Origin of the sequence: Comamonas sp. 23, from assembly GCF_049601575.1 — a bacterium.
Lineage (GTDB): Bacteria > Pseudomonadota > Gammaproteobacteria > Burkholderiales > Burkholderiaceae_C > Comamonas > Comamonas squillarum.
Genome location: NZ_CP187127.1, coordinates 821,179 through 876,048 on the forward strand (window position 1 = coordinate 821,179; position 54,870 = coordinate 876,048).

Below are 54,870 nucleotides of genomic sequence, written 5' to 3' on the forward strand. Positions count from 1 at the left end.
GCACGCTGGTGGCCCAGGGCGCGCTGCGCTGGATTGCCGACGAGGCCCAGCGCATCGAGCTCGAACGCGTGCTGCACTACAGCCAGATCGCTCCGCGCGTGAGCTACTACGGCAAGACGCCCGAGGGCGTAATGGCCGCCTTTGATGCCGCAGTGCAGTATGTCGATGCCGCGCCCAAGATTCGCTTTAGCTGCACCGATCCGGACGACCAGCATTTTCTGGACCTGGCCAGCCAGCACCAGGCCTTGCTGGTGAGCAAGGACAAGGCGGTGCTCAAGCAGCGCAAACGAGTGGCCACCTACTACGGCGCCACCGTGGGCAACCTGCTGCAGATGGAGCCTGCCGAGGCCCAAGCGCTGGCCTGAGCGCCCGCGCCAGCACAGGGCGGGCGCGGCTTCAACTGTTGCGCCCCAACCACCCATGGCCTGGCGGGCGATGCGCGGCCTGTGCGGCCGGTCTGGGCGCGCGCCGCTATCATGGGACCCATTGCGCAGGGACGGCCCTGCATGGCGCTGCAGCAGCGGCGCGCACCACCGCCAGGACGGCCTGGCCATTCCAAATTTCCCTTTGTTCAAGGAGTTCGATATGGCCTGGGTGTATTTGCTGGTTGCCGGTGTGCTGGAAGTGGTGTGGGCGTTCACGATGAAGCAGTCCCATGGTTTCACCAATATCAAATACAGCGCGATCACGCTGGTAGCAATGATTGCCAGCTTTGGTCTGCTGTCGGTCGCGATGCGCAGCCTGCCGCTGGGCACGGCCTATACGATCTGGACGGGCATTGGTGCCGTAGGTGCCTTTATCGTGGGCATCACCGTGCTGGGCGAGGCGCTGACACCGATGCGCGTCGTGGCGGCCTTGCTGATTGTCAGCGGTTTGGTACTGATGAAGCTGTCCTCTTCCTAATGGCCTGCGGGTGGCTGCAGCGGGGATGCCTTAGGCCCGTGAACGTGTTTGCAGGCCCTGCGACAATAGCGGGATGACCGATTCCTCTACCGCTGCAGGCACCGTGCCTCGCAAGTCCCCGTCCCGGCTTTCCACGGTTGACAAGACCCGCATCGATGACACCCGCATCAAGGTGGTGCGGCCGCTGATCACGCCCGCCTTGCTCGAGGAGTGGCTGCCGATCACCGACGAGGCCTACCAGCTGGTGGAATCGAGCCGCGCGGCCATCTCCAAGATCCTGCACGGGCAGGACGACCGCCTGGTCGTCGTGGTGGGCCCTTGCTCCATCCACGACCATGACCTGGCAATGGACTATGCCCGCCAGCTCAAGGTGCAGGCCGAGGCTTTGAAGGATGACCTGCTGGTGGTGATGCGCGTGTACTTCGAGAAGCCGCGCACGACGGTGGGCTGGAAGGGCTATATCAACGACCCGCACCTCGATGGCAGCTTTGCCGTCAACGAGGGGCTGGAGCTGGCGCGCCGCCTGCTGCTCGATATTCTGGCGCTGGGCCTGCCAGCCGGCACCGAGTTTTTGGACCTGCTCTCGCCGCAGTTCATCAGCGACCTGGTCAGCTGGGGCGCCATTGGCGCGCGCACCACCGAAAGCCAGAGCCACCGCCAGCTGGCCAGCGGCCTGTCCTGCCCGGTGGGCTTCAAGAACGGCACCGATGGCGGCGTCAAGGTGGCGAGCGACGCGATTTTGGCGGCGCAGTCCGAGCATGCCTTCATGGGCATGACCAAGATGGGTCAGAGCGCCATCTTCGAGACCCGGGGCAACCAGGACTGCCACATCATCCTGCGCGGCGGCAAGCAGCCCAACTACAGCGCGGCCGATGTGCAGGCCGCCTGCGAGGTGCTGGCCAAGGGTGGCCTGCGCGAGCAGGTGATGATCGACCTGTCGCATGCCAACAGCAGCAAGCAGCACCGCCGCCAGATCGAGGTGGCCGCCGATGTGGCCCAGCAGGTGGCAGGGGGCGACCGCCGCATCACCGGCGTGATGATCGAGAGCCATATCCACGAAGGCCGGCAGGACATCGTAGAAGGCCAGCCGCTCGCCTATGGTGTCTCGCTCACCGATGCCTGCATCAGCATGGAGCAGACCGTGCCGGTGCTGGCCCAGCTGGCGCAAGCGGTGCAGGCGCGCCGCGCTGCCAACCAAGGCTAAAACCAGGCAGGCGCAGGTTTAACGCTGCGCCGCGCCCAGCATGATCACACCCATGCCGGCCAGGCACAGCAGCACGCCGGCGATATCCCAGCTGCTGGGGCGGATGCCATCGACCAGCCACAGCCAGGCAATTGCCGTCGTCACATAGACCCCGCCATACGCGGCATAGACCCGGCCCGATGCGGTCGGGTGCAGGCTCAGCAGCCAGACAAAGGCCAGCAGCGCCAGCGCCGCGGGCAGCAGCACCCAGACCGGCGCCTTGTCCTTGAGCCAGAGATAGGGCAGGTAGCAGCCCACGATCTCGGCAATTGCCGTCAGCACAAACAAGGCGGTGGTGGTCAGCAGGGACATCAAGGGGCTTTCTCAAACAGAGGCAGGCGGGCGGCCAGTTCAGGGTCGTGCTGCGCCAGTTGCTGCAGCTGGGCAAAGGCCGGCGCTGCAGCGGGCACGATGGTGTTGCCGCAGACCTGGGTATAGCCATCCAAAAACGAGGCGGCCAGCTCGGCGCTGTGCAGCCAGATGTCGGCGCAGGCCAGAAGCGCTGCGCATGCAGCCTCGCTGCGCCCCAGCTGGGCGATGGCCCAGAGCGCGGCCTGGCTTTCGACCTCGTCCAGATCGGCATGGTCTTGCACCAGCAGGTCCAGCGCCCGCTGCTGCTCTGCGGCAGACAGCTGCTGCCCGGCCAGCAGGCGGCCAATTTCGGCAATGGCGGGCACGCGTGAGGGCATGCCGTATTGGTTCAGGCTCATCGGTGGGAGTGTTGCAGATAACCGCCACGTAGGCGGCTGGGGGCAGCAAGCGAGCATGCAAGCTGCCCATAGCCGATCATTCCCGATTAGAATTTCATAAATTGAGACATTAGTCTCGTAATAAGTAACTTATATACTGAAATATGAATTCTGAAGCGGATGGAAAACTGGTCAGCGCCTTGGTGCGCGGCGTCAGTATTTTGCAGTGCTTTAACAACAAGCAGCAAGAACTCAGTGGCAAAGAGCTGATGGACCTGACGGGTTTGCCCAAACCGACCTTGTTCCGCCTGACCGAGACCCTGTGCGAGCTGGGCCTGCTGCGCTATTCGGAGCGCCTGTCCAAATACGTGCTGGGCATAGGAGTGCTGAACCTGGCCTCGCCGCTGCTATCGCGCATGACGGTACGCCAGTTTGCCCGCCCGCAGATGCAGGAGCTGGCCAACTACATGGGCGGCCAGATCCAGCTGGCCGTCGGTGAGGGCCGGCGCCTGGTGCTGGCCGAGCTGGCCAATGGCATGGACAACAAGGTCTTCACGCCCGAGATCGGCGTGGCCGTCTCCTTGGTGCGCACAGCGACGGGCCGCGCCTACCTGCTGGGCCAGAGCGAAGCCGAGCGCCAGGCCTATCTGGACGAATTGGATGGCCGCGCGCCCGAGCGTGCTGCGCTGCTGCGCGAGCGCCTGGACGATGCGCGCCAGGACCTGGCCCTTCACGGCTTTTGCCGCAGCCATGGCGATCTGCACCGCGAGATTCTGTCGATCGCCGTGCCGCTGTCGCAGCCCATCGATGGCGAGCGCTGGGTGTTTGGCGCCTCGGTCCCCACCTACAACCCCAAGAGCCGCGAGCTGGAGACCGACATCGGCCCGCGCCTGGTGACCCTGGTGCGCTCGCTCGAAGGGCTGATTGGTACTTCCAGCCTATCCTGACCTAACCCGGCGGGGCCTGCCCGGCCAGATCTACCTGGCCGGACCTGAAGGCGCAACGCAAACAACAACCACAGGAGACAAGCATGAAAGTATTGGACGGCATCAAGGTGCTGGAGATTGGTGGCCTGGGACCGGGCCCGTTTTGCGCGATGCACCTGGCCGACCTGGGCGCCGATGTGATCTCCATCGTGCGCGAGGAAAAGGGCGCAGCGCCGACGGGCAACCTGCTCAACCGGGGCAAGCGCTCGGTGTTTGCCGACCTGAAAAGCCCCGAGGGCAAGGCCCTGGTGCTGGCCCTGGTGCAAGGGGCCGATGTGCTGATCGAAGGCATGCGCCCCGGCGTGATGGAGCGCCTGGGCCTGGGCCCGGCCGAGTGCCATGCCATCAATCCGGCCCTCGTCTATGGCCGCATGACCGGCTGGGGCCAGAGCGGCCCGCTGGCCCCGCGCGCCGGCCATGACAACAATTACGCAGCGGTCTCAGGTGCGCTCTGGGGCTGCAGCCCGGCCGATGCGCGGCCCGTGTCGTCGTTTGCGATGGTGGGCGATATCGGCGGCGGCGCGCTCTACCTGATGACCGGCCTGCTCGCCGGTGTGATCCAGGCGCGCAGCAGCGGCAAGGGCTGCGTGGTGGATGCTGCCATTGTCGATGGCGCCGCCCATATGCTGAACCTGGCGCTCAGCGCCCGCCAGCGCGGCATCGTGGCTGATGTGCGCGGCCAGAGCATCCATGACAGCGCGCCGTTCTACGAGACCTATGTCTGCGCCGATGGCCAGCACATCACCATTGGCAGCATCGAGCCGCAGTTCTATGCGCTGCTGCTGCAGACCTTGGGCCTGGCCGATGACCCAGACTTTGCCGCGCCCCAGTCGCAATGGGACAAGGCGCTGTGGCCGCGCCGCCGTGCGCGCCTGCAGGCGCTGTTCATCACCGAGCCGCGCGCGCACTGGCAGCAGGTGTTCGAGGGCAGCGATGTCTGCTTTGGCGCTGTATTGAGCCCCTTGGAGGCCGCTGGCCACCCGCATATGCAGGCGCGTGGTGTGTACCACGAGCAAGGTGGTGTTTTGCAGGCAGCGCCCGCACCGCGCTTTGACGGCCAGGCCTATGACACCCCCGAGATGTGTGCCGCTGGCGCGCATACCGAGGCCGTGCTGGCGTTGGTGGCTGCAGGCGATGCCAGCGCCGCCTGGCGCCGCTAAGCTTCCCAGGTGCGACAATGCGCTGCCCAGACAAGGTCTGGCTGGGCACCGATGAAGGGACCTGCCGATGGGCATCGTGGTTTTTTACCTGCGCAACAAGGCCGAGGATGCCGAGGGCGTGCCGCCCGACTGGCAGCCGCAGTGCCTGGCCTATAGCGACAAGCAGATGAGCGAGGCGCTGGCGCAATGCCAGCGCCTGCGTGCCGACCCGCGCCATGCGCATGTGGTGATGTCGTCCGAGCTGCGCGACATGGTCGGGCAAATAGGGGTGGCCGCCGTTGAAGACGGCCGCACGCCCGATGGCGAGCACTATGACTGGAGCAAGGCCGGGCGGGCAGGGATGAGCCGCCGCAATGCGATGGAGCCGCCCAAAACGCGCGGCAGCGCCAGCAACGAATAAGCGGGCTTTTTCAGCTTCGCGCAGGCCACTGGAAGGGCGCAGGCTGCTTGTTCAAAAAGGCCTGCACGGCCTCGCGGTGCTGGGCCGTACCCATGGCCAGCGCTTGGGCGTTCGCCTCTTGCTCCAGCAGCGCGGGCAAGTCGTTCGCCGCCATCGCGAGCGAGCGTTTGATCAAGCTCAGCGCCACCGGCGATGCGTCCACAAAGCAGTGCGCAATCGCCTGGGCCCGTGCCTGCAGCTGCCCGGGGGCGACCAGCTCGCTGGCAATGCCCAGCTGCAAGGCCTCTTGCGCCGAGACCTCGCGGCCCGAGAGCATCAGCTCCCGCGCGCGCTGCACGCCCACGACGCGCGGCAAGGTGTAGAAGGCCGCGCAATCGGGCACCACGCCGACGCGGATAAACGACATCGCAAAGCGCGCCCGGTCGGACGCAATGATGAAGTCCGCCGCCAAGGCCAGGCTAAAGCCCGCACCATAGGCGGCGCCGTCCACCGCGGCAATCACCGGTTTGTCCAGCAGCATCAGGTCCTTGAGCCAGTGGTGCAGGCTGGACAGCCGCGCGCGCCAGCCGGCATTGTCCAGGCCAGATGCTGCAATATTGCCCAGGTCACCGCCCGAGCAAAAGTGCTCGCCCACGCCGGTCAGCACCAGCGCGCGCAGGCTGGCATCGGTCTGCACCAGGCGCACCACCTCGGCCATCTCCTCGCGCATCTGCGGGTCAAAGGCGTTGCGCTTGGCCGGGTAGTTGAAGCGCAAGGTGGCCACGCCGTCCTGGCGCTCAAAAATGATGCGTTCGTAGTGGCGGCTCATGCGGCGCTCCGGGGCACGTACGAGGCGCGCATGTCACGCCCGCCACGCAGCGCGGCGCCGCCATCGACCGGGATGATGGCGCCGGTCACATAGCTGGCCAGCGCGGACGACAGGAACAGCGCCATGTGGGCGACGTCATCGGTGCTGCCCATGCGCAGCAGCGGCACCGTGGAGACGGCGCGCTCGAGCGCATCGGCGGTGGGCGCCAGGCGCCGCATGCCCTCGGTATCACCGATGGGGCCGGGCGAGATGCTGTTGACGCGGATGCCGTCCTCGCCCCATTCCAGTGCCAGCACCTTGGTCATCATGTCGATGCCGGCCTTGGCCGCGCAGGCATGCACCTGGTACATCGTCGGGTTCACGCCTTGCGGCGCCGAGATGTTGATGACGCTGGCGCCGGGCTTGCGCAGCATCAGGTAGGCCAGGCGCAGCACATGGAAGCTGCCATTGAGGTCGATGTCGACAACGGTCTTGAAGCCGTTGGGCGACAGGTCCTTGGCCGGCGCAATGAAGTTGCCCGCCGCGCCCGAGACCAGCACATCGATGGGGCCAAAGCGGGCATGGGCCTGTTCCAGCGCGGCCTGCACGGCGGCTGGGTCGCGCACATCGGCGCTCAGGCCCAGGGCCTGGGCGCCCAGCGCCTCCAGCTCGGCGGCGGCCTGGGCCACCTTGTCGGCCGAGCGGCTCATGACCACGACATGCGCGCCCGCGCGGGCGAAGGCCTTGGCAATGCCGAGGTTGATGCCACTGCTGCCGCCTGAGACAAACACATGCTGGTGGCGAAAGGAGAAAGAGCTCATGGGTGTTCCGTATGCAAAGAATGGGAGGGGGCGGCGGCTTGCTGCGCCGCCTCCTGCAGTGCGCGCCACTGGATCTTGCCGGTGGCGGATTTGGGCAGCGCGGCGAGAAAGTCCACCGCGCGCGGCACCTTGTAGGCGGCCATCTGTGCGCGGCTCCAGCCGATGATCTCGTCCGCCGAGGCCTGCGCGCCGGGGCGTAGCACCACCAGGGCCTTGACCGATTCGCCGCGTTTGGCATCGGGCACGGCGATCACGCAGGCTTCGAGCACGGCCGGGTGGCTGTAGAGCATGTTCTCGACCTCGGCGGGCCAGACCTTGTAGCCATTGGCATTGATCATGCGTTTCAAGCGGTCGCGCATGAAGTAATAACCGTCCGCGTCCACCGAGGCCAGGTCGCCAGTGCGAAAGTAGCGCCGGCCATGGCGCTCGAAAAAGGCCTCGCGGTTGGCCTCGTCATTGCGCCAGTAGCCCTGCATCACCTGCGCGCCGCTAGAGACCAGCTCGCCCACTTCGCCAGCGGGCAGCTCTTGCAGGGTCTCGGGGTCAACGACCATCGAATGCACACCCTGGGTGGGCACGCCCAGGCACTGGCGCTTGGTGTGGCCCGGCGGGTTGGCATGCAAGAAAGCGGCGGTCTCGGTCAGGCCATAGCCCTCGCTGTAGTGCAGGCCATAGCGCTCGGCCAGCATCTGCGAGACGGCCTCGGGCATGGCCGCGCCGCCGCCGGCCAGCATGGCCAGGCTCGACAGGTCCAGCCCATGGGCAGCGGCTTGGCTGAACAGGTCGATCACCATGCTGGGCGGCGCGGTCCAGGCGGTGACCTGGTGGCGCTCGATCAACCGGGCAGCCAGCAGCGCATCCCAGCGCGGCATCATCACCACGGTGCCACCCACGGCAATGGGCATGTTCATGCCGTACTGCGTGCCCAGCATGTGGAACATCGGCGCGACCGACAGAAACACCAGGTCGTCATTGAAGCCGCGCCACAGGCGCGAGCCGGTCAGCGACGCCAGCACCGAATGGTGGCTGTGCATGCAGCCCTTGGGGTGGCCGGTGGTGCCCGAGGTATAGGGGATGGTGGCGAGCATGTCCGCCTGCGCCACACGCGGGCCGGGCGCCAGCTGCAGCGCCAGCGCTGCGGCAAAGCCATGGTAGGGGCCGGCAGGCAGCGGCTGGCGCGGCGCTGTCACCACGTCGGGCAGGGCATCAGGTGGCGGCGTGGTGGGCAGCGCGTCGCTGTAAGCGTGGACGATCACCGCATCGAGCAGGCCCTCGTCCACACAGGGCTGGGCGCTGGCCAACAGCTCCTGGGCGACGATGGCCAGGCGCGCGCCGCTGTTGTCGGCGTAGTAGCGCAGCTCGGTGGCGGTGGTCATCGCGCTCACCGGCACCACCACGCCGCCGGCGCGGAAGATGGCATAGCAGGCAACGACGAACTGCGGGCAGTTCTGGCTTTGCAGCAGCACGCGCTGGCCCGGTGCCAGTTGCAGGCGTTGCTGCAAGAACCCGGCCAGCGCCTCCACCTGGCCCAGCAGCTGGGCATAGCTGGTGCTGGCGCCCGCGTAGATGATGGCGGCCTTGTCGGGGTAGCGCTGGGCCGAAGCCGTCAGGTTGTCGTCCAGCGTGATGCGGGGCACGCGCAGATCGCGCGAGACGCCTTTGGGCCAGTAGAACGGCAGCGCAGGGCGTGGGGAAGCGGTGGAGGTGGAGGTGGAGGTGTCAGGCATCTGCCGCTCGCCTCAATCCAGCTGCAGCTGCTGGCTTTGGATCAGCGCGCCCCAGGTCTGCTGGTCATCGGCCACCAGCTTGGCAAAACCGGCTTGCGGCATGCCGCCCGGGCGCCCGCCCAGCTCGCGGTAGCGGCGCATGATGTCGGGGTCATGCAGCACGGCCTGCAGGTTCTCTGCCAGCTTTTTCTGCACCTCGGGCGGGGTCTTGGCGGGCACGAAGAAGCCCATCCAACCGACCTGGTTGAAGTTGCGCATGCCCAGCTCGGTCATCGTCGGCACCTCGGGCAGATCGGGCTCGCGCTGGTCGCCGGTCACAGCCAAGGGGCGCAGCTTGCCGTCCTTGATATGGACCAGGGAGGCGGTCATGTTGTCGAACATGAACTGGGTCTCGCCGGTCACGATCGCCATGGTGCCGGGGGCCGATCCCTTGTAGGGGATATGGACCACATCGGTGCCGGTGCGCTCCTTAAAGAGCTCGCCCATCAGGTGCGTGGTCTGGCCCACACCGGCGGACGAGAACGACAGCTTGCCCGGCTGCGCCTTGGCCGCCGCCACCAGCGCATCCAGGCTCTGGATCGGCGACTTGGCGGGCACGACCAGCACGTTGGCAAACGAGATCATGTCGGTCAGCGGGGCAAAGTCGCCGGGCTTGTAGCTGAGCTTTTTATAGGCCGTGTAGTTGATGGCATTGGAGCCGCTGTTGCCCACCAGCACGGTGTAGCCATCGGGCTGGGCGCGCGCGACCAGGCTGGCGCCCAGGCTGCCCCCGGCGCCCGGCTTGTTGTCGACGATCACCGACTGGCCCAGGCGCTGGCCCAGCTTTTGCGCCAGCAGGCGCGCCGGGATATCGGTCGAGCCGCCTGCGGCGCCGGGCACGATCAAGGTGATGGTGCGTGTGGGCCAGTTGGCCTCGGCATGGGCGCTGAGCGCGCTGGCGAGCAGCGCCAGGGCCGCCAAGGCCCGCAGGGGCTGGCGTGGATGGCTGGTACGTGGCATGGTTTTGTCTCCTGCTGCGCGCTTCTGTGGCGCGTCTAGGGCTGTGCAACTACGAGTTCCGGGCTGGATGGGGTTCAGGCACCTTTCCAGACCGGTGGGCGTTTTTCCGCAAAGGCGGCTGCGCCTTCGCGCGCGTCCTGCGAGCTGAAGACTGGCGCGGTGATGACGGCCTGGCGGTCGAACATCTCCGCCAGCGGCCATTCGCCCGACTGGCTGGCTACCTGCTTGCTCGCGGCGACGGCCAGCGGGCCGTTGGCGGCAATGGTCTGGGCCAGTGCCAGCGCGGCATCGAGTGCGCCGCCGGGCTCGGTCAAACGGTTGACCAGGCCCAGCTGGGCAAAGCGCTCGGCGCCGAACATGTCGCCCGTCAGAATGCACTCCATCGCCACGTGGTAGGGCAGGCGTTTGGGCAGGCGCAGCAGGCCACCGGCCGATGCGGCCAGGCCCCGCTTGACTTCGGGCAGGCCAAATTGGGCGTCGCGCGCGGCAACGATCAGGTCGCAGGCGAGCGCCAGCTCAAAGCCGCCGGCCAGCGCATAGCCTTCCACCGCCGCGATCAGCGGCTTGGCCGGCGGCCGCATCGTCAGCCCGCAAAAGCCGCGCCCCGGCAGGCTGGGGCGCTTGCCCTGCAAAAAGCCCTTGAGGTCCATGCCTGCGCAAAAGCTGCCGCCCGCGCCGGTGATGATGCCGACCCTGAGGTCCGGCTGGCTGTCCAGCGCATCGAGCGCGCTGGCCATCGCCTCGGCCATCTCCAGGGTGGCGGCATTGCGCGCCTGGGGGCGGTTGAGCTGCATGATGAGCACCGGGCCACGGGTTTCGACCAGGAGTTCTGCGGTTTCAGAGCCAGACATGGGGACCTTTCAACAGACTGTTGGGTGCAGGGCAGTGCGCCTCAACGCGGTTGCATGCGGATGGCGCCATCCAGGCGGATGGTTTCGCCGTTCAGCATCGGGTTCTCCAGAATGTGCAGCGCCGTCATCGCGTACTCGGACGGGCGGCCCAGGCGGGCCGGGTTGGGGACCGAGGCGGCCAGCGACTGGCGCACATTCTCGGGCAGCTTGGCGAGGATGGGGGTGTCGAACAGGCCAGGGGCAATGGTGCAGACGCGGATCATCTTGGAGGCCAGGTCGCGGGCGGCAACGATGGTCATGCCGATGACGGCGGCCTTGGACGAGGCATAGGGAATCTGGCCGATCTGGCCTTCGTAGCCCGCAACCGACGCGGTCAGCACGCAGGCGCCGCACTCGCCTTCGACCGGCTCGTTCTGGGCCATCGCCACGGCCGAGAGGCGCAAGGTGTTGAAGGTGCCGATCTGGTTGATGCGGATGATGTTGGTGTACTTTTCCAGCGAGCCGGGGCTGCCGTCTTTTTCAATCAGGCGCACCGGGCCGCCGATGCCGGCGCAATGCACCAGCGCACGGAACTGGCCCCAGGCCTGGGCGGCCGACACCGCCTTTTGCATCTGCTCGGCATCGGCCACATCGGCCTTGATGAATTGGAGCTGGCCGCCGTACTGCTTTTCCATGGCCGCGCCGCGCTCTTCGTTCAGGTCCACCGCCACCACGTTCAGGCCGCGCTCCAAGAGGGCTACGGCACTGGCTTCGCCCAGCCCCGATACGCCGCCGGTCACGAGGGCGGTCATTCCTTTAGTCAATTGCATCTCAACAATCCTTGTCAGTTCAAACGTTCAATCCGATGGAGCCCGGAGGGCTGTGAGGCTTTTAGCGCAGCACCTCAATAATCGTGGCGTTGGCCATGCCTCCGGCCTCGCACATCGACTGCAGGCCATAGCGCTGGCCGCTGTCTTCGAGCGCATGCAGCATCGTGGTCATCAGCCGGATGCCCGATGCGCCCAGCGGGTGGCCCAGCGCAATGGCGCCGCCGCGCGGGTTCAGGCGTTCGCCGTCGGCACCCAGCTCCTTTTGCCAGGCCAGCGGCACCGAGGCAAAGGCTTCGTTGATCTCGTAGTGCGCAATGTCGGCCAGCTGCATGCGCGCCTTGGCCAGCACGCGCTGGGTGGCCGGGATGGGGGCGGTCAGCATGTAGAGCGGGTCGTCGCCCACAACATCAAAGGCCACAAAGCGGGCGCGCGGGCGCAGGCCCAGCTGCAGCGCGCGCTCCTCGCTCATGATCAGCATGGCGCTGGCGCCATCGGTCATCTGCGAGGCATTGCCGGCGGTGGTGCTCCACTGGATCTGCGGGAAACGGGCCGAGAGCTCTTCGTTCTCGAACACGGCCTTGAGGCCGGCGAGCTTCTCGTGCGTGGTGCTGGCGCGGATGGTCTCGTCGGCGCTGACGAGGCCCAGAGGGCTGCGGATGGGCACGATCTCGCGTGCAAACGCGCCGCTGCTTTGGGCGGCATGGGCGCGCTGGTGCGAGCGGGCGGCATAGGCATCCAGGTCGCTGCGCGACAGGCCCCATTTGGCGGCCACCAGATCGGCCGACACGCCCTGGCCCACGAGGCCCGGTGCATAGCGCTCGTCAAAACGCGCGCCGGTGGTGTTCTTGCCCATGCGCGAGCTGCCCATCGGCACCCGGCTCATCGATTCAACACCGCAGGCGATAACAATGTCCTGCGTGCCGGACATGATGGCCTGGGCGGCAAAGTGCACCGCCTGCTGGCTGGAGCCGCACTTGCGGTCGATGGTGGTCGAGGGCACATGGGCGGGCAGGCCGGCTGCCAGCCAGGCCAGGCGCCCGGGCGTGCCGGCCTGCTCGCCGGCCTGGCTGACGCAGCCGCAGATCACGTCATCGACGGTCGCGGGGTCCAACTGGTTGCGCGCCACCAGTTGCTCCAGCACCTGGGAGAGCAGATCAACCGGGTGGAGTTCGGCCAGGGCGCCATCGGGCTTGGCCCGGGCCATGGGGCTGCGGATGGCATCGACTATGACGGGTGTTTTCATCACTTAATGAGACTTGTGGATCATTAAATTAATAATAGGTTTCAAAAAACCGAATACCTACTGGTATTTACCCGCAGTAAATTTCCGAATAAACGCCAGATACTGTCCGTGAAATCTCGAAATTCGAGACGACTGATTCAAAATTAGAGTAAAGATGTAACACAGGTGATTGCGTGCAGCGCTCTCCTGTGCACCACGGAGACCGAGGAGATGCACAACTTCTTCAGCTGGGCCCAGGCCCACCCCGAGCGGGTGGTTTTGACGCAGGCCGACAGCGGCAGGCGCTACACCGCAGGCGAGATAGCGCAGGGGGCCCAGCAGATGGCGCAGTGGCTGGCGCAGCAGGGGCTGCAGGCCGAAGAGACCATCGCGGTGCTGCTGGAGAACCGCTATGAGATCGTGCAGCTGGTGCTGGCCGCGCGGCTGGCCGGCCTGTATGCGGCCGTCATCAGCACGCACTTGACGGCCGCCGAGGTGGCCTATATCGCCCAGGACAGCGGCGCCCGGATGCTGCTGGTCTCCAGCAAGACCTGGCCGACCGCGCAAGAGGCCGTGCAGGGCCTGGCGCTGGCCTGCTATTCGGTCGATGGCGATACGCCCGGCGTGGCGCCCCTGGCCGATGCGCTGGCCGCCGTGCCCCAGGGCGCGCAGATCGACCTGGCCACGCGCCCGCTGGGCCGCGATCTGCTCTATTCCAGCGGCACCACCGGCCAGCCCAAGGGCATCAAAAAGCCGCTGCTGGCAGCGGCCTATCGGCAGCAGCGCGATCCCGAGGTCGCCGCCTGGATGCGCAGCATGCGGTTTGATGAGGACACCGTCTACCTCTCGCCCGCGCCGCTCTACCATGCAGCGCCCTTGCGCTACAGCCTGCGCACCCTGGATGTCGGCGGCTCGGCCATCATCATGAGCCGCTTCGACCCCGAGCAGGCGCTGGCGCTGATCGAGCGCTACCAGGTCACGCACAGCCAGTGGGTGCCGACGATGCTGGGGCGCCTGCTCAAGCTCCCTGATGAGGTCAAGCGCCGCTACCGGCTGGACAGCCACCGCGTGGCGATCCATGCGGCAGCGCCCTGCCCGGTGGCCGTCAAGCAAGGCATGCTGGACTGGTGGGGCGACATCTTGCTGGAGTACTACGCCGGCTCCGAAGGCTGCGGCACCACCTTGATCGACTCGGCCCAATGGCGTGCACGGCCGGGCTCGGTGGGCCGGGCCATCAGCGGCCAGCTGCATATCGTTGGCGACGACGGCCAGGAGCTGGGGGTCGGCGAAGTGGGCCGCGTGTATTTCTCGGGCGGCGGCGCTTTCCAGTACCTCAATGACGAGCGCAAGACGCGCGAGGCCATCGACGCGCGCGGCTGGGCCACCTATGGCGACATCGGCCATGTCGATGCCGAAGGCTTTCTGTTCCTGAGCGACCGGCGCGCTGACCTGATTTTGTCGGGCGGGGTCAACCTCTATCCGCAAGAGATTGAGAACGCGCTGGCCCAGCATGCCGCCGTGGAAGAGGTGGCCGTGGTTGGCGTGCCCGATGAGGACTTTGGCGAGCAGACCCTGGCCGTCGTGGTACTCAAGCCCGGCTTTTCGCCCGATGAGGCCATGGCCCGCGCGATCGTCGACCAGGCCGCTGGCAGCCTGTCCAAGGTCAAGCGGCCCCAGCGCCTGGTGTTTGAGGCCAGCCTGCCCCGGCTGGAGACCGGCAAGCTGCTGCGCCGCGTGCTCAAGGACCGTTTCAAGGAGGCGCCGCAGGCGGGTTTTGGCCTGCGCAGTAGCAGCGGCCCCCAGGGCTGATGCCCCTCATTCATTTCTCTTCCTTTCACCCTTTGACCACCATGCAAGACCTGACCCAACGCAGCGTGTTCCGCGAAGACCATGTGCAATTTCGTGATGCCGTCCGCCATTTCTTTGACAAGGAGATCGTGCCCTTCCATGCGCAGTGGGAGCGCGATGGCATTGTGCCCAAGGAGGTCTGGCGCAAGGCAGGCCGCGAGGGCTTGCTCAACACCATGCTGCCCGAACCCTATGGCAGCGGGGGCGATTTTGGCCATGCGGCGGTGCTGATCGAAGAGATTGCCCGCACGGGTGCCAGCGGCCTGGGCTTTCCGCTGCACTCGGACATCGTGGCGCCCTATATCCATGCCTATGGCAACAGCGCGCAGAAGGACCGCTGGCTGCCCAAGATGGCAGCGGGCGAGATGATCGGCGCGATTGCGATGACCGAGCCCGGCGCGGGCAGCGACCTCAAATCGGTGCGCACCACGGCCAAGCGTGACGGCGATCACTATGTGATCAATGGCGCCAAGACCTTTATCACCAACGGCATCAATGCCGAGATCGTCGTCGTGGTCTGCAAGACGGCGCCCGATCTGGGGGCCAAGGGCGTATCGCTGATCGTGGTGGAAGACGGCACGCCCGGTTTTGCCAAGGGCCGCAAGCTCGAGAAGATCGGTCTCATGGCGCAGGACACCTCGGAGCTGTTCTTTGACAACGTGCGCGTGCCGGTGGACAACCTGCTGGGCGAAGAGAACATGGGCTTCAAGTACCTGATGCACGAGCTCGCGCAGGAGCGCCTGGTGGTGGCGGTGCGCGCTGCGATGTCGATCGAGGCCTTCTTGCAAAAGACCGTGGACTACACCCGCGAGCGCAAGGCCTTTGGCCAGACGGTGTTTGAGTTCCAGAACACCCGCTTCAAGCTGGCCGAGGCCAAGGCCCAGGCGACGATGTTGCGCGTGTTTGTCGATGACTGCATGCGCCTGCACCTGACGCGCGAGCTGACACCGGACCGCGCAGCGATGGTCAAGCTCAATGCGACGGCGCTGCAGAACAAGCTGCTTGACGAATTTTTGCAGCTGCACGGCGGCTACGGCTATATGACCGAGTACCAGGTCGGCCGGGCCTGGACCGATGCCCGCATTGGCCGCATCTACGGCGGCAGCGACGAGATCATGAAGGAAATCATTGCCAGAACGCTTTGACCATGACCAGCGCCCCGAGCACGCCACAGAGCGCGCCAGCGGCATAACCAGCAACAAGGAGACAAACCATGCAAAACCGCCGCTCGGCCCTGGGCCGTGTGCTCACCACTGCCGCCTGCGCTGCCCTGATGCTCGCCACGGGCAGCGCCCTGGCCGCTGACAACTACCCCAGCAAGCCCATCCGCCTGGTGGTGCCCTACCCCGCAGGAGGGGGCACCGACATCATTGCCCGCCTGATGGGCACCCAGCTGTCGCAGCGCTGGGGCCAGCCGGTGATTGTGGACAACAAGCCCGGAGCCAGCGGCATGATGGGCAACGACCTGGTGGCCAAGGCGCCGGGCGATGGCTACACGGTGCTGCTGGGCATCACCGCGCTGGTGCAGATCCCGGCGCTTTACAAGAAGGTGCCCTACCAGTTGAGCGATCTGGCGCCCGTGTCGCAGGCGGTCAAGTCGGCCGACCTGGTGTTTGTACCGCGCAGCTCGGGCATCACCAGCCTGCAGCAGTTTGTCGCCAAGGCCAAGGCCCAGCCGGGCAAGCTCAACTATGGCTCCTACGGCAATGCCACCTCGTCACACCTGCATGGCGAGCAGCTCAAGCTCAAAGCCGGCATCGACATGGTGCACGTGCCTTACCAGGGCTCGGGCCCGGAGATGGCGGCGATGCTCGGCGGCCAGCTCGAATCGGCTTTTATCGATGCGGCCGCTGCCTACCCGCATATCAAATCGGACAAGGTCAGCATCCTGGCGGTCACGGGCGCGCAGCGCCACCCGGCGTTGCCCGATGTGCCAACGATGGCCGAGGCCGGCTACAGCGGCTTTGAGGCCAATGGCTGGTTTGGCTACTTTGTGCCGGCCAGCACCCCGCAACCGATTGTGGACAAGCTGGGCAACGAGCTGGCTGCCATCGTCAAGATGCCCGAGATCAGCAAGCGCCTGCTGGACATGGGCCTGATCCCTGTGGGCTCGACGCCGGCCGAGTTCAAGCCGCTGCTCGCGCGCGATGCGGCGCACTGGAAATCGATTGTGGATGCGGCCAAGATCTCGATGGATTGAGGTCTAAACACCACCGCACTGCCGGGCTTTGGGAGGGGGCGCGGCGCACAGTTGGAGCCAAGCCATGGCAGACTATCGCCTATGTCCCCTCCCGCCTTGCTTGTTGCCGATGACCACCCCCTGTTTCGCGCTGCCGTGGTGCAGGTGATCCGGGGGCGTTTTGGCGCCTTCGAGGTGCTCGAAGCCTCCAGTGCCAGCTCGCTCAGCGCGGCGTTGGCGGCGCACCCGGGCATCGAGCTGGTGCTGCTCGATCTGACGATGCCGGGCACGCATGGCTTTTCGGCGCTGCTGCATGTGCGCGGCGCCTACCCACAGTTGCCGGTGGTGGTTATCTCCTCCAACGACCACCCGCGCATTATCCGCCGCGCCCAGCAGTTTGGCGCCTCGGGCTTTATCTCCAAGGCCGCCGCCGCCGACGCGATCACCGCAGCGATCGAGGCGGTGCTGGAAGGTGACACCGTCTTTCCCTCGATGGCCGCCGAGCTGTCGCAGGAGGATGCCGAGCTGGCCGCCCGCATGGCGCAGCTGACACCGCACCAGTTCAAGACCCTGCTGTACCTCGCCGATGGCCTGCTCAACAAGCAGATTGCGCAGGAGATGGGCGTGACCGAGCACACGGTGAAGGTGCATGTGACTGCGATCCTGAAAAAGCTCGGCTGCCACAGCCGCACCCAGGTCGCCGTGCTGGTGCGCAACCTGGAGGCCGATGGCGGCTTGCCCACCGACGACTCAGCGCTGCCTTAGCAGCAGCTGGCCGACCAGCGCACGCAGCGCCGCCGGCCGCGCGGGCTGCGTCAGCACCCCCCAACCCAGCACACTGGCCTGCTGGCTGGCGGCATCCTGCTGGCCCGCATCGGTGCTGAGCCAGACAACGCCCGGCGCCTTGTGCCCGCAGGCCTGCAAGGCACGGACTGCTGCTGGCGTGGCATGCGCCGCATCCACCACCAGCAAAGCCGGCCATGCGTTTTGGCTGCGTTGGGCCTGTGCCAAGGCCGCCTCGGCATCGGCCTGCGGTACCACCTGGCAGCCCCAGCGCTGCAGCAGCGGGGCGGCGCCGGCGATGGCGGCCGGGCCAATGCACCAGGCGCTGGCGCCTTGCAGCGGTGCGGCGTTGGCGACCGCAGGTGCTGCCTCCATGGGCTCGCGCGCGGGCTCCGGGGCCAAGGCGGTTTGGCTCAATGGCACCTCGACCCAGAAGACCGAACCCCGGCCCAGCGCCGAGCGCAGGCCAATCGGGTGCTGCAACAGGCGCCCCAGGCGCTCGACAATGGCCAGGCCCAGGCCGGCGCCGCGCTCATGCTGGCGGCCAGTCTCCAGCCGGCGGAATTCTTCAAAAATCTCGCGGTGCAGGCTCTCGGGGATGCCCGGGCCCTGGTCATGCACCTCGATGCGCAGATGCTGGCCGACGCGGCGGCAGCCCAGCACAATGCGGCCCTGGCGCGTGTAGCGGATGGCGTTGGAGAGAAAGTTCTGCACGATGCGGCGCAGCAGCGCCTCGTCGCTGTGCACCACCGCGCGGCAGGCCATGACCTGCAGCTGCAGGCCATGGCCCTGGGCCAGCACGCCCAGGCTGCTGCCCAGCTGGGCCAGCATGGGCTGCAGCGCAAAGTCGCGGCGGTTCACCTCGAGCTGGCCCGATTCCATGCGTGCAATATCGAGCAGGCTGTTCAGGATGTCGTCCTGCGAGGCCAGCGCACCTTCGACATCGCTGGCCAGCTGCAAGGCCTTGTCGCCCTGCACATGCTGGCGCAGCAGCGAGGCAAACACGCGCGCAGCGTTCAGCGGCTGCAGCAGGTCATGCACGGCGGCGGCGACAAACTTGGATTTGTAGCGGTTGGCCTGCTCGGCCTCGCGCTTGGCCTGGGCCAGGTCTTCGGTGCGGTCGGCAATGCGCTTTTCCAGCGCATCGGCCAGGGAGCGCAGCTCGCGCGCGGCGTTCTTGTAGCTGGTGATGTCGGCATAGCTGGTCACAAAACCGCCATCGGGCAGGGGGTTGCCGCGGATCTCCAGTACCGTGCCGTCGGCCTTTTCGCTCTCGCGCGCATGGGGCTTGCCGCTGCGCAAAAACTGCATGCGCCGCTCGATGGCCTCGTCGATGTCGCCCGAGCCCAGCAGGCCCCGGCGCGCGTTGTAGCGGTACAGCTCCTCGACCGGCATACCCACTTTCAACAAGCCCGCCGGCAGCCGGAACAGCTCCATGTAGCGCGAGTTCCAGGCGACCAGGTTCAGCGCGGCATCGATCACCACCACGCCCTGGGGCAGGTGTTCCAGGCTCTGGCTGTGGCCGGCATCGGCCTGGTGGGCGGCGGCCACGATGCCATCTTGCGCAGTGCGCAGCTCCTGCGCGTGTTGCTTCAAGAGGGCCTCGAGCTCTTCGCGGCTGCGCTGGCGCAAGGCCGACAGGCGCTGGCGCTGGCGCGCATAGAGCAGCAGCAGCGACAGCGCCAGCCAGCTGCCGCCCGCCGCGCCAGCGGCCCACCAGGCCGACGCCACGCTGTTGTCCACATCATGCAGGATATGCAGCTGCCAGCCGGTTTCGGGCAAGGTCACGGTTTGCCAGAGCTTGCGGCCCACGCCCGGGTCCTGCCACTGCACCAGCGCGCCGCCTTCGTCCAGCGGCTGCTCCTGCGCATAGCGCATGGGCTTGAGCGGCTGGCTGCGGTACTGCTGGGTGCGGTCCATCTCCTGCTGCGCACGGGCATCGATGGGCTTGAGCTTGCGGTAGCGCCAGTCCTCGTTGCTGGCCAGAAACACGACGCCATTGGCATCGCTGGCCAGCACGATGTCGGGGTTCTGGATCCATTCGCGCTCGAGCTCCAGCAGCACGATCTTGATCGCGATCAGGCCCAGCACCCGGTGCTGGCCACCGGCATCGCTGCTGATGGCGCGCGAGAGGAAATAACCGGCCTCGCCGGTGGTCATGCCAATGCCGTAGAAGCTGCCCTTGTCCTGGGCCAGCGCCAGTTGCACATAGGGGCGAAAGCTGTAGTCCTCGCCCACATTGCTCGAAGGGCTGCGCCAGTTGCTGGCGGCCAGCGCCACGCCCTGGGCATCGATCAAGGTGAGGGTGGAGGCCAGGCTCGCGCCGTTGGCCTGCTCCAGCTTGCGGTTGAGGCGCAGCACCTGCTCGGGGCTTTGCGGGTGGGTCAGCGCCTCGCGCAGCTCGGCGTCGAGCGCCAGCACATCGGGCAGCACCCGGTAGCGGTCCAGGCGCTGGCTGAGCGCCTGCGCATACAGGACGAGCTGGCGGTGGGCCTGCAGGTTTTCCTCGGCCAGGCTGTGCTGCAGCATCCAGTGCCAGGCGCCTGCAGCGGCAGCCACCGTGCTCAGCAGCACGGCGCAGAAGGTCCACAGGGATCGCAGGGAGCGGCGGGGAATGATCGGAAACATGTAACGGAGGCCTAGGTATTTTCCCGAAGTATGGGTTTTCCGTAGCTCTGGGAAGGCGGCGCCTAATACTAATGTCTAATGGGCAATCTGTAAGGGCTGGGATACAAACGCGCCTCAGCGCACCGAGTTGGTGCCGAGCATCTTTGGAGCCCCACCATGCAGATTGATACCACCGCCAGCCAGGCGCCCGTCCAGGCGCCGCCTTTTTACCGGACTTTGTACTTCCAGGTGATTATCGGTATCACCATCGGTGTCTTGTTGGGGCATTTCGAGCCCCAATATGGTGCGGCGATGAAGCCCTTTGGTGATGCGTTCATCAAGCTGATCAAGATGATCATCGCGCCGGTGATCTTTCTGACCATCGTGACCGGCATTGCGAACATGACGCACCTGAGTACCGTGGGCCGCGTGTTTGGCAAGGCCATGGTGTACTTCCTGACCTTCTCGACCCTGGCGCTGATCGTGGGCCTGATCGTGGCCAATGTGATGCAGCCGGGCGCCGGCATGCACATCAATGTGGCCGATCTGGACCAGAAGGAAGTGAGCTCCTATGTGGCCAAGTCGCATGACATGACCCTGACCGGTTTTGTCATGGACATCATCCCCAAGACGCTGATCAGCCCCTTTGTCGGCGACAACATTTTGCAAGTGCTGCTGGTGGCAGTGCTGTTTGGCGTGTCGCTGGCCATGGTCGGTGACAGCGGCAAGCCCGTGCTCAACCTGCTCGAATCGCTGACCAAGCCCGTCTTCAAGTTGGTCAACATCGTGATGAAGCTCGCGCCCATCGGTGCCTTTGGCGCGATGGCTTTCACGATCGGCAAGTTCGGTCTGGGCTCGCTCTTGAACCTGGCCGAGCTGGTCGCGACCTTCTACATCACCTCGCTGCTCTTTGTGCTGGTGATTCTGGGTGCCGTGGCCCGTGCCTGCGGTTTCTCGGTGCTCAAGCTGATCCGCTACCTCAAGGATGAGCTGCTGCTGGTGCTGGGTACCTCGTCGTCCGAATCGGCGCTGCCATCGCTGATGCACAAGATGGAAAAGGCTGGCTGCAGCAAGTCCGTGGTGGGCCTGGTGGTTCCAACTGGCTACTCCTTCAACCTCGACGGCACCAATATCTACATGACCTTGGCGGCGCTGTTCATCGCCCAGGCGACCGACACCCACCTGACCCTGGGACACCAGATTGCGCTGCTGCTGGTGGCGATGCTGAGCTCCAAGGGCGCTGCGGGCGTGACCGGCGCGGGCTTTATCACGCTGGCTGCCACCCTGGCCGTGGTGCCGGAAGTGCCAGTGGCCGGCATGGCGCTGATTCTGGGCGTGGACCGTTTCATGTCCGAGTGCCGTTCGCTGACCAACTTCATCGGCAATGCCGTGGCTACCGTGGTGGTCTCGCGCTGGGAAAACGCGCTGGACTATACCAAGCTCAACGCGGTGCTGAACAACGAAACCGTGCTGGAGAGCGCGCCCGTGCAGGTGCCGGTGGTGGATACCGCCAAGGGCTGATAGCGCCTCGCTCCAAAAGGAATGGCCTGCAGATGCAGGCCATTTTTTTGTCTGAGAAATGCCGCGAACCGGTGGTCAGGGCAGTGGGCGCAGCAGCCCGTACATCGCCCGCAGGCGCAAGGTATCGCGCCCCAGCTTGCGCTGGTTGGGCAGCTTGCCGACCCAGCGCATCTGCTGCACGGTGCGCTCCAGCGCGGCGCGCACCGCAGGATCGGTCTGCGCCAGCCAGCCATGCCAATCGGCACGTGCGGCCTCCAGGGTGCCGGCATTGTCCAGGAACAGCGCGGTGGAATGCGCATAGCACAGCGCATCCTTGACGATGCACAGCGCAGGCGGCAAGGTCGCCAGCGGGTCGTCTTCAAAGTCGATATAGCCAATGACGCCATCGGGGCAGCGCACCATGTTGCGGGCAAAGGCCTGGCTCAGGCAGGTGCCGCTGGCATGCACGCGCTGCAGCGCGGCAAAGCCCTGCTGCCACAGCGCCAGGGTGCTGGCGGGGGCTTGGCGGGCTGCCGCCTCGATTTCGTCGCTGAGCGACGGGGTATTGCCGCCGGGCAGGCCCAGGTGGCGCATCAGAAAGCCCTCGGGCGCATCGGCCAGCACCAGCGGCACGCGCAGGCCGCGCGCATGCAGGTCGCGCAGGCGCCGCACCTCGGTCGCAATGGCGGCTTGCCCGCCGGGGTTGACCACGGGCTGTAGCACCGGCACATCCAGCCAGCGCGAGAGCAGGCCCAAGGTCCGGTAGCGCCAGGCGGCTATTGCCGGGCCGGCTTTTTTGAGCCAGACCGATTCGGCCGGCAGCTCATAGCGCACCACATTGAAGGTCTGGCTGGCCAGGTGCTGCTGCAAAAATGCGGCATAGTCCGGGCGCTCGGCAGATGCGGCGCCGGGCGGGGCGCCAGCGGGGGCAGGGGGCTGTAAGGGGGAAGCGGTATCGGTCATGCGCAAGCGGGGCGCACGCCGCAGCGGCCACTCCAGCAACAGTGAAAACCTTGCATTATCGCTGCGCGCTCAAGAAGCCTCGGCCGCCTGGGGCACCATGTCCTGGTGGTCGGCCGGTGCCGAGGGTTTGACATGGGGCTGCGCCAGCGGCTGGAAACTCTCGGCGCTGGCCAGCGGCCAGTAGGTGCGAAAGACGTCGTGCTGGTGCGCCAGGTCGTCGAGCAGCGCGCCGGGCCGCACCTGCAGCAGCAGGTTGGACAGCAGGCGCACCTCGGTGTCGCTGATGCGGCGCACGATATGGTGGGCATTGAGCTCGCAAGGGTGCTGGAGGCCGGCGGCCTGCACCAGCTCCTGCAGCGCATGCAGGGTGCTCTTGTGGAACTGGGCCACGCGCGTGGCCTTGTCGGGCACGACCAGGGCCTGCTGGCGCACGCCATCTTGCGTGGTGACGCCGGTGGGGCAGTTGCCGGTGTGGCAGGTCTGGGCCTGGATGCAGCCCAGCGCCATCATGAAGCCCCGGCCGGCATTGCACCAGTCGGCGCCCAGCGCCATCATGCGGGTGATGTCAAAGGCAGTGATGACCTTGCCGGCGGCGCCCAGCTTGATGCGGTCGCGCAGGTTCACGCCGATCAGGGTGTTGTGCACCAAGAGCAGGCCTTCTTGCAGCGGCACGCCGACATGGTCGGTGAATTCGACAGGCGCTGCGCCGGTGCCACCTTCAGCACCGTCGACGACGATGAAGTCCGGCGTGATGCCGGTCTTGAGCATGGCCTTGACGATGGCAAACCACTCCCAGGGGTGGCCCAGGCAGAACTTGAAGCCGGTGGGCTTGCCGCCCGAGAGCGTGCGCAGGCGGGCGATGAAGTGCATCATCTCCTCGGGCGTGGAGAAGGCGCTGTGCCGGGCCGGCGAGATGCAGTCGATGCCCACCGGAATGCCGCGCGCCGCGGCAATCTCGGGCGTGACCTTGGCGCCGGGCAGCACACCGCCATGGCCGGGCTTGGCGCCCTGGCTGAGCTTGAGCTCGATCATCTTGACCTGGGGCTGGGTGGCGTTGGCGATATAGCGCTCTTCACTGAAGCTGCCGTCGTCATTGCGGCAGCCAAAGTAACCCGAGGCCACCTCCCAGATCAGGTCGCCGCCGTGCACGCGGTGGTGCTGGCTGATCGAGCCTTCGCCGGTGTCATGGGCAAAGCCGCCAATCTGCGCGCCCTTGTTCAGCGCCAGGATGGCATTGGCCGACAGCGCGCCAAAGCTCATCGCCGAGATGTTGAAAACGCTGGCATGGTAGGGCTGGGTGCAGGGCGCCACCGACTGCGACGGCGCATCGGGCGAGCCGCCGATCCAGACACGGAAATCATGGCCGTCCAGCCGCGTGGGCGCCATCGAGTGGTTGACCCATTCATAGCCGCGTGCGCCCACATCCATCAAGGTGCCAAAAGGGCGGTTGTCCGGATCGCCCTTGGCGCGCTGGTAGACCAGCGAGCGCTGGGCGCGCGAGAAGGGCAGGGCCTCGGTGTCGCTTTCGATGAAGTACTGGCGCATCTCCGGGCGGATGAACTCCAGGAAAAAGCGCATATGACCGATGACCGGGTAGTTGCGCAAAATAGCGTGGCGCGTCTGGCGCCGGTCGCGCAGGCCCAGCAGCGTGAGCGCGGCGCCGGCCAGCACGGCCAGCCACCACCAGGCGCTGGCCTGCAGCACCAGCGCGATGATGCCGGCGACCAGCAGGAGCATGCACAGCACCATCACGGTGTAGCGGACGGGAAAAATCTTGTTGAGCTGGTTCATGGGGGTGTCTGTGCAGGTCAGACGGCCCAAAAGCGCGCGCAAATCCCGGGCTGCAGCACAGGCGCCTGGCTGGCGCTACACTGCAGGCCCTGCCTGGCGCAGCGGCCGTCTGCCATTGCAATGTTGTTACAAAACCAGACCCATCATAGGGGGCGCTGGTGGCATTGCAAGCGTGCAGGGGTTTGTGCTGTGCGGCCCCCTATTGAGAGAGCACCGATGACCCAGCCCCAGATCCCCGATGGATTGAATGACGACCAGCTGACCGAGATCGACCAGATCCTGGAAGACATGCGCACGCGCGCCGAAGAAATTCCGCAGTGGGAATTTGCCGACGGCGCACTCACCGCGCTGGTCTGCACGCGCCGCGCGGTGCCGGTCGAGGAGTTTCTGCCGATGCTGGTGGGCGATGGCGAGCTGCTGGAGCGCGATGCGGACGGCAAGCTGCCGCTGCTGCCGGCCTTCAAGGACCGCGCCCAGCAGGACCGCTTTCTGGAACTGTGGCAGATCCGCTGGAACGAAGTGACGGGCCAGCTTGACGCCGATGTCAAGAGCCTCGAAGACGATGACACCTTCCAGCCCGATGCGATGGACATGCGCGGCGCCATTGCCAGCCTGCCCGAGGAAGAGCGCCAGGAGCTGGACGGCCAGGAGATCCCCTCGTTTGGCCAGGTCTGGGCGCTGGGCTTCATGTTTGTCGTGGAAAACTGGGCCGATGAGTGGATCGCACCGCGCGACAAGGAAGCGGCCCGCTGGCTGAACGACGCGCTCGAATCGGTGGTGGCCCTGACCGAGGATGACACCGGCACTCCCACCGTCTGCATGTACGACGAAAACGGCCCGGCCAGCACCAGCCAGGAGCGCGTGGAGACCTTTGGTGAGGCGATCTGGGCGGTGTATGACCTGCGCCAGATCTGGAAGAGCATGGGCCCGCGCCAGGCCACCATCGTCAAGGGCGAGGTGCCCGGCCGCAATGACCCCTGCTCCTGCGGCAGCGGCAAGAAGTTCAAGAAATGTTGCGGCGCCTGATAGCAGGCGTTCACCATCCGCTCTGAGAACAGCCGCTTTTGCGGCTGTTTTGCTGTGCGGGCCCAGATTGGCATGGCCGCGAGCGGGCAGTGGCTCTAGAATGGCTTGGTTTTCATCCTCTTTTGGCCAAGGATCCCCGATGAACCTCATGAACATCATCACCAAGCAACTGATCGAGATCATCGAGTGGACCGATGACTCGCGCGATACCTTGTCGTACCGCTGGCCCGATGAGGACAAGGAAATCAAGAACGGCGCCCAGCTGATCGTGCGCGAATCGCAGCAGGTGCAGTTTGTCTCCGAAGGCCAGTTCGCCGACCTGTTCGGCCCCGGCCGCCACCAGTTGACGACGCAGAATATCCCGATTCTGTCGACCCTGCGCGGCTGGAAGTACGGCTTCAATTCGCCCTTCAAGTGCGATGTCTACTACGTCAATACGCGCCTCTTCACCGGCAACAAATGGGGTACCTCCAACCCGGTGATGATGCGCGACAAGGACTTCGGTGTTGTGCGCCTGCGCGCCTTCGGCACCTATGACTTCCGCATTGTCCAGCCAGCCAAGTTCCTCAAGGAGGTGGCGGGCACGGACCAGAATTTCCGCCTCGACGAGTTTGCCGACACGATGCGCTCGCGCATTGTCAGCATCTTCAGCGAAGCGCTGGCCCGCGCCCAGGTGCCCGTGCTCGATGTGGCCCAGCGCTACACCGAGATGGGTGATGCGCTGCTGCAGCTGATCAACCCGGCCGTCACCGAGAAATACGGCCTGGAGATCACCAGCTTCCTGCTGGAAAACGTCTCGGTGCCGCCCGAAGTCGAAGAGGCGATCGACAAGCGCTCGTCGATGAGCGCGATCGGCAACTTGAACGACTATGTGAAGTACCAGATGGGCCAGGCGATGGCCAACGGCGGCGAAGGCGCAGCGGCGGCCACCATCCCCGCGACCATGGCGATGGGCTTTGGCATGGCGCAGGAGATGATGAAGGGCATGCAGCAGCCTTCGGGCGCTGCTGCAGCCGACCCCTTCTCGCCCGCTGCAGCCCAGGCTGCGCAAGCGGCGCCCGCTGCGGCTGCGGCCGCCGGCGCCGGCCTGCAGGTGCTGACGCCCGAGCAGGCGGCCCAGGCGCTGGGCGTGACGGTGCAGGATGTGCTGACTGAGCTGGAGTCGGGCGCGCTCAAGGGCCGCAAGATTGGCAGCGCCTGGCGCATCTCGCAGGAATCGCTGAACGAATTCCTGCGCGGATAAATCTGCACTCACCGCGCATGTACCCCTGCTTTGCCGGTGCATGTGCGTTGGCGTGCCCCCGTTTTGAGAGCCCGTGGCGCAGACCTGCTGTGCGCCAACGCTGAGTTTGACCGTGAATTCACCCACTCCCGCCACCGACCCCTTTGCGCCGCCACCGACCTCGATGGTGGCCAGGCATGTCTGCCCCGAATGCGGCGGCAATCTGGAATGGAATGCCAAGGCGCAGTCGCTCAAGTGCCCCTACTGCGGCACGGTGGTGCCCTGGACCGAGGAGCAACAGCAACAGCTGGGCGGTGACATCGTCGAGCAGGACCTGGCCGCCGCGCTGGCCAACCCCGCCAGCGGACGCGGCTGGGGCGAGGCGCGGCGCGAGTACCAGTGCCAGAACTGCCGCGCGATTTCGGTCTTTGTTGACGGGCGGGTCGCGTCGCGCTGCGATTTTTGTGGCTCCCCTGCGATTCAGGCACATGAAGAGCGCAACGATGCGATCACGCCGCAAAGCCTGCTGCCGTTCAAGGTGAGCGATGGCCAGGTGCGCGACCTGATCCGCAAATGGTATGGCAGCCGCTGGTTTGCACCCAACAAGTTCAAGAACGCGGCGCTGACCGATACGCTCAAAGGTATCTACCTGCCGTACTGGACCTTTGACGCCCATGTGCAGGCCCAGTGGCGGGCGGACGCCGGCTTTTACTACTACACCACCGAGCAGTACCGCGACGCCAATGGCAACATCAGCACGCGCCAGGTACGCCATGTGCGCTGGGAGCCGGCCTCGGGCAGCCTGCAGCATTTCTTTGACGATGAACTGGTCGCGGGCACGGTCGGGGTGCACCAGGGGCTGCTGCAGAAGGTCGAGCCTTTTCCAACGCGGACGGACCTCAAACCCTATTCGCCCGAGTTTGTGCGCGGCTGGACCGTGGAGCGCTACCAGGTCGACCTGAACCGGGCTGCGACGATCAACGAAGGGGATATGGACCAGCAGGTAGAGACCCTGTGCGCGCGCCAGATACCGGGCGATACCTACCGCAACCTGCAGGTGCGGCGCCAGTACCAGGGGCGCAGCTTCAAGCATGTGCTGGTGCCTGTCTGGCTGGTGGGCTACACCTATGGCAGCAAGAGCTACCAGATTCTTGCCAACGGCTACACCGGCCAGTTGGCCGGTGAGCAACCCTATAGCTGGGTAAAAATCCTGTTCACCGCACTGGCGGTGTTGTTGGTGCTGGTGCTGCTGATGGCAGCGGGCCGATAGCCGGGAATACCTGAGGGGCCGATAAGGCCCCCGGGTTCAAGGCTTAACGACGGCGGCGGTTGCCATCCATGTTGTCGCCGACCTGGTTACCAAAATAGGCGCCGGCAGCAGCACCGCCAATGGTACCCAAGGTCGAGCCGAACACGGCATCACCCAACACACCACCGGCAACAGCGCCTACGCCGGTGCCGATCTGGGCATTGGTGGGATTGCTGGAGCAAGCGGTCAGGCCGCTCAGGGCCAGAACGATGGAAGCGGTAGTGATTGCAAGTCGTTTCATCAGGGTTCTCCTCTTGGTCTCATCGGCTGTCAGTCAGAAGAGTGCTGCAAACCGGGTTGCCATGGTTGAAGTGTGGCGCAGCGCACGCGCTTGCCACATCGGCCAAGGCTAAGTTCGGATGTGGGACAGCGCTTACTGCGCAGGCGCGGCCTGCACCAGCTCCAGCAGGCGGCGCAGCGCATGCCGCACGGTGGCCTGGCGCACTGCGTGGCGGTCGCCGTCAAAGCGCTGCACTTCGCTGTGCAGTTGCCCGGCCACCTGCCAGCCAAACCAAACGGTGCCAACGGGCTTGCTCGCGCTGCCGCCATCGGGCCCGGCCACGCCGGTCACCGCCACGCTGACCTGTGCCTGGGACTGCGCGATCGCACCTTCGGCCATCGCGCGGGCGACGGGCTCGCTGACGGCGCCGTGGGCGGCGATCAGCGCAGCGGGCACATCCAGCATCGCGGATTTGGCCCGGTTGGAGTAGGTGACAAAGCCGCAATCGAGCCACTGGCTGGAGCCGGGCCGCTCGGTGCAAGCGCCTGCGATCAGGCCGCCGGTGCAGCTTTCGGCCGTGGCCATCATCCAGCCTCGTTGGCTCAGGTGCTGGGCCAGCTGGGCCACGGTTTCCGGCAGGGGCAGCCCATCTTTGGTCAGCAAGGCGGCGGTGGCGTTCATAGCAGATGTCTCCCGATGGCGATGACAAGCAAGGTGCAGAAAGCGGCGACCAGATCGTCCCAGATGATGCCCCAACCGCCGCCCCAGCCAAAGCCCTTGAAGCAGCGATCCGCCCAGCGCACCGGCTGGGGTTTGACGGCGTCGAAAAAGCGGAACAGCACAAAGGCCGTCAGCTGGCCCCAGAAGCCCGTGGGCATGACCAGCCACAAAATGAGCCAGAAGGCGATGATCTCATCCCAGACAATGGCGCCGGGATCCGCCACCCCCAGGTTGCGCGCGGTGGCCGTGCAGGCCCACCAGCCGAGCACGAGCGATGCGCCAATCACCCAGCCAATCGCCGCAGGCGTCAGCCACAGCTGCAGCACCAGGTAGGCGACCCAGGCCCACAAGGTGCCCACCGTTCCCGGTGCCACCGGGCTCAGTCCCGAGCCAAAGCCCAGCGCCATCCAGTGCAAAGGGTTGCGCAGCATGAAGGTCCAGTTGGCGCGGCGGGGCGCCGATGCGTTGGCTGCGGCGCCGGGCGCAGAAGGTGGAAAGGGCGAGTCGCTCATGCCCGCCATCATAAGCCTGCGGCAAGGTGCTGTGCAGCGCCAAACGGCGCCAGCCCACCAAGCCGTCAGGCCTTGAAGTGGTCAAACGAGGCCCAGCGCTGCGCGATGGGCTGGCCCTGCGCATCGCGCACGCGCAGGCCCGGTGTAGCGGTGATGCGGCCAATGCGCTGCACCGGCGTCTGCGCGGCCAGGCTGGCCTGCTGCACGGCATCGCGCCGGTCTGCGGCGGCGGTAAAGCACAGCTCGTAGTCGTCGCCGCCCGCCAGGCAGCATTGCAGTTGCAGATCGATGGGCAGGTTGAGCGCAGCGCCCGGGGCACCTGCGGTCGCTGCCATGCACGCCAGTACCTGGTCCGCCTGCAGCTCGGCACCCACGCCACTGGCTTGCAGGATATGGCCCAGGTCGCCGGCCAGGCCATCGCTCAGATCGAGCGCACTGCTGGCAATGCCGCGCAGCGCCATGCCCAGGGCGACACGCGGGCTGGGGCTTTCGAGCCGCTGGCGGGCAGCGGCCAAGGCTGCAGGCGGCAACTGCACCTGGCCAAGCAAGGCCTCCAGCGCCAAGCGGGCATCGCCCAGGTGGCCGCTGACGTAGATGTCATCGCCGGGCTGGGCGCCGCTGCGCAGCAGCGCCTGGCCGGCCGGCACCTCGCCCAACACGGTGATGCAGATATTGAGTGGGCCCTGGGTGGTGTCACCGCCCACCAGCTCGCAGCCATGGGCATCGGCCAAGGCGAACATGCCCTCCGAGAAGCCTTGCAGCCAGGGCGCATCGACCGATGGCAGGGCCAGCGCCAGGGTAAAGGCCAGCGGCTGGGCGCCCGTGGCGGCCAGGTCGCTGAGGTTGACGGCCAGCGCCTTGTGGCCCAGCGTGCGCGGGTCCACATCGGCAAAGAAGTGGCGGCCTTGCACCAGCATATCGCTGGAGATGGCCAGCTGCATGCCGGGCTTGGGTGCGAGCAGGGCGCAGTCGTCACCGACGCCAAGCACGGCCCGCTGCACCGGCCGATGGAAGTACTGCGCAATCAGTTCGAACTCACCCTGTGCCATATCAGCGGCCTCCCGGGCTAGCGTTGCGGTTCAGGCGCAGCGGTAGCAAAAAGCTCAGTGGCCGCGTCAGCACCCGCTTGATGAGCGCCTTGTAGATGTGCGAGCGCTCGACATTGCTGACGTTTTGCGCGCGCAGGGCCAGGCGGAACGCCAGGTAGAAGCTCACCAGAATGTTGAAGCCGCCCAGCAAGGGCAGGGCCACCACGCAGAGCCAGAAGCCGTGGAAGTGCAGCACTTCAAAACCCATGCTGGTCGCGGCTGCGGCGATCTGGCCGGCAGCGAGGGTCACGTGGCGGATATCGATGGGCAGGCCAAAGAACTGTGCCACCACCGGGATCAGCCCCAGCATGAAACCCAGCGAAATATTCGAGGCAAAGCCGGAGATATGGCGGCGCATGAAGCCCGCCCAGCGCGCAGCGCGCGCCTTGCCCAAAAAGCCGGTGATGCGCGGGTTGTAGCGGATGGCCGAATCCATATGGTGCAGCACAAACCAGTTTTCGGTCCAGCCGGCGATGATGCTCGAGGAGAACAGCAGCACCCCGGTGAACGCGGCATAGAACACCGAGGGGCCCAGCAGGGTCAATGACTTCAGCGTCTGCTCGGCCTCGTGCTGGTCGATAAAGGGCGCGCCAGTGGCTCGCGCCCAGCCCCAGGTGAGCAGCAGCACCATCGGGAAGACAGTGAACACATTGCCCAGCACGGCGGCCACCTGGGAGCGCACCAGGTAGCTGACCTCGTCGACAAAGGAGGCCATGCCCGCCTCGGTATCGCCCGATTCCTTGAGCTTGGCGGCCATCGCCGGGGCCGTCATCGCTGGTTGCTTGGTGGCGACGGTGAAATGCAGCAGCTGGATCAGCACAAAGCTGATCGCGTAGTTGATGCCGGCAATGAAGCCGCCCCAGAACGCGGAGATGGCCACCGCATGCAGTGCGAACTTGATCAAGGTGGTGAAGGCCATCACCAGGCCGCCACCGGCCGCCTTGCGCGCCATCTGCGCGTACTCGCGCTTGTCGCGCGTGATGTAATGCTCACCGGTCTCGGCGCTGCGCTCGGCCACCTTGGAGGCCAGCAGCGACGAGTTGGACGAGATCAGCGCGCGGATGCTCTGGCGCTCCAGGCCCACGGCCACCAGGTGGGCCAGCAGCTTGGCGGTGATGACCTTGGGGTTGGCCGACAGCAGGCAGTCGAGCAGCTCGCGCACGCGCAAGATGCGCATGCGCAGCTGGCGCAGCCGGAAGACGACCCCGACCGAGACGCCATTGTCTTCAAAGTGTTCGTAGATCGAGGCTACGGCGGTGCGGCATTCGTCCAGGCTGCGGCGTACATTCTCTTCGGCCTCCAGCACTTCGGCGGCCTTGGGGCTGGGGTGCAGCATCGCGCGGCGCAGCTCTTCGACGCCGCTGATCAGGCTGTAGAAAGGCTGGGTGTTTTTGGCGCTGCCGCTCATGCGCAGGCGCAGCTCAGGCGCAAAGCCGGCCGCCAGAATCTGGCCGGCGCAATAGGTGATCGCGTTGAGCACCAGATGCTGCCAGGGCGAGAGGCGGTTGCCGTAGTGCTCCAGCCCGGCAATGCTGCCGGCATCGACATCGCTTTGCGCAATCTGCGTGGGGACGACCATCACCTCCAGTGACACAAAGCCGGGCGACAGCAGCTGGGCAATGCGCTCGAGCAAGGGCTTGTCCATGGCCTTGAGCCACTGGGCATCAAAAGGCGTGTGCAAGACCATCGAAAACAGCACGGTGGCGTCGATCGTCTCGGGCGTAGAGGGCAGCAGCTTCCAGCGCAGGCGCTCGGCCATCTCGTTGAAGAAGGCGGTGCGGGGCGCAAAGCCAAAATCGGCCAGCAGCGCGGTGAGGTCCACCGTCTGCAGTTGCACGGCCCACCAGCGCTGCACTTTGTCCCGCAGCGCGACATCGCCCTCAATGGCGTCCAGCAGTTGGCTGACGCGGGCCACGGCCGCGTCGACCGAGTTTTGCTGGCCGCGAATCCAGGCGGCGATCTCGATGATCCAAAGGTTGCGCTCGGCCAGCGGTGCATCGGGGTCGAGCGCTGCGAGCAACTGCGCCAGCGGATCAGGTTTCTTCTTGCGGAACATCAATGCAGCACTCGTCCTTGCGCCAGGTCGTCGTCTTGGGCGGGGTACTGGGTGGCGTCGAGCGTGAAGCGCGGAATCGGGCAGTCAAAGGTCTGGGCCTCATCGCTGATGCACAGGTAGCTGCCTTCCATACTGCCTTGCGGCGTGGCCAGGCGGCACTGGCTCTGGTACTCGAAGGATTCTCCAGGCGCGAGCAGCGGCTGGTGGCCCACCACGCCCAGGCCTTTGACTTCCTGGACCAGACCGGTGGCGTCCTTGATGATCCAGTGCCGCGCGATCAGCTGCGCGGGAACCTCACCACTGTTGCGAATGATGATGCTATAGACAAAGTGGAATACGCCGGCCTCGGGCAGGGACTGCTCGGGCAGGTACTGTGGTGTCACCGACACCTCAAACTGGAACTTTGGCATGTGAAACTGGATTGAAGTCAGGTAGAAATACTAACTGCGACAATAGAGGGATGAGCTCCACCTACCGAATTGCCCCCTCAATCCTGTCCGCAGACTTTGCCCGCCTGGGCGAGGAAGTGCGCAACGTACTGGCCGCCGGCGCGGACTGGATACATTTTGACGTCATGGACAACCATTATGTGCCCAATCTGACCTTTGGGCCGATGGTTTGCGCAGCCTTGAAGCCCCATGCGATCAAGCCCGACGGTACGCCGGCACCCATCGATGTGCACCTGATGGTGCAGCCGGTGGACGAGCTGGCCGCCGCCTTTGCCCAGGCAGGCGCCGACTATATCAGCTTCCACCCCGATGCTTCGGCCCATGTACACCGCAGCATCCAGGCCATCAAGGCGCAGGGCTGCAAGGCCGGTCTGGTGTTCAATCCGGCGATGCCGCTCGACGTGCTGGACTGGGTGATCGAGGACATCGACCTGGTCTTGCTGATGAGCGTCAACCCCGGTTTTGGCGGCCAAAGCTTCATCGACTCGACCCTGCGCAAGATCGAAGCGACGCGCAAGCGCATCGACGCCAGCGGCAAGGACATCCGCCTGGAGGTCGACGGCGGCATTAAGGAAACCAATATCCGCCGCGTGGCGGATGCGGGTGCGGACACCTTTGTGGCGGGTAGCGCGATTTTTGGCAAGCCTGAGTACAAGGGGGTGATTGAGCAGATGCGGGGGGCGTTGGGGTGATGGTTTTGCCCTGAGGATGGGCGGTAAAAAAAGGCTCCGGCAATGGGTTGCAGGAGCCTTTTTGCATTGGTTGACGGATGCTCGATTTATTTGCTCCAGCAGCTACTGTCGTAGCCGGAGGCACCTTCCGTTTTTCCGTTGGCTCCCTGCAGACCAGTATTGGTCAGCGTGTAGTTGCCACACTTGTCATGTTCCTGGGCATTTTGGGCCGTGGCTGTCAGCGTAAAGGTTGCGCCATCGGAGTCCAGGCTGATCGCATAGCGGCCGGAGGCCATGGAGGTCATGCTACTAGGAAGACTCGTTGGGTAGGTACCGTTGGCAGTAGCCGCACGCTCCATCCACTGCGCCGCCTGCAGCAGGGTGGCACGCGCGTCGGCGCGGTGACCACGACGGATGTACTCGTTATAACTGGGCAGCGCGATCGCCGTCAGGATGCCCACCACGGCGACCACGATCATCAACTCGATCAGTGTGAAGCCGCGTAGCTTCGTCACGGTTCTTGGATTCATTGCTGTTCCTTCTTACTGCAGCTGGCGCCAGCTGGGGCGCAAAGTTTGTTCAGGCATGCGCAGCAGTGCCTCCATATTGTTGATGCAGCGGTCGCCGGTACAGGTGCTGATATCGAGCATCTGCGTCTCCGATGCGGCGACCTGCGAGTGCGAGCCTTTGTCAACCTGTGCACGCGAAGCATTGCCGTTTTCCGTCGCGCCGAATGAGGTATTGCTGCCCAGGTTGATCAGCTGGATGCTGGGCTTTTTGCCGTCCATGATATTGAGCATGGTGCGGTACTGGCGTTCGGTATCCACCGACGTGGAGTCGCAGCTTTCGCGGGTGACATCCACATCCAGGCCTTTGGCCGGCACCTGGGTGTAGGCAACCAGGATATTGGTGTTGTCATACAGCTCCAGGTTCTTGAGCGCGCGCTCGCCCACCGCTGGCAGGTCCATGTACCAACCGTTGTAGGTCGTACCCCAGGTGGTCTTGTCGAGCGTGTCCACTTCGTCCACCCGGCCGCCTACGCCTCCAGCAATCGTCAGCTCGGCGATTTCCCGCTTGGCCAGGCCAGCAGTAGCCACCCCCGTTCCCAAAGCGGCAGGTGCAGGGACAGTCAAACATTCTGCAGGTGCAGACGATGTACAAGCCTTGCCGGGGTGTACTTCCAACCATTGGCTGGAACCTTCGGTTTTTCGGACACGGTAGCGTGTATTGTCCAGCACGGAATAAATGCTTTGCACCAGAACATCACTGGGGTCGGTTCGGCTCACATTACGGCCGGTACCAAATGCCACCATCATGCCGCCCACGGGTACAGATTTCTTGGTACCGTCTGTTTGCGTCACTTCCTTGACCCGATCGTTCGCGCGAGCGGTCGGTGCAACAGTGATCGGCTGCACATTGCTGCGCGATGAGGAGCTGAGGGCCGAAGGACCGCGTGCGGTGAACAGCGGCGTACTGCTAAAGGCCACATTCCACTCGCTGGCGACGTCACTGGTGAGGTCAAATTTCCAGAGGTTGCCCTGGTTGTCGCCGGCGTAGGCGATGTCTACCCGTCCATCGCCATTTAGGTCTATCAGGCGCGGAGCGGACAGGCCATTGTCAATGGCATAGCCGGTGCCAGCCGCCTGGCTGGTGACTGGCAGGCGTACCAGTTCCTGGCCCTTGTCCAGGTACTGAATCAGCAGAACGGGGCGTTGGTTGGTGCTGTTGTAGCCATTGCCCATCACCACGGCCCAGCGGCCATTGTTCATCCGCGTGATCTGTGTGGTACGCAGAAAGTCAGTTTCGTCCATCACCGGCTTGGCAGTTATGTGACCGATGTCGTTGTTCTCGCTAGCGGTAGCAATACAGGCGGTGCGCTGAGTGCCCGTCAGCGCGGTGCAATCCAAAGCGTCTGCTACGCCGCGAGTCCGGTCCAGGCGCACCAGGGTGTTGGCATTGGCTGCCGCAAAGCTGGGTGCGCTAGAGGTGCTGCCAGCCGCCGGGTTGGTGACATCCAGCACAAAGTAGCCTTTGCCGCCAGCGCCCATGGTGCCCACCAACAAGGTTCGCCAGTCGGCAATATAGGCTTCGGTGCCAGGAGTGGTTTCCTTGACGCCGCCAAGCTCCACATCGCCCGTCATGGGGGAGCCATCGACATAGTACTGGTGGGTATAGCCGGAGCCAGCTAGGTTCTTAATCGTTGACAAGGCGCCATTGGGGACGTAGGCCAGTTTTTCAGAGCCATCGGTGGCTGAGAAACCATGCAACATGCCGTCATTGCCGCCGACATAGACCATAGGAACGCGATTCTTCTGGGCTTGCACAAAGCTGCTGTAGCCTTGGAGTGCGTAGGTACCGGACGGCGCGCCGGTGTACCAGACGCCGGAGTTGATGATGTCACCTTGGCGGCTCTTGCGCTCGCGGAAGGGCTTTGCGGTGGTGTAGCCGGTGGTGTCCGAGCCTTCCAGCGTGCGATCGCCTCGGATGAAGTTCACAATGCTCTCGCCACTGGTGGAAATAGGGGTGGCACTGGCTAGGCCAATCTTGGCCTTCTGCGCGGTGCTCAGGTAAGTCTGGTCGCTGGCCCACTTGAACTGCACACCACCTTTGTCGCCTGAGGTCGTGCCGGTTTTGGTCACCCACTGGTCACTCCAACCAAGGACCAGTCGATCAGTCACACCGGTGCGGGCATCCAGCAAGTCGGCGGTGGTTTTGTTCTCCCATGCTGGCGTGCTGGTGCCGCTCTTGTTCACGGTTCTGGCTGCGACATAGCCTTTCCAGTTGGAGTCGGGTTGGTAGCCCGCAGTGAAGGTGGCCACATCGTAGCGCGCCGCGTTCGATCCGCTGCTGACCGAGGAGGTCAGGTCGGCATCTGTCTGGGTGTTGATCTGGCCAAAGATCTCGCGGAAGGCCTTCTCCAGATCCTCGCCTTTTTCTACTGCATAGAAGCGGCCCCGCCCATTGATGGCTGAGTGCCACAGGTCCAATGCACGAACATCTTCACCACCACCATTCATGTCGGGCCAGGTCTTGGTGCCATTGACCAGCGCGGGAAAGCTGCCGTCATAGCCAAAAGGCACCATGCTGGATGAAGCGCTGATGTTGTACTTTGCGTCGCTGTAGTTCTGCTTCCATGTGTAGGACAGCGCACTGAAACCGATGGTGTAGGTCACCATATGCGGCCAGGTGGCCGGGTTGTAGCGAGGGTTCCAGTAGCGGTCCAGCGTGCCAGTGGTGGTCCCGCTGGTGAAGGTTTCGGTGGCCGGCGCTTTGCGGTAGTCAGCCGTGGGCTGCATCGTGCCAGTCCAGCCGGTGGTGTGCGGTGGCACGGCCCAGCTATAGAAGGCCCAGTCCGCCAGCGTATTGTCAAATGCATCGCGGTACAGTGCACTCTTGGCGCGGGCGGCGGCCGTGGTGCCACCGTAGACGGTACCATCTGGTAAGGTTAGGTTCGTGGCGTTGTCCGTTTGGCTGGGTTTGGAGGCTCCACTGTTCCAGCGGCCATCCGTCATGATGATGTGGTAGCTGCGGCGGCAGCCCAGATAAGGCGATCCTGTCGTTCCAGGGACCGACGCCCAGGGGCTGTTCGTCGAGAGCGGGCGTCGCATGTAGGCATCAGCCTGCGAGAACATCTTGTGTGAGGGTGTGCCGTTCACGGCGCTGAGGCCGTTGACAAAACTGATCAAGTTGTTGCGGTGGCTGGTATTGAGGACCCGCATCGAGTTGGTGTTCATCGAGGTGCTGTCGACGCTGCCTGCACCTGAGGCATTGCCGTTGTTCCACATGGCCTGCCAAGACATGCGCACCTTGCCGTCTGGCAGCAGTGAGGTATCGCGAAGCACGCCGCCGCTGCCACCATTTCCGATAAGGGCGTACTTAAGCACATTAATACGCCGGGCTGACGATGGCCAAGAACCATCGGCATTTGGCACCTGGGTGTTGCTCGCGCCGCTTTGGTTTTCGCGGTCCAGGCGGTATTGCATACTCCCTGAGTCATCGATCGAGATGATGATGTTGGGGGCCACATAGGGCTCTTTGGTGCCCGGCGGTCCGCTGGCCAGGTCCAGTGCCCAGCTGCCCTGCGGTAGCAAAGCCGCGCAGGCCGCCAAGGCCAGCAGATGTTTGCGGAAATGGGGGGTGTTGTTATGAGCCACAGCGCCTCCTGTCAATACTGCGAATAATGGGTTTTAGCCAGTCCCGGCACTAGGCCTGCATGTGGCTGGTAAAGCGTGAAAGATCCAGCGCCACAGACTCAGTCCTTGAGCCGCTGCCGGGCATAGGTCTGCTGTAAAACGACCTGGGTATTGGGCTTGCGGCCATGTGCAAGGCTGGTGATGCGATAAACCACATTCGGAATCATATTCAGCGCCAAAAAGTTATTGGCCACCATGCTGTTGCCGGCACTGTCTTCGGCCACGATCAGGTTCGAGTTCTTGCTGCTTTCGTCATAGGGCAGCACCTCAATCCAGTACCAGCCGCCGCGGTTGGCAGCACTGCGGTCTGCAAGAATGGGGTTGGCCGGGTTGCTGGCATTGCCCAGCTTCGCTCCGGTGTACTGGCCATAACGCGCACCGACGGGAGCACCGCCGGTGGGGGTGCTGGTCATCTGCGCCAAGGTGACGCCGCGATCGGCATCGCTGTTGTTCCAGAAATCCTGGTTGCCCTGGCGCTTGGTGCACAGGCCGTTGCGGCACTTGTAGGTTTGGCTGTCCAGCGTTGCCAGCAGCTTGCCGACGGAGGGCGCTTCCAGCGGAATCTGGTCTGCGGTGCTCTGACGGCAGACATCGCCAGTGCCGCTGCACACCGATCCGTCAGCATTCTCGTTGCGGATGTCCAGCTCGGCATCCTGCAGCAGCGCTTGTCCGGCCTCGAAGGCACGCTGGTAATCTGCATCATTGCTGACCAACATCTCCCCAAACAAAGAGGTACGAGCCGACCACAGGGCCAGCAGCATCGACAGCATGACAAAGATGATGACGACGAACAGCGCTACGCCGCGTTGCTGGCTGAGTGGTGGGCGTTGGTCGCGAATGAAGAATCTGCCTTGCATGGTTAGGGCTCTTGGTTCGGGTTACAGCACATTGCCGATCAGCCCCTGGCTGCGCAATTGGTAGACGCTGCGAAACACCATGTGCAGGCGTTGGGCGCGATCTGCGCCGATGGCGCTGCCGCTCATATCGGTGGCGTCGGCACTGGCGTAGTCAACCTCGGTGGTGCCGTCGCAGTCGGTATAGCTGGACGTGGAGGGCAGGTTCATGCGCTCGGTGCCATAAAGCACGATGCAGACTTCCACACCGGTGACTTGTCCCCAGTTGGTACCGACTCCAGCTGCATTGACGTACTGGATTTTTGGCGCGCCGCTGGCGATGTCGGTCATACGCAGATAGCGGATTCTGAAGTTGGCGACGTTGCCAATCACCGGCTGGGATAAACCTGACGTTCCCGTGCAGACCAGGTTGTTGGTGTTGAGTGCGAATGCGCTGGAAATACGCATAAAGCTGTTGTTGTCCGCCGTGTCCAGGTCCTGGGGGCCGCCTTGGCAATCCCGGGACAGCGACTGCGTCGCGAGGGATGTGTCGCTGAGTGGGTACACCGGTTCCTTGTAGCGTCGGTAACCGACGGTGAGCGTGGTGTCTGTGCCGTTGATGGTGTCAGTGGCGGGGGAAAAATTCCGGTCCGGTTCTGATGAGATGGCCTTGGTCTCGAAAGCCACCGGTAGCGCATACCGGTCAATGTCGGTGCTAGCATTCTTGGTGGCATTGAGGTTGAGGTAAAGCGAGCCCGACTGCCTCAGTTGTTGTCCAATGACGCGAAAGGCATATCCAGCTTGTTGCTGCAACTGGCTGGCATCGCTGACGGTCCCTGAAGTGCTGCGCGAAACCATCAGCGCGCCGCCTGCGACGGCGACAACCATCAAACCGATGGCGACGCCGACCATCAGCTCAACCAGAGTGATGCCGCTTTGGTGCCTTGGTTGGAGGGAGTGGCCCAGATTCGCTGCAGGCACGCTGTTCAAGCCCTTTGTAATTTTGGTACGCATATCAAATCCCTGGGCAGAAAAAACGGGCAGTGCTGGTGCCCTTGTAGGGGGCGCAGCGGGCACTGACGGGGATGTACTGCAGGTGGCAGGTGTAGCCTTCGCCGCAGCTCACGGCCGCGCCGCTGTCCGCAGCGGCATTGATGGCGGAGCGGTAGTCGCTGTCGGCCCCTTTTCTCTCGTTTTCTCGCCACCGGATCATCACGCCTAACTGACGGCGGTTGGCGGCGACATCTTCGCCTGCGGACGTGAAGAGATTGGCATCGCCCAATGGCAATGCTCTGCTGACAAATGCTTTCCACTGAGAAACATCGTAGACGGCGAGTTCCGCCCCCGTGCAAACAACGGTGCTGCAAATTTTGCTGGGGCTGGGTGTATCGTCCCAATCGCTGAGATAGCTGCTCATATTGGCCATCGCATTGGGATTGACCTTCATGCGCTCACTCAGGTCTTCGATGAGCCTGATCGCCTGCTCTCGGCGCACGCTGGTTTGCGTGTCGCTGAGGGTGCGCAACTGCACGCCCACGATGCCCAAGATGCCGAGGGCGGCGACCACCAGGGCGATCAGTGACTCCAGCAAGCTGATGCCGCGCTGGCTGCGCTGCATTGCAGAGATTCTCGTCAATCTGCGCATAGGACTTCTTTCTGTATCTGGGCTTGTCATGGGAGACCGTGGGCTGCGTATCGATGGGCATTGCATAGTCAAGGACAATCTGCGGCGCCTGAGTTCAGACGTTTGATCAAGCCACCGGGCTGGATACAAAGCGCGGAGGCTGCGGAGTCGCTGCTACTCGATCCTTGCGGCCAAGCCCGAAAGACGAAGGTCTGTGCAGTGTTATTGCTGAAATGTCCCCAGCGGTCGACACTGATCATGGCGTTCATGGTGGTGCCCGCACTGCTGATCTCCACTTCGGTGCGTTTCGGCGCACTGGTTTGCTGCAGTGTGATTTCTGAAGTGCCGCTCTGGGCGCCATCGCGGTTGGTATCGACAAACACCAACCAGCCGCAGCCCCATTGCGCGTCGCTTCCAGCATTGGTGCAGCCATCGCCATCGGCCTTTTTGACAATGACCACATTGCCCGCGCGCCGGATGGCCTCTGAACGGGCGTAGTACAGGGTGGACTGCAGATCTTCTACTGCGCTGCGGACACGCCAGCGTTCGGTTAAGCCCTTAAAGCTGGGCAGAGCCAGCGAAGCGAGAATCGCCACAATGGCGATCACCACCAAAAGCTCGATGGCGGTAAAGCCGGATGTCCGACGCAGCAGTGACCATTGCCCATGTTTCATGAAATGAATCATAGGTAATACTTTGCTAATAAGCGGACACGGGCGACGAGCGGAAGGGCAGAGGCGATGAGCGGCATTGGCCGCAGATGCATGGCCACCGGGAACTGAGGCACTGGATGATCTGCGGCACAATCACCGGCTGGGCCCGAAAGAATCTCTAATGACTGAAGTGAACAAAACCCTGCAGCGCTGCGAAGCCGTCATCGTCGACCTCGACGGCACCATGGTCGACACCATGGGGGACTTTGTGGAGGCGCTCAACCGCATGCTGGCCGATCTGCAGCTGCCGGCGATTGATGTGCAGACCATTGAGCCCATGGTGGGCAAGGGCTCGGAGCATTTGCTGCGGGCGGTGTTGACCCATGTGCTGGCCCAGGTGCACCCACTGGTCGGCCAGCCGGTGCCGGCCACCGAGATCGACAACCGCTATGCGCAGGCCTGGGAGCGCTACCAGCACCACTACCTGACCATCAATGGCCGCTTCTCCCGCGTGTATGACGGGGTGGAGAAGGGGCTGGCGCAATGGCGCGCCAAGGGGCTGAAGATGGCCTGCCTGACCAACAAGCCGCTGTCCTTTGCCGAGCCGCTGCTGCGCGCCAAGGGGCTGCGCGACTATTTTGACCATGTGTTTGGCGGCGATTCCTTTGAGCGCAAGAAGCCCGATCCGCTGCCGCTGCTCAAGACCTGCGAGGCGCTGGGCAGCAAGCCGGCACTGACCTTGATGGTGGGTGACAGCAGCAACGACGCCGAGGCGGCGCACAACGCAGGCTGCCCGGTGGTACTGGTGAGCTATGGCTATAACCATGGCCAGCCGATCCGCCAGGTGGCGGCGACCGGCTATGTCGATGCGCTCAGCGAGCTGCAGGCCTGAGGCGCCGCGCCGCCCAGACCGGTATTGAGAAGAGCAAGACGTGGACGGGCTGCACCTGACCGCCGACCTGTATGACTGCCAGTGCCCTGCGGCCTGGCTGGTCGATGCGCAGGCGCTCGCTGCGCTGTGCAACCAGGCGGTGGCCGATGCGGGGTTGACGCGCATGCATGACAGCTGGGTGCCGTTTCCCAGCCACAACGGCCAGCCCGGCGGCGTCACTGGCGTGGTGCTGCTGGCCGAGTCGCATGTGGCGATCCACACCTGGCCGGAGCTGGGCCATGTCACGCTCGATGTCTATGTCTGCAATTTCTCCGGCGATAACTCGGCCAAGGCGCAGCAGGTCGTCGATACCTTGGTGGGCGCGTTGCAGCCCACGCGCTGCCAGCACCAGCGGCTGCAGCGAGGCAGTCTGCAGGCCAGCGGCGGGGCAACTGCGGGCTTGCCGCGCTGAAATCCTCCGTTTTCTGGTTAATCCCCGGTTTTCTGGTTTTTACACCGTCGTTTGCGGATTCGTTTGCTACACTAGGCGCCATGTTCATCCATCATGCAGTCATTACAGGTCGTTCCGACCGGGGAGCTTGGCCCTGGCGTAAGCCTGTATCTATGACTGTTTGACTGCCGCTGGGTAACACGCCCCAGCGTGCGCCCGAGGGCTGGTTGCAAGACCAGTCCACCAAAGATGAACTGCAGCGCACGATACGCACACATCCAGCGTGCGCTGCTCAAGCTGGGGATGGTTCTTCGTGATCACCGAACTCGAATTCAAAAGTCTGGCCAACCAAGGCTACAACCGCATTCCTCTCGTCGCAGAAGCGTTTGCGGATCTGGAAACCCCTCTCTCCCTGTACCTCAAGCTCTGCCACACGCATGACGATGGCAAGCACAGCTTTTTGCTCGAATCCGTCGTTGGCGGCGAGCGTTTTGGCCGTTACAGCTTTATCGGCCTGCCCGCCCGCAGCCTGCTGCGCGCCAGCGGCTTTGGCGCCGATGCCCGCACCGAGATCGTGACCGATGGCCAGGTGGTCGAGACCCATGCGGGCAATCCGCTGGATTTCATTGCCGACTACCAAAAGCGCTTCAAGGTCGCGCTGTCGCCCGGCCTGCCGCGCTTTTGCGGCGGCTTGGCCGGCTATTTCGGCTATGACGCGGTGCGCTACATCGAGAAAAAGCTCGAGAACAGCTGCCCGCCCGACAGCCTGGGCACGCCCGACATCCTGCTGCTGCAGTGCGAAGAGGTCGCCGTCATCGACAACCTCTCGGGCAAGCTCTACCTGATCGTCTACGCCAACCCGGCCGAGGCCGAGGCCTATTCCAAGGCCAAAAAGCGCGTGCGCCAGCTCAAGGAGCAGCTGCGCTACTCGGTCAGCGTGCCGCAGATCAAGGCCGGCGACAGCTACCCCTCCGAGCGCAGCTTTGCGAAAGCCGATTACCTCCAGGCCGTGCTCGACGCCAAGGAGATGATTGCCGCGGGCGACTTCATGCAGGTGCAGGTGGGCCAGCGCATCCAGAAGCGCTATACCGAAAACCCGCTGTCGCTGTACCGCGCGCTGCGCTCGCTCAACCCCAGCCCCTATATGTACTACTACCACTTTGGCGATTTCCAGGTGGTGGGGGCCAGCCCCGAGATTCTGGTGCGCCAGGAGCAGGTGGAAGAAGGGCAGAAGATCACCATCCGCCCGCTGGCCGGCACCCGGCCGCGTGCGGCCACGCCAGAGAAAGACAAGGCCACCGAGCAGGAGCTGGTGAACGACCCCAAGGAGCGCGCCGAGCATGTGATGCTGATCGACCTGGCGCGCAACGATATCGGCCGCATTGCCAAGACCGGCTCGGTCAAGGTGACCGAGGCCTTTGCGGTCGAACGCTACAGCCATGTGATGCACATCGTCAGCAATGTCGAGGGCATTTTGAAAGACGGCATGACCAGCATGGATGTGCTCAAGGCCACCTTCCCCGCCGGCACCCTGTCGGGCGCGCCCAAGGTGCATGCGATGGAGGTGATCGACCAGCTCGAACCGGTCAAGCGCGGCATCTATGGCGGCGCCTGCGGTTACCTGAGCTTTGCCGGCGACATGGACCTGGCCATTGCGATCCGCACCGGGGTCATCAAGGACGGCATGCTCTATGTGCAGGCAGCGGCCGGCGTGGTCGCCGACTCGGTGCCCGAGCTGGAGTGGAAAGAGACTGAACACAAGGCACGCGCACTGTTGCGTGCCGCTGAACTCGTTGAGGAAGGACTGGAATGACCCGCGCTATCGACAAAGTACAAGACTGCAACACCATGGCCGATGTGCGCCGCAACGTGAATGCGCTCGACGACATCCTGGTGCCTTTGCTGGTGGAGCGCGGCGGCTACATGACCCAGGCCGCCAAGGTCAAGAACAACCCCGAGCTGGTGCGCGATGAAGAGCGCATCGAAACCATCGTTGCCCGCGTGCGTGAACGCGCAGCACTCGAAGGCGGCCAGCCCGATGTGATCGAGGCCATCTACCGCGCGATGATGGAGGCCTACATCGCCTACGAGCACCGCGAACTCGCCCGCCTGCAGGCGGGCGGCAAACCCCGGGAGTGACGATGAAAAAACTGTTGATGGTCGATAACTACGACAGCTTCACCTACAACATCGTGCAGTACTTCGGTGAGTTGGGGGTCGAGGTCGTCGTGGTGCGCAATGACGAGACCTCGCTCGAGGCCATCGCTGCCCACCAGCCCGATTGGCTGGTCATCTCGCCCGGGCCCTGCTCGCCGGCCGAAGCCGGTATCTCCATCGAGGCGATCCAGCACTTTGCCGGCAAGCTGCCGATTTTGGGCGTGTGCCTGGGCCACCAGGCCATTGGTGCGGCCTTTGGCGGCAAGGTGGTGCGGGCCGTGCAGCAAATGCATGGCAAGACCAGCGTGATCACGACCACGCAAGCGGGCGTGTTTGCCGATCTGCCTGCGCAGTTCACCGTCAACCGTTACCACTCGCTGGTGATCGAGCGCAGCAGCTGCCCCGATTGCCTGGAGGTGACTGCCACCAGTGAAGACGGCGAAATCCAGGGCGTGCGCCACAAGAGCCTGCCGATCCAGGGCGTGCAGTTCCACCCCGAGAGCATCCTCACTGAGCATGGCCACGCGATGCTGAAGAACTTTCTGGAGCAGCGCTGATGATCGAGCTGCACCAGTTGCTGATGTTCATGGCAGCTGGCTGGCTGCTCAACCTCACCCCAGGGCCGGACGTGTTCTACATGCTCAGCCATGCGGCGCGCCAGGGCTGGCGTGCCGGCCTGGTGGCCAGCGCCGGCATCACCGCCGGCTGCATGGTGCATGTGGCGGCCGCTGCGCTGGGCGTTGGTGCTTTGCTGGCGGCATCAGCCACCGCTTTTGGCGTGCTCAAGTGGCTGGGCGCGGCCTATCTGCTGTGGATGGGCGTGCAGATGCTGCGCAGCAAAAGCAATAGCAAGCTGGTGGCACCTGCCGGTACGGAGCCGGGCTTGTCTGAGCCCGATACCAGCCTGGCGCGCATCTTCTGGGGCGGCTTCTGGACCAATGTGCTCAACCCCAAGGTCGCAATCTTCTTTCTGGCCTTTATTCCACAGTTCATCGCCGTTGACTATGCCCACAAGAGTCTGGCCTTTGCCGCGCTGGGCCTGCTTTTCAACCTCAACGCCATACCTGTCAATGTGCTTTGGGTGGGGATGGGCGCTGGCATGGCGCGGCGCGCGGGCTGGCTGCGCCAGCGGCTGCACTGGCTCGACCGCGCGGCGGGCGCCATGTTCATTGGCTTTGGCCTCAAGCTGGCGCTGAGCGACAAGCCCGGCGCCTGACCTTCCCCCAAATACAGCGAGAACCTCCATGTCGATTACCCCCCAAGAAGCGCTGCAGCGCACCATCGAGCACCGCGAAATCTTCCACGACGAGATGCTGCACCTGATGCGCATCATCATGCAGGGCGAACTCTCCCCGGTGATGACCGCCGCCATCCTGACGGGCCTGCGCGTCAAGAAGGAAACCATTGGCGAGATCAGCGCCGCCGCCCAGGTGATGCGCGAGTTCTCCAACAAGGTGCATGTCGCTGATCGCCAGCACCTGGTCGACATCGTCGGCACCGGTGGCGATGGCGCCAATACCTTCAACATCTCGACCTGCTCGGTGTTTGTGATTGCCGCGGCTGGCGGCAAGGTCAGCAAGCATGGCGGGCGCAGTGTCTCCAGCAAATCGGGCAGTGCCGATGCGATGGAAGCGCTGGGCGTCAATATCCAGCTGAGCCCCGAGCAGATCGCCCAGAGCATTGCCGAGGTGGGCATCGGCTTCATGTTTGCGCCCAACCACCACCCGGCGATGAAGAACGTGGCCCCGGTGCGCAAGGAGCTGGGCGTGCGCACCATCTTCAATATCCTGGGCCCCTTGACCAACCCGGCCGGCGCACCCAATATCCTGATGGGCGTCTTCCATGAGGACCTCGTCGGTATCCAGGTGCGTGCGCTGCAGCGCCTGGGCGCCGAGCATGCGCTGGTGGTCTATGGCCGCGATGGCCTCGACGAAATCAGCCTGGGTGCCAGCACGCTGGTGGGCGAGCTCAAGGACGGCGTGGTGCGCGAGTACCAGATCCATCCGGAAGACTTTGGTATCCAGATGGTGGGTACCCGCGCCTTCCGCGTGGACAATGCCGAGCAGTCCAAGGCCATGCTGATGGGTATTTTGCAAGGCGAGCTGGGCCCCGCCCGCGATATCGTCTGCCTCAATGCCGGCGCGGCGCTCTATGCGGCCAATGTGGCCAGTTCGATCGAAGATGGCCTGCAGCGCGCCCGCGCCGCCATCGACAGCGGTGCGGCCCTGCAAAAACTGCAGGACTTGGTGGCGCTGACGCGCCAACTGGCCGCCTGAGCGGGCCGCCCTACACTAGGAAAACTATGTCCGATATTCTCAAAACCATCTGCGACGCCAAGCTTATCGAAGTGGCCGACGCCAAGAAGCGCATCCCCTTCGAGGCCATGCGCCGCGACGCCGAAAGCCGTGTGCTGACCCGTGACTTTGTCGGCGCGCTGCGCGCCAAGATTGCGCAAGGCCAGGCCGCCGTGATCGCCGAGGTGAAAAAGGCCAGCCCCAGCAAGGGCGTGATCCGTGCCGACTTTGACCCCGCCGACATTGCCCAGAGCTATATGGTGGGCGATGGCAAGACCAGCGCCGCCTGCCTGTCGGTGCTGACGGACCGACAGTTCTTCCAGGGCGAGCCTGATTTTCTCAAGCAGGCGCGCGCCAGCACCTTGCTGCCGGTGCTGCGCAAGGATTTCATGGTCGATCCCTACCAGATCTATGAATCGCGCGCGATGGGCGCCGACTGCGTGCTGCTGATCGCCGCCTGCCTGGACGACGCCCAGATGGCCGAGATGGAGCAGATCGCGCGCAGCCTCGACATGGCAGTGCTGGTCGAGGTGCATGACGGCGCCGAGCTGGCGCGTGCGCTCAAGCTCAAGACGCCGCTGATCGGTATCAACAACCGCAACCTGCGCACGTTTGAAGTCAGCATCCAGACCACCCTGGATCTGCAAAAGCAGGTGCCTGCAGACCGCCTGCTGGTGACCGAGTCGGGCATTGCCAGCCCGGACGATGTCAAGACCCTGCGCGATGCCGGCATCCACGCTTTCCTGGTGGGCGAGGCCTTTATGCGCGCTGATGAGCCGGGCGACGCACTGGCCAAGCTGTTCGCCTAAAGCAGCCCACCCACCAGTAGCGGTGCAACGCCGCTACCGGGCTGCGCGTGTTTTGGCCAGCTGGGCCTTAAACCAGCGCTGGCTGTGCGTTTCAGGCTGGCCGGGGCAACGCACCAGATAGGGCTTGCCCGACATGCTGCTTTGGCTGGCCGCACGCGCAATAAAGTCCTCGGCCGTGGGCGCCAATGCTCTTTTTTGCAGGTAGCTGTACTTGCGCTGCAAATGCGCGCTGGCCTCGCTGGCGCTGTACCACTGGCCATTGCGGGCAAATTCACAGCCCGACTGCTGCAGCGCTTTGAACAGCGATTGAATCTCCCGCTCGGTGGTGGTGGTTGTGGTTGCGCTGCTGCCGGTCTGCGCGCCGGCTGCCAAGCTGAGCAACAAACAGGCAGCGGCCAGGGCCTGGGCCCATGGGTTTTGTCGGTGGGGCATAGCTTGTCGTCTAGTTCGGTGGGTCAGCCAGCGCTGGCGCTGTGCTAGTATCAATTGCGAATAATTCCCATTTCTAAATTCCAGGCAATGGGTTTTTTTGTGCGTAGCTCCCCATTCCCACCCGGCTAGCGGCCCCTGCCCAGCAAGGGGCGCGGGCCTGTTTGCCATTGTTTGTCCATGAGTATCCATGATCGCCATGTCCCCCCAGCGCCCAGCGCCTTTGGTCCTCCACCGTCTCGTCTGCGCGGGCTCGCTGCCCATGCAGCGCTGGGGCTGATCGTGCTGGGCGGATGCACCAGCATGCCGGCGCCAGTTCCGCCTGCGCAGCCCCTGGCTGTCGGGCAAACGGTGCAAGGCCAGCTGGCCCCCGGCGCCCCGCAGCGCTGGCAGCTCGATGCCCGGCAGGTGCCCGCCGGCAGCGTGGTGCGTGCGGAGGTGGACGGCAGCGGTGTGCAGCTGGATCTGCAAGATGCGGCAGGCCGGCATCTGCGGCGCCTGCTGCGCAGCGATGGGGTGGGGGAGGGCGTCTCCTGGCAGGCCCAGGCGGGTGAGCAACTGGTGCTGCACTGGAATGCCCAGCCGGCCATCGCCTACGCCAGCGGCGGCGCAGGGGCAGGCCAGCTGCCGGCGCAGGCCACTGCAGGCCATTACCGCATAGAGATCCAGCGCGCCTGGCCCCCGCGCGCTGACCCGTCGGTGGCCTTGCCCAACAAGCCCTTGCAAAGCCCGCGTCTGCAGGCCTTGGCGGGCGATCTGGAGCGCGGTGGCACGAGCGATGCGTTCTGGCAGGAGATGGCCAAGAGCGGCACGCCTTTGGTGGAGCCCTGGAGCGAGAAGGAGCGGCTCGTCACCTTTTTGTGGCGTGGCGCGCAGCACAGCGTGCGCCTGTTTGGCAGCCCCTCGGGCAACCATGAATCGCTGCAGCGCCTGGGCAACTCGGATGTCTGGTGGAGCAGCTTTGTGATGCCCAGCGACGCCCGGCTGAGCTATGGCATGGCGCCCGATGTGCCCAATATCGAAGGCACGGCGATCGAGCAGCGCCGCAGCATTCTGGCCACCTTGCAGCGTGACCCCTTGAACCCGCGCAGCTGGGCTGCTTCGGATGGCGCAGCTGCTGCGGTGGATCGCTACCAGGGCCGCTCGGTGCTGGAGCTGCCCGATGCCCCAGCGCAGCCCTGGTCGCAGCCGGCAAGCACGCCGTTGCCCGGCGATCTGCAGCGCCACTGGCTGCATTCGGCAGCCTTGGGCCATGGCCGTGATGTCTGGATCTACCGCCCTGCTGGCTGGGCCCAGGCCACCCCGGAGCAGCGCGCCTTGCTGGTACTGTTCGATGCCCATGCCTATCTGCGCCAGGTGCCCACGCCGCAGATCACCGAGCGGATGCAGGCGCAGGGCTTGATCCCACCGACGGCGGTGGTGCTGGTGGCCAATGCCAGCAGTGAGCTGCGCAATACCGAGCTGCCGCCCAATCCGGCATTTGCCGATTTCATGGGCTTGCAGCTGATGCCCTGGCTGGCTGAGCAGGGGCTGGACGTGCCAGCGGTTCGCACGGTGATTGCCGGCTCCAGCTATGGCGGTCTGGCGTCGAGCTATATGGCGCTGCGCCACCCGGAGCGCTTTGGCAATGTGCTGAGCCTGTCGGGCTCCTACTGGTGGGCGCCGCAGGCCGAAGCGCCCAATGCGATGGCGCGCTGGTGGGCGGCAGCGCCCCGCAAGGACGTCCGCTTTTACCTGGATGCGGGCCTCTACGAAAGCGCACGCGGCGGCCAAGCTGGCATTCTGGAGACCAGCCGCGAGCTGGGCGATGTGCTGCGGGCCCAGGGCTACCGCGTGACGCAGCGGGAGCACAGCACCGGCCACGACTACGTGCACTGGCAGGGCTCGATCGCCTGCGGTCTGGTGGCGCTGCTCAACCCAGCAGCACTGCCCGCGCAACAAGCAGCCTGCCAAGGGCGATAGTGCAGAGGCGCCCGCGCAGCGTGCACAATGCGGGCATGCAACTGACATCTGAAGCGCTCCATGACCACCAGGTGGCTGCCGGCTGGCAAGCCACGGTGGACCAATTCTTTGCAAGCCCCAAAGGCCAGCAGCTGTCGCAGTACCTGCAGCAGCGCCTGGACGACGGGGCGGTGGTCTTCCCGCCCGAGCCACTGCGCGCCTTGCGCCTGACCCCGCCCGAGAGCGTGCGCGTGGTGATCCTGGGGCAGGACCCCTACCACGGGCGCGGCCAGGCCGAGGGTCTGGCTTTTTCCGTGGCCCCCGGCGTGCGCCTGCCGCCATCGCTGCAGAACATCTTCAAGGAAATGCAGCGCGACCTGGGCGTGCCGTTCCCGCCTTTCCCCGATCCGGGCGGCAGCCTGGTCAAATGGGCCACCCATGGCGTGCTGCTGCTCAACACCTGTTTGACGGTGGAAGAGGGCCAGGCCGCCAGCCACAGCGGCAAGGGCTGGGAGCTGCTCACCGATGCACTGATCCGCCAGGTGGCCGAGGGGGACAAGCCGGTGGTCTTCATGCTTTGGGGCAGCCATGCGCAAAGCAAGCGCGCGCTGATACCGCAGGACCGCGGCCATCTGGTGCTGACCAGCAACCATCCCTCGCCGCTGTCGGCGCTGCGCCCGCCGGTGCCCTTTATCGGCAACGGGCACTTCAGCCAGGCGCAGGCGTTTCGCAAGCAGCTGGGTCTATAGACACATGGCTTAGCTCGGCACGGCCTGCAGCTCTTGCACCAAGAGCCCCAAAAAGGCCTGGGCGGCGGCGGGCAGCTGGCGGCCCGCCAAGGTTTGCACCTCGATATCGCGCAGGTCCAGGCCGGCATCGCTCAAGGGGCGGGCGACCAGGCTGCCCGCTGCCAGCATATGGCGCACTCCCACCTCGCTGGAGACGGTGACGCCCCCGCCATGCAGCGCGAAATTGAGCAAGGTCTTGGCGTGGTTGGTGGTCAGCACCGGGTCCAGCTGCAGGCCCTGGCGGCTGCAGGCCAGGTCGATCATCTGGCGAATGGCCGTCTCGGCCGGCGGCAAGGCCAGCGGATGCCGGGCCAGCTCGGCCAAGGTGAGCGATGCCTGGCGCGCCAGCACATGCCCGGGCGGCAACACGGCCAGCACCGGCGCGCTTTGGCGGTGCACCACGGCAATGTTTTTGAGCGGGGACATGCTGAAGCGCAGACCAATATCGGCCTCGCCGGCGAGCAGCTTGGCCGAGACCTGCAAGGTCGGCACCATGCTCACCTCAAAGCGCAGGCCTGGGTGACGGCGCTGAAAGGCCACGCAAGCCTGGGGCAGCAGCTCATTGGCAAAGGCATCCGAGGTGGCGATGCGCACCAGACCGGCGCGCAGGCTGTCAAGCGCATGGATGGCATCGATGGCCTGCTCGGCATCGAGGCTGATGCGGCGCGCGAGCTCGGCCAGGATCTGACCGGCCGCCGTGGGCTGCATGCCGCGCGCATGGCGCTCGAACAGCGCCGTGCCCAGCTGGGCCTCCAGCCCGCTGATCTGGCGGCTGACGGCCGAGCTGGCCACATGCAGACGCAGCGATGCGGCGCTGACCGAGCCGCACTGCACCACCTCATGGAAGTAGCGAAGGGCAGTGTCTTGCAGATGCGTGGGTGGGCGGTGGGGCATGGTGGTATTGCGCAAAAGAATGGTCTAAGCATAAACCCATTGCCGTATAGGCAAACCTACCTTGCCAAATCGGTGGTGGTGTCTGTTGTCACAGGCTTTTAATATGCAATGCTTCACGCAGGCGCCTTTGCCCCAGCGCGCATGGCACACCCCCCATGGGCGCATAAGAACCGGTTGTTCTGGCCCGCGCCACAAGCGCAGAGTGCTTCGCAGATGTTATGCAACTCGCTCACCACCATGCCAACTACCAATTCTCTTTTCTCTCGCATGCCTGGCCGCCGGCCGATGCTCGCCGGCCTGGTGGCTGGCGCGGCGCTGGCTGTGCTGTCCCCGTTTGCCGCAGCCCAAGGCGGCCCATGGCCTGAGCGCGCGATCCGCGTCATCGTGCCCTTTCCGCCCAGCGGCGCGACCGATCTGGTGGCCCGCGTGGTGGCGCAAAAGGTGTCGCAGGAGCTGGGCCAGTCGCTGGTGATCGACAACCGCCCCGGCGCGGGCGGCACCATCGGCACCGCCGAGGCCGCCAAGGCCAGCGCCGACGGCTACACCCTGCTGTTCACCACCAGCAGCACCCATGCGATCTCGCCGCATCTGATGCCCAAGCTGGCCTACCGCGCGGACAAGGACTTCACCCCGATTGCCCATGTGGCCGATGCCGCCAGCGTGCTGCTGGTGACCAACTCGCTGCCGGTCAAGACCGTGCAGGAGCTGATCAGCTATGCCAAGGCCAACCCCGGCAAGCTGAACTACGCCACCAGCGGCAATGGCACCATCGTGCACCTGAACACCGCTGCCTTTGCAGCCCAGGCGGGCATCACCCTGACCCATGTGCCCTACAAGGGCACGGCCCAGTCGATCAGCGATCTGGCCACCGGCCAGGTGCATCTGCTGTTTGACTCCATCCCCACCGGCATGCCCCATGTGGCCAGCGGCCGCCTGCGTGCGCTGGCGGTGACCAGCGCCGAGCGCACCCAGCTCGCGCCCCAGCTGCCCACGGTGGCCGAATCGGGCCTGCCCGGCTATTCGTCGGTGACCTGGTTTGGCGTCTATGCGCCGGCAGGCCTCAAGCCCGAGCTGACCGCCAAGATCAATGCCGCCTTCAACAAGGCCATGCAAAATCCCGATGTGGTGGCCAGCCTGGCCAAGCTGGGCGCCGATGTGGCCAAGCCTGGTACGCCTGCGCAGTTTGCGGATCTGGTCAAGGCCGACAGCGCCCGCTGGGCCAAGGTGATCCAGGACAACCACATCACGCTCGAATAAGCCTTGCCACCTCAAGACCGGGGCGGCGGTTGCTGCCCCGGCTGCCATCTCGTTTGCATTCAGAAAGACAAGACATGACCACCGTGAAAGACTGGGCCCAGCCCTATGCCTCGCAGCGCTCGCCCATCCTGGGCCGCAATGTGGTGAGCACCTCGCAACCGCTGGCCGCGCAAGCGGGCCTGCGCATGCTGCAAGCGGGCGGCAATGCGGTGGATGCGGCGCTGGCCGCGGCGATGACCTTGACGGTGGTGGAGCCCACGGGTTGCGGCATTGGCAGCGATGCCTTCGCGATTGTCTGGGACGGCCAGGAGCTGCATGGCCTGAACGCATCGGGCCGCGCGCCAGCGGGCTGGACGCCGGAGTACTTTGACAAGCTCGGCGGTATCCCTGAAAAAGGCTGGAATGCGGTCACCGTGCCCGGTGCGGTCTCGGGCTGGGTGGAGCTGTCCAGACGCTTTGGCAAGCTGCCTTTTGCGCAAGTGGCGCAACCGGCGATCGACTATGCGCGCCATGGCTTTGCGGTGTCGCCGACGATTGCCAAGCTCTGGGCGCTGGGCCTGGCCAAGCTGGGCGACCAGCCCGGTTTCAAGGAATGCTTTGCGCCGGGCGGCCAGGCACCGCAGGCGGGCAACTGGTTCCAGAGCGAGGCGCATGCCCGCACCCTGGAAGAGATTGCCGAGACCCTGGGCGAATCCTTTTACCGGGGTGCGCTGGCGCAAAAGATGGCGGCCCACAGCCAGGCCAACGGCGGCGTGATGACAGCCGAGGACCTGGCCGCCCACCGCTGCGACTGGGTGGGCACGGTGGCCCAGCCCTTTGGCGACTCGGTGGTGCATGAGATCCCGCCCAATGGCCAGGGCATTGCCGCGCTGATTGCGCTGGGCCTGCTCGATGCCATTGGCATTGGCGACCAGCCGCTGGACAGCGCGGAGACCGTGCACCTGCAGATCGAGGCAATGAAGCTGGCGCTGGCCGACCTGGCCCAGTACAACGCCGATATCGACCATATGCGCGTCCACCCCCAGCAAGACCTGCTGAACCCGGCCTACCTGGCCGAACGCGCCCAGCTGATCGACCGCAGCAAGGCCAGCGTTGCCCGCTATGGCGCGCCCAAGCCGGGCGGCACCGTCTACCTGACGGCCTGCGACGAGAGCGGCATGATGGTGTCCTTCATCCAGTCCAACTACATGGGTTTTGGCTCGGGTGTGGTCGTGCCGGGCACCGGCATCAGCCTGCAAAACCGGGGGGCGGGCTTTACCACCGAGGCGGGGCACGCCAACCAGGTGGCGCCGGGCAAGCGCCCCTCGCACACCATCATCCCCGCCTTTGCGATGCATGCCGATGGCTCGCCGCAGATGGCCTTTGGCGTGATGGGCGGCCCGATGCAAAGCCAGGGCCATGTGCAGATGGCCGTGCGCGTGCTGCGCTATGGCCAGAACCCGCAAGCCGCTGCAGACGCACCGCGCTGGCGCGTGACCGGTGGCAACCAGGTCTCCGTCGAGCTGGGCTTTGACCCACAGGTGATTGCCGCGCTGCGTGCGCTGGGCCATGAGGTGACCATCGAAGAAGGCCATGGCGTGTTCGCCTTTGGCGGTGCGCAGCTGATTGTGCGTGAAGGCGGGCACTATGCGGCCGGCTCCGATCCGCGCAAGGACGGCCAGGCGGTCGCCTACTGACGCGCAAGCGGAACCAACACACCCAGGGCGCCACCGAACAGGTTTCGGTGGCGCTTTTTTTCGTCTCTATGTGGCTGCGGGCATTAACGTGATTCGCGCACCGACAGCCAGGCGCTGAGCGCGCCGCCCAGCGCAATCGCGACCATGCCCAGCACCGCCCAGTGGTCGGGGATATGGCCGTACAGCAGCCAACCCGAGAACACGGCAAAGGGGATCTGGCTGTAGAGAAAGGGCGATATCGTGGCCGGCTTGGCATGCTCATAGGCCTTGAGCAGCATCAGGTGGCCAATGGTACTGCCCACACCCATGGCCAGCGCCGCCAGCCACAGGGCGGTGGTGGTCGGCATCTGCCAGAACCAGGGCAGGCTGGCGCTGGTCAGCACCAGCGCCAGCAAGCTGGTGTAGATCTGGGTGGTGACGGGGCGCTCTCTGCCGGCCATCTGGCTGCTGACGACCTGG

The 54,870-nt window shown here is 64.9% G+C and carries 54 protein-coding genes (2 of these 54 cut by a window edge); 27 read left to right on the plus strand and 27 right to left on the minus strand.

What is annotated here, in order from left to right:
- The 3 genes from ACPEE1_RS03640 to ACPEE1_RS03650 all read left to right on the plus strand — a co-directional run.
- Positions 1 to 365, plus strand: partial view of a putative toxin-antitoxin system toxin component, PIN family gene (locus ACPEE1_RS03640; protein ID WP_116926257.1) — the 3' portion only. It extends 130 nt beyond the left edge of the window; 365 of the gene's 495 nt are visible here — the last part of the coding sequence; its start codon lies beyond the left edge, outside the window; the stop codon is at positions 363 to 365.
- A 220-nt stretch (positions 366 to 585) separates the two neighbouring features.
- Complete coding sequence (locus ACPEE1_RS03645) at positions 586 to 903, plus strand: DMT family transporter (RefSeq protein ID WP_027010449.1); 318 nt, start codon at positions 586 to 588, stop codon at positions 901 to 903.
- A 73-nt stretch (positions 904 to 976) separates the two neighbouring features.
- The gene (locus tag ACPEE1_RS03650; RefSeq protein WP_116926258.1) at positions 977 to 2,107 is read left to right on the plus strand and encodes a 3-deoxy-7-phosphoheptulonate synthase; all 1,131 of its coding nucleotides are present in this window, start codon (positions 977 to 979) and stop codon (positions 2,105 to 2,107) included.
- An 18-nt stretch (positions 2,108 to 2,125) separates the two neighbouring features.
- On the opposite strand, the gene ACPEE1_RS03655 is transcribed toward ACPEE1_RS03650, so the two are convergent.
- Both ACPEE1_RS03655 and ACPEE1_RS03660 read right to left on the minus strand, forming a co-directional pair.
- Positions 2,126 to 2,458, minus strand: a complete 333-nt coding sequence (locus ACPEE1_RS03655; protein WP_116926259.1) for a YnfA family protein — start codon at positions 2,456 to 2,458, stop codon at positions 2,126 to 2,128.
- Complete coding sequence (locus ACPEE1_RS03660; RefSeq protein WP_116926260.1) at positions 2,458 to 2,856, minus strand: hypothetical protein; 399 nt, start codon at positions 2,854 to 2,856, stop codon at positions 2,458 to 2,460. The genes ACPEE1_RS03655 and ACPEE1_RS03660 overlap by 1 nt, the downstream gene beginning before the upstream one ends.
- A gap of 143 nt (positions 2,857 to 2,999) precedes the next feature.
- On the opposite strand from ACPEE1_RS03660, the gene ACPEE1_RS03665 reads away from it, so the two are divergent.
- From ACPEE1_RS03665 to ACPEE1_RS03675, 3 genes are all read left to right on the plus strand, one after another.
- A complete protein-coding gene (locus tag ACPEE1_RS03665; RefSeq protein ID WP_116926261.1) occupies positions 3,000 to 3,782 on the plus strand; it encodes an IclR family transcriptional regulator in 783 nt (260 codons plus the stop codon).
- Positions 3,783 to 3,865: 83 nt separating this feature from the next.
- Positions 3,866 to 4,981, plus strand: coding sequence for a CaiB/BaiF CoA transferase family protein (locus tag ACPEE1_RS03670; RefSeq protein ID WP_182343806.1), 1,116 nt, complete (start codon positions 3,866 to 3,868; stop codon positions 4,979 to 4,981).
- Positions 4,982 to 5,048: 67 nt separating this feature from the next.
- Entirely contained in the window at positions 5,049 to 5,381 is a 333-nt protein-coding gene (locus ACPEE1_RS03675) for a hypothetical protein (protein ID WP_116926263.1), read from the plus strand.
- Positions 5,382 to 5,391: 10 nt separating this feature from the next.
- Here the strand turns inward: ACPEE1_RS03675 and ACPEE1_RS03680 are convergent, their stop codons facing one another.
- The 7 genes from ACPEE1_RS03680 to ACPEE1_RS03710 form a co-directional block, all read right to left on the minus strand.
- Positions 5,392 to 6,189: an enoyl-CoA hydratase/isomerase family protein gene (locus tag ACPEE1_RS03680; RefSeq protein ID WP_116926264.1), complete on the minus strand. Its 798-nt coding sequence runs from the start codon at positions 6,187 to 6,189 to the stop codon at positions 5,392 to 5,394.
- Entirely contained in the window at positions 6,186 to 6,989 is an 804-nt protein-coding gene (locus ACPEE1_RS03685; protein WP_423935225.1) for an SDR family oxidoreductase, read from the minus strand. Before ACPEE1_RS03685 ends, ACPEE1_RS03680 begins: the two co-directional genes overlap by 4 nt.
- Positions 6,986 to 8,716, minus strand: a complete 1,731-nt coding sequence (locus tag ACPEE1_RS03690) for a long-chain-fatty-acid--CoA ligase (protein ID WP_423935227.1) — start codon at positions 8,714 to 8,716, stop codon at positions 6,986 to 6,988. The genes ACPEE1_RS03685 and ACPEE1_RS03690 overlap by 4 nt, the downstream gene beginning before the upstream one ends.
- 12 nt (positions 8,717 to 8,728) lie before the next feature.
- The gene (locus tag ACPEE1_RS03695; RefSeq protein ID WP_423935229.1) at positions 8,729 to 9,715 is read right to left on the minus strand and encodes a Bug family tripartite tricarboxylate transporter substrate binding protein; all 987 of its coding nucleotides are present in this window, start codon (positions 9,713 to 9,715) and stop codon (positions 8,729 to 8,731) included.
- A 74-nt stretch (positions 9,716 to 9,789) separates the two neighbouring features.
- Positions 9,790 to 10,566 carry a crotonase/enoyl-CoA hydratase family protein gene (locus ACPEE1_RS03700; protein ID WP_423935231.1) on the minus strand — a complete coding sequence of 259 codons (777 nt, stop codon included), beginning with the start codon at positions 10,564 to 10,566 and terminating at the stop codon, positions 9,790 to 9,792.
- Between the two features lie 41 nt (positions 10,567 to 10,607).
- Complete coding sequence (locus ACPEE1_RS03705) at positions 10,608 to 11,375, minus strand: SDR family NAD(P)-dependent oxidoreductase (protein WP_423935233.1); 768 nt, start codon at positions 11,373 to 11,375, stop codon at positions 10,608 to 10,610.
- Positions 11,376 to 11,436: 61 nt separating this feature from the next.
- Positions 11,437 to 12,618: a thiolase family protein gene (locus ACPEE1_RS03710; RefSeq protein ID WP_423935235.1), complete on the minus strand. Its 1,182-nt coding sequence runs from the start codon at positions 12,616 to 12,618 to the stop codon at positions 11,437 to 11,439.
- Positions 12,619 to 12,828: 210 nt separating this feature from the next.
- On the opposite strand from ACPEE1_RS03710, the gene ACPEE1_RS03715 reads away from it, so the two are divergent.
- The 4 genes from ACPEE1_RS03715 (at position 12,829) to ACPEE1_RS03730 (ending at position 17,389) form a co-directional block, all read left to right on the plus strand.
- Positions 12,829 to 14,406 (plus strand): AMP-binding protein, encoded by a 1,578-nt coding sequence (locus ACPEE1_RS03715; RefSeq protein WP_423935237.1) that lies wholly within the window; start codon positions 12,829 to 12,831, stop codon positions 14,404 to 14,406.
- Between the two features lie 41 nt (positions 14,407 to 14,447).
- Positions 14,448 to 15,590, plus strand: coding sequence for an acyl-CoA dehydrogenase family protein (locus tag ACPEE1_RS03720; protein WP_116926390.1), 1,143 nt, complete (start codon positions 14,448 to 14,450; stop codon positions 15,588 to 15,590).
- A 68-nt stretch (positions 15,591 to 15,658) separates the two neighbouring features.
- A complete protein-coding gene (locus tag ACPEE1_RS03725) occupies positions 15,659 to 16,645 on the plus strand; it encodes a Bug family tripartite tricarboxylate transporter substrate binding protein (RefSeq protein ID WP_116926272.1) in 987 nt (328 codons plus the stop codon).
- Between the two features lie 81 nt (positions 16,646 to 16,726).
- Entirely contained in the window at positions 16,727 to 17,389 is a 663-nt protein-coding gene (locus ACPEE1_RS03730; protein WP_423935240.1) for a response regulator, read from the plus strand.
- Here ACPEE1_RS03730 and ACPEE1_RS03735 read toward each other — a convergent pair.
- Positions 17,375 to 20,035, minus strand: a complete 2,661-nt coding sequence (locus ACPEE1_RS03735) for a sensor histidine kinase (protein WP_423935242.1) — start codon at positions 20,033 to 20,035, stop codon at positions 17,375 to 17,377. The genes ACPEE1_RS03730 and ACPEE1_RS03735 overlap by 15 nt on opposite strands.
- A gap of 156 nt (positions 20,036 to 20,191) precedes the next feature.
- Between ACPEE1_RS03735 and ACPEE1_RS03740 the strand changes: the two genes are divergently transcribed.
- A complete protein-coding gene (locus tag ACPEE1_RS03740; protein WP_165841196.1) occupies positions 20,192 to 21,535 on the plus strand; it encodes a dicarboxylate/amino acid:cation symporter in 1,344 nt (447 codons plus the stop codon).
- A gap of 75 nt (positions 21,536 to 21,610) precedes the next feature.
- Here ACPEE1_RS03740 and ACPEE1_RS03745 read toward each other — a convergent pair whose 3' ends face one another.
- Together ACPEE1_RS03745 and ACPEE1_RS03750 are read right to left on the minus strand one after the other, a co-directional pair.
- Positions 21,611 to 22,477: a hypothetical protein gene (locus ACPEE1_RS03745; RefSeq protein WP_116926391.1), complete on the minus strand. Its 867-nt coding sequence runs from the start codon at positions 22,475 to 22,477 to the stop codon at positions 21,611 to 21,613.
- Between the two features lie 69 nt (positions 22,478 to 22,546).
- Complete coding sequence (locus ACPEE1_RS03750) at positions 22,547 to 24,268, minus strand: FMN-binding glutamate synthase family protein (protein WP_182343792.1); 1,722 nt, start codon at positions 24,266 to 24,268, stop codon at positions 22,547 to 22,549.
- A 216-nt stretch (positions 24,269 to 24,484) separates the two neighbouring features.
- On the opposite strand from ACPEE1_RS03750, the gene ACPEE1_RS03755 reads away from it, so the two are divergent.
- The 3 genes from ACPEE1_RS03755 (at position 24,485) to ACPEE1_RS03765 (ending at position 27,786) form a co-directional block, all read left to right on the plus strand.
- Positions 24,485 to 25,294: a UPF0149 family protein gene (locus ACPEE1_RS03755; RefSeq protein ID WP_116926275.1), complete on the plus strand. Its 810-nt coding sequence runs from the start codon at positions 24,485 to 24,487 to the stop codon at positions 25,292 to 25,294.
- Between the two features lie 139 nt (positions 25,295 to 25,433).
- Positions 25,434 to 26,537 (plus strand): SPFH and helix-turn-helix domain-containing protein, encoded by a 1,104-nt coding sequence (locus tag ACPEE1_RS03760; RefSeq protein ID WP_116926276.1) that lies wholly within the window; start codon positions 25,434 to 25,436, stop codon positions 26,535 to 26,537.
- A 163-nt stretch (positions 26,538 to 26,700) separates the two neighbouring features.
- On the plus strand, positions 26,701 to 27,786 hold the full coding sequence (locus tag ACPEE1_RS03765) for a zinc ribbon domain-containing protein (RefSeq protein WP_423936382.1): 1,086 nt from the start codon (positions 26,701 to 26,703) through the stop codon (positions 27,784 to 27,786).
- 43 nt (positions 27,787 to 27,829) lie between these two features.
- Here ACPEE1_RS03765 and ACPEE1_RS03770 read toward each other — a convergent pair whose 3' ends face one another.
- From ACPEE1_RS03770 to apaG, 6 genes are all read right to left on the minus strand, one after another.
- On the minus strand, positions 27,830 to 28,066 hold the full coding sequence (locus ACPEE1_RS03770; protein WP_027010612.1) for a glycine zipper domain-containing protein: 237 nt from the start codon (positions 28,064 to 28,066) through the stop codon (positions 27,830 to 27,832).
- Between the two features lie 132 nt (positions 28,067 to 28,198).
- Entirely contained in the window at positions 28,199 to 28,726 is a 528-nt protein-coding gene (locus ACPEE1_RS03775) for a CinA family protein (protein WP_116926278.1), read from the minus strand.
- Positions 28,723 to 29,277, minus strand: a complete 555-nt coding sequence (locus ACPEE1_RS03780) for a phosphatidylglycerophosphatase A family protein (protein ID WP_423935246.1) — start codon at positions 29,275 to 29,277, stop codon at positions 28,723 to 28,725. The genes ACPEE1_RS03775 and ACPEE1_RS03780 overlap by 4 nt, the downstream gene beginning before the upstream one ends.
- A gap of 65 nt (positions 29,278 to 29,342) precedes the next feature.
- Positions 29,343 to 30,326 (minus strand): thiamine-phosphate kinase, encoded by a 984-nt coding sequence (gene thiL, locus ACPEE1_RS03785; RefSeq protein ID WP_423935248.1) that lies wholly within the window; start codon positions 30,324 to 30,326, stop codon positions 29,343 to 29,345.
- Between the two features lies 1 nt (position 30,327).
- Positions 30,328 to 32,421 (minus strand): site-specific recombinase, encoded by a 2,094-nt coding sequence (locus tag ACPEE1_RS03790; protein ID WP_423935250.1) that lies wholly within the window; start codon positions 32,419 to 32,421, stop codon positions 30,328 to 30,330.
- The gene (gene apaG, locus ACPEE1_RS03795; RefSeq protein ID WP_021025695.1) at positions 32,421 to 32,831 is read right to left on the minus strand and encodes a Co2+/Mg2+ efflux protein ApaG; all 411 of its coding nucleotides are present in this window, start codon (positions 32,829 to 32,831) and stop codon (positions 32,421 to 32,423) included. Before apaG ends, ACPEE1_RS03790 begins: the two co-directional genes overlap by 1 nt.
- A 50-nt stretch (positions 32,832 to 32,881) precedes the next feature.
- Between apaG and rpe the strand changes: the two genes are divergently transcribed.
- On the plus strand, positions 32,882 to 33,562 hold the full coding sequence (rpe, locus tag ACPEE1_RS03800) for a ribulose-phosphate 3-epimerase (protein WP_423935252.1): 681 nt from the start codon (positions 32,882 to 32,884) through the stop codon (positions 33,560 to 33,562).
- 86 nt (positions 33,563 to 33,648) lie between these two features.
- Here the strand turns inward: rpe and ACPEE1_RS03805 are convergent, their stop codons facing one another.
- From ACPEE1_RS03805 to ACPEE1_RS03830, 6 genes are all read right to left on the minus strand, one after another.
- Positions 33,649 to 34,071, minus strand: coding sequence for a type IV pilin protein (locus ACPEE1_RS03805; protein WP_313900064.1), 423 nt, complete (start codon positions 34,069 to 34,071; stop codon positions 33,649 to 33,651).
- Between the two features lie 12 nt (positions 34,072 to 34,083).
- A complete protein-coding gene (locus ACPEE1_RS03810) occupies positions 34,084 to 37,695 on the minus strand; it encodes a pilus assembly protein (protein ID WP_182343782.1) in 3,612 nt (1,203 codons plus the stop codon).
- 98 nt (positions 37,696 to 37,793) lie between these two features.
- A complete protein-coding gene (locus tag ACPEE1_RS03815; RefSeq protein ID WP_182343780.1) occupies positions 37,794 to 38,591 on the minus strand; it encodes a pilus assembly PilX family protein in 798 nt (265 codons plus the stop codon).
- Positions 38,592 to 38,612: 21 nt separating this feature from the next.
- On the minus strand, positions 38,613 to 39,581 hold the full coding sequence (locus ACPEE1_RS03820; protein WP_182343778.1) for a PilW family protein: 969 nt from the start codon (positions 39,579 to 39,581) through the stop codon (positions 38,613 to 38,615).
- Position 39,582: 1 nt separating this feature from the next.
- Positions 39,583 to 40,185 carry a type IV pilus modification protein PilV gene (gene pilV, locus ACPEE1_RS03825; RefSeq protein ID WP_182343776.1) on the minus strand — a complete coding sequence of 201 codons (603 nt, stop codon included), beginning with the start codon at positions 40,183 to 40,185 and terminating at the stop codon, positions 39,583 to 39,585.
- A 95-nt stretch (positions 40,186 to 40,280) separates the two neighbouring features.
- The gene (locus ACPEE1_RS03830; RefSeq protein WP_269780252.1) at positions 40,281 to 40,877 is read right to left on the minus strand and encodes a GspH/FimT family pseudopilin; all 597 of its coding nucleotides are present in this window, start codon (positions 40,875 to 40,877) and stop codon (positions 40,281 to 40,283) included.
- A gap of 148 nt (positions 40,878 to 41,025) precedes the next feature.
- Between ACPEE1_RS03830 and gph the strand changes: the two genes are divergently transcribed.
- The 8 genes from gph to trpC all read left to right on the plus strand — a co-directional run bounded on the left by gph (position 41,026) and on the right by trpC (position 47,426).
- Positions 41,026 to 41,736: a phosphoglycolate phosphatase gene (gph, locus tag ACPEE1_RS03835; protein ID WP_423935255.1), complete on the plus strand. Its 711-nt coding sequence runs from the start codon at positions 41,026 to 41,028 to the stop codon at positions 41,734 to 41,736.
- 40 nt (positions 41,737 to 41,776) lie between these two features.
- Complete coding sequence (gene speD / locus ACPEE1_RS03840; RefSeq protein WP_423935257.1) at positions 41,777 to 42,187, plus strand: adenosylmethionine decarboxylase; 411 nt, start codon at positions 41,777 to 41,779, stop codon at positions 42,185 to 42,187.
- 292 nt (positions 42,188 to 42,479) lie between these two features.
- A complete protein-coding gene (gene trpE, locus ACPEE1_RS03845; RefSeq protein WP_423935259.1) occupies positions 42,480 to 43,979 on the plus strand; it encodes an anthranilate synthase component I in 1,500 nt (499 codons plus the stop codon).
- On the plus strand, positions 43,976 to 44,305 hold the full coding sequence (locus tag ACPEE1_RS03850; RefSeq protein ID WP_423935261.1) for a chorismate mutase: 330 nt from the start codon (positions 43,976 to 43,978) through the stop codon (positions 44,303 to 44,305). Before trpE ends, ACPEE1_RS03850 begins: the two co-directional genes overlap by 4 nt.
- A 2-nt stretch (positions 44,306 to 44,307) precedes the next feature.
- The gene (locus tag ACPEE1_RS03855) at positions 44,308 to 44,880 is read left to right on the plus strand and encodes an anthranilate synthase component II (protein ID WP_116926291.1); all 573 of its coding nucleotides are present in this window, start codon (positions 44,308 to 44,310) and stop codon (positions 44,878 to 44,880) included.
- Positions 44,880 to 45,539 carry a LysE family translocator gene (locus ACPEE1_RS03860; protein ID WP_182343770.1) on the plus strand — a complete coding sequence of 220 codons (660 nt, stop codon included), beginning with the start codon at positions 44,880 to 44,882 and terminating at the stop codon, positions 45,537 to 45,539. Before ACPEE1_RS03855 ends, ACPEE1_RS03860 begins: the two co-directional genes overlap by 1 nt.
- Positions 45,540 to 45,567: 28 nt before the next feature.
- A complete protein-coding gene (gene trpD, locus ACPEE1_RS03865; protein WP_116926293.1) occupies positions 45,568 to 46,599 on the plus strand; it encodes an anthranilate phosphoribosyltransferase in 1,032 nt (343 codons plus the stop codon).
- 26 nt (positions 46,600 to 46,625) lie between these two features.
- Positions 46,626 to 47,426 (plus strand): indole-3-glycerol phosphate synthase TrpC, encoded by an 801-nt coding sequence (trpC, locus tag ACPEE1_RS03870; protein WP_182343768.1) that lies wholly within the window; start codon positions 46,626 to 46,628, stop codon positions 47,424 to 47,426.
- A 33-nt stretch (positions 47,427 to 47,459) separates the two neighbouring features.
- On the opposite strand, the gene ACPEE1_RS03875 is transcribed toward trpC, so the two are convergent.
- The gene (locus ACPEE1_RS03875; RefSeq protein ID WP_423935264.1) at positions 47,460 to 47,858 is read right to left on the minus strand and encodes a DUF5329 domain-containing protein; all 399 of its coding nucleotides are present in this window, start codon (positions 47,856 to 47,858) and stop codon (positions 47,460 to 47,462) included.
- Between the two features lie 177 nt (positions 47,859 to 48,035).
- Here ACPEE1_RS03875 and ACPEE1_RS03880 point away from each other — a divergent pair, with 177 nt between their 5' ends.
- Both ACPEE1_RS03880 and ACPEE1_RS03885 read left to right on the plus strand, forming a co-directional pair.
- Entirely contained in the window at positions 48,036 to 49,817 is a 1,782-nt protein-coding gene (locus ACPEE1_RS03880) for an enterochelin esterase domain-containing protein (protein WP_423935266.1), read from the plus strand.
- Positions 49,818 to 49,852: 35 nt separating this feature from the next.
- Complete coding sequence (locus tag ACPEE1_RS03885; RefSeq protein ID WP_423935268.1) at positions 49,853 to 50,545, plus strand: uracil-DNA glycosylase; 693 nt, start codon at positions 49,853 to 49,855, stop codon at positions 50,543 to 50,545.
- Between the two features lie 9 nt (positions 50,546 to 50,554).
- Here ACPEE1_RS03885 and ACPEE1_RS03890 read toward each other — a convergent pair whose 3' ends face one another.
- Positions 50,555 to 51,478 (minus strand): LysR family transcriptional regulator, encoded by a 924-nt coding sequence (locus tag ACPEE1_RS03890; RefSeq protein ID WP_423935270.1) that lies wholly within the window; start codon positions 51,476 to 51,478, stop codon positions 50,555 to 50,557.
- Between the two features lie 267 nt (positions 51,479 to 51,745).
- Here ACPEE1_RS03890 and ACPEE1_RS03895 point away from each other — a divergent pair, with 267 nt between their 5' ends.
- Both ACPEE1_RS03895 and ACPEE1_RS03900 read left to right on the plus strand, forming a co-directional pair.
- Positions 51,746 to 52,735 carry a Bug family tripartite tricarboxylate transporter substrate binding protein gene (locus ACPEE1_RS03895; RefSeq protein WP_423935271.1) on the plus strand — a complete coding sequence of 330 codons (990 nt, stop codon included), beginning with the start codon at positions 51,746 to 51,748 and terminating at the stop codon, positions 52,733 to 52,735.
- A gap of 74 nt (positions 52,736 to 52,809) precedes the next feature.
- Positions 52,810 to 54,411: a gamma-glutamyltransferase family protein gene (locus ACPEE1_RS03900; protein ID WP_116926298.1), complete on the plus strand. Its 1,602-nt coding sequence runs from the start codon at positions 52,810 to 52,812 to the stop codon at positions 54,409 to 54,411.
- 83 nt (positions 54,412 to 54,494) lie between these two features.
- On the opposite strand, the gene ACPEE1_RS03905 is transcribed toward ACPEE1_RS03900, so the two are convergent.
- Positions 54,495 to 54,870, minus strand: partial view of a DMT family transporter gene (locus ACPEE1_RS03905; RefSeq protein ID WP_423935273.1) — the 3' end only. It continues 476 nt past the right edge of the window; only the last 376 of its 852 coding nucleotides appear in the window; its start codon lies off the right edge, out of view; the stop codon is at positions 54,495 to 54,497.

Excerpts from the sequence above, each read along its gene's own strand:
- ACPEE1_RS03645 (WP_027010449.1), top strand. The coding sequence starts at position 586 with ATGGCCTGGGTGTATTTGCTGGTTGCCGGTGTGCTGGAAGTGGTGTGG.
- ACPEE1_RS03650 (WP_116926258.1), top strand. The coding sequence starts at position 977 with ATGACCGATTCCTCTACCGCTGCAGGCACCGTGCCTCGCAAGTCCCCG.
- ACPEE1_RS03655 (WP_116926259.1), bottom strand. The coding sequence starts at position 2,458 with ATGTCCCTGCTGACCACCACCGCCTTGTTTGTGCTGACGGCAATTGCC.
- ACPEE1_RS03660 (WP_116926260.1), bottom strand. The coding sequence starts at position 2,856 with ATGAGCCTGAACCAATACGGCATGCCCTCACGCGTGCCCGCCATTGCC.
- ACPEE1_RS03665 (WP_116926261.1), top strand. The coding sequence starts at position 3,000 with ATGAATTCTGAAGCGGATGGAAAACTGGTCAGCGCCTTGGTGCGCGGC.
- ACPEE1_RS03670 (WP_182343806.1), top strand. The coding sequence starts at position 3,866 with ATGAAAGTATTGGACGGCATCAAGGTGCTGGAGATTGGTGGCCTGGGA.
- ACPEE1_RS03675 (WP_116926263.1), top strand. The coding sequence starts at position 5,049 with ATGGGCATCGTGGTTTTTTACCTGCGCAACAAGGCCGAGGATGCCGAG.
- ACPEE1_RS03680 (WP_116926264.1), bottom strand. The coding sequence starts at position 6,189 with ATGAGCCGCCACTACGAACGCATCATTTTTGAGCGCCAGGACGGCGTG.
- ACPEE1_RS03685 (WP_423935225.1), bottom strand. The coding sequence starts at position 6,989 with ATGAGCTCTTTCTCCTTTCGCCACCAGCATGTGTTTGTCTCAGGCGGC.
- ACPEE1_RS03690 (WP_423935227.1), bottom strand. The coding sequence starts at position 8,716 with ATGCCTGACACCTCCACCTCCACCTCCACCGCTTCCCCACGCCCTGCG.
- ACPEE1_RS03695 (WP_423935229.1), bottom strand. The coding sequence starts at position 9,715 with ATGCCACGTACCAGCCATCCACGCCAGCCCCTGCGGGCCTTGGCGGCC.
- ACPEE1_RS03700 (WP_423935231.1), bottom strand. The coding sequence starts at position 10,566 with ATGTCTGGCTCTGAAACCGCAGAACTCCTGGTCGAAACCCGTGGCCCG.
- ACPEE1_RS03705 (WP_423935233.1), bottom strand. The coding sequence starts at position 11,375 with ATGCAATTGACTAAAGGAATGACCGCCCTCGTGACCGGCGGCGTATCG.
- ACPEE1_RS03710 (WP_423935235.1), bottom strand. The coding sequence starts at position 12,618 with ATGAAAACACCCGTCATAGTCGATGCCATCCGCAGCCCCATGGCCCGG.
- ACPEE1_RS03715 (WP_423935237.1), top strand. The coding sequence starts at position 12,829 with ATGCACAACTTCTTCAGCTGGGCCCAGGCCCACCCCGAGCGGGTGGTT.
- ACPEE1_RS03720 (WP_116926390.1), top strand. The coding sequence starts at position 14,448 with ATGCAAGACCTGACCCAACGCAGCGTGTTCCGCGAAGACCATGTGCAA.
- ACPEE1_RS03725 (WP_116926272.1), top strand. The coding sequence starts at position 15,659 with ATGCAAAACCGCCGCTCGGCCCTGGGCCGTGTGCTCACCACTGCCGCC.
- ACPEE1_RS03730 (WP_423935240.1), top strand. The coding sequence starts at position 16,727 with ATGTCCCCTCCCGCCTTGCTTGTTGCCGATGACCACCCCCTGTTTCGC.
- ACPEE1_RS03735 (WP_423935242.1), bottom strand. The coding sequence starts at position 20,035 with ATGTTTCCGATCATTCCCCGCCGCTCCCTGCGATCCCTGTGGACCTTC.
- ACPEE1_RS03740 (WP_165841196.1), top strand. The coding sequence starts at position 20,192 with ATGCAGATTGATACCACCGCCAGCCAGGCGCCCGTCCAGGCGCCGCCT.
- ACPEE1_RS03745 (WP_116926391.1), bottom strand. The coding sequence starts at position 22,477 with ATGACCGATACCGCTTCCCCCTTACAGCCCCCTGCCCCCGCTGGCGCC.
- ACPEE1_RS03750 (WP_182343792.1), bottom strand. The coding sequence starts at position 24,268 with ATGAACCAGCTCAACAAGATTTTTCCCGTCCGCTACACCGTGATGGTG.
- ACPEE1_RS03755 (WP_116926275.1), top strand. The coding sequence starts at position 24,485 with ATGACCCAGCCCCAGATCCCCGATGGATTGAATGACGACCAGCTGACC.
- ACPEE1_RS03760 (WP_116926276.1), top strand. The coding sequence starts at position 25,434 with ATGAACCTCATGAACATCATCACCAAGCAACTGATCGAGATCATCGAG.
- ACPEE1_RS03765 (WP_423936382.1), top strand. The coding sequence starts at position 26,701 with ATGGTGGCCAGGCATGTCTGCCCCGAATGCGGCGGCAATCTGGAATGG.
- ACPEE1_RS03770 (WP_027010612.1), bottom strand. The coding sequence starts at position 28,066 with ATGAAACGACTTGCAATCACTACCGCTTCCATCGTTCTGGCCCTGAGC.
- ACPEE1_RS03775 (WP_116926278.1), bottom strand. The coding sequence starts at position 28,726 with ATGAACGCCACCGCCGCCTTGCTGACCAAAGATGGGCTGCCCCTGCCG.
- ACPEE1_RS03780 (WP_423935246.1), bottom strand. The coding sequence starts at position 29,277 with ATGAGCGACTCGCCCTTTCCACCTTCTGCGCCCGGCGCCGCAGCCAAC.
- thiL (WP_423935248.1), bottom strand. The coding sequence starts at position 30,326 with ATGGCACAGGGTGAGTTCGAACTGATTGCGCAGTACTTCCATCGGCCG.
- ACPEE1_RS03790 (WP_423935250.1), bottom strand. The coding sequence starts at position 32,421 with ATGTTCCGCAAGAAGAAACCTGATCCGCTGGCGCAGTTGCTCGCAGCG.
- apaG (WP_021025695.1), bottom strand. The coding sequence starts at position 32,831 with ATGCCAAAGTTCCAGTTTGAGGTGTCGGTGACACCACAGTACCTGCCC.
- rpe (WP_423935252.1), top strand. The coding sequence starts at position 32,882 with ATGAGCTCCACCTACCGAATTGCCCCCTCAATCCTGTCCGCAGACTTT.
- ACPEE1_RS03805 (WP_313900064.1), bottom strand. The coding sequence starts at position 34,071 with ATGAATCCAAGAACCGTGACGAAGCTACGCGGCTTCACACTGATCGAG.
- ACPEE1_RS03815 (WP_182343780.1), bottom strand. The coding sequence starts at position 38,591 with ATGCAAGGCAGATTCTTCATTCGCGACCAACGCCCACCACTCAGCCAG.
- ACPEE1_RS03820 (WP_182343778.1), bottom strand. The coding sequence starts at position 39,581 with ATGCGTACCAAAATTACAAAGGGCTTGAACAGCGTGCCTGCAGCGAAT.
- pilV (WP_182343776.1), bottom strand. The coding sequence starts at position 40,185 with ATGCAGCGCAGCCAGCGCGGCATCAGCTTGCTGGAGTCACTGATCGCC.
- ACPEE1_RS03830 (WP_269780252.1), bottom strand. The coding sequence starts at position 40,877 with ATGATTCATTTCATGAAACATGGGCAATGGTCACTGCTGCGTCGGACA.
- gph (WP_423935255.1), top strand. The coding sequence starts at position 41,026 with ATGACTGAAGTGAACAAAACCCTGCAGCGCTGCGAAGCCGTCATCGTC.
- ACPEE1_RS03850 (WP_423935261.1), top strand. The coding sequence starts at position 43,976 with ATGACCCGCGCTATCGACAAAGTACAAGACTGCAACACCATGGCCGAT.
- ACPEE1_RS03855 (WP_116926291.1), top strand. The coding sequence starts at position 44,308 with ATGAAAAAACTGTTGATGGTCGATAACTACGACAGCTTCACCTACAAC.
- ACPEE1_RS03860 (WP_182343770.1), top strand. The coding sequence starts at position 44,880 with ATGATCGAGCTGCACCAGTTGCTGATGTTCATGGCAGCTGGCTGGCTG.
- trpD (WP_116926293.1), top strand. The coding sequence starts at position 45,568 with ATGTCGATTACCCCCCAAGAAGCGCTGCAGCGCACCATCGAGCACCGC.
- trpC (WP_182343768.1), top strand. The coding sequence starts at position 46,626 with ATGTCCGATATTCTCAAAACCATCTGCGACGCCAAGCTTATCGAAGTG.
- ACPEE1_RS03875 (WP_423935264.1), bottom strand. The coding sequence starts at position 47,858 with ATGCCCCACCGACAAAACCCATGGGCCCAGGCCCTGGCCGCTGCCTGT.
- ACPEE1_RS03880 (WP_423935266.1), top strand. The coding sequence starts at position 48,036 with ATGAGTATCCATGATCGCCATGTCCCCCCAGCGCCCAGCGCCTTTGGT.
- ACPEE1_RS03885 (WP_423935268.1), top strand. The coding sequence starts at position 49,853 with ATGCAACTGACATCTGAAGCGCTCCATGACCACCAGGTGGCTGCCGGC.
- ACPEE1_RS03890 (WP_423935270.1), bottom strand. The coding sequence starts at position 51,478 with ATGCCCCACCGCCCACCCACGCATCTGCAAGACACTGCCCTTCGCTAC.
- ACPEE1_RS03895 (WP_423935271.1), top strand. The coding sequence starts at position 51,746 with ATGCCTGGCCGCCGGCCGATGCTCGCCGGCCTGGTGGCTGGCGCGGCG.
- ACPEE1_RS03900 (WP_116926298.1), top strand. The coding sequence starts at position 52,810 with ATGACCACCGTGAAAGACTGGGCCCAGCCCTATGCCTCGCAGCGCTCG.